Here is a 57671-nt window from a genome sequence, read left to right as displayed (position 1 = left end):
TGCTGTTCACCCTGCTGCTGCAGGGGCCGACGCTCCCGCTGGTCGTCCGGCTCACCGGAGTGCACGCCGACACCGAGCGCGAACGGGAGCTGGAACGGCAGTTGTGGAACCGCGTCCTGGGCGCCGAGCTGGCCCGCGCCAAGGAGATCGCCGAGGAGCAGAACCTCCCCGAGGAGATGTACGAGCGGCTGCGCGACGGCTTCCAGCGGCGGCTGGCCCGCGCCGACCCGGACGCCGCCGACGAGGCGGCCCGTGCGCACGCCCGGCGGGCCGGCCAGCTGCGCGACATCATGACCGACGTGCTCGCCGCGGGCCGCCAGGAGGCGCTGGCCGCACGCCGCGAGCCGGGCATGCCACCCGACCTCGTCGACCGCGTCATGCGCCGCCTGGACTTCCGCGCGGGCGGCCCCGGGGGGTGACGCGCGGCCGAGCCGGGTGATCAGGCGAACGGCGTGGGCACGCTCTCGCCCGCCGCCTCGATCCGGCCGGTCGTCTCGCGGGGCAGCGGCGAATGGACGAACCCCTGGTCCGAAGGCTCGAACGCCGTGAAGGTCCGGAGGGTGCGGGCCTCGTGGTCGACCGCGGCGGCGTGGCCGATCCTGCGGACGCCGTCGCGGCCGCGTTCGAGATGGACCACCGCGTCCACCGCCTCCCACACCGCCTCCGCCGGCACGCCGCCCGGCGACTCCCACCGCCGCAGCGCCTCGCCCGGCCCGCGGGCGTGGGCGGCCATCAGCACGCCGTCCATGCCGTCGGCGACGGTCTCCAGCACGTGCCGGGCGTGCCGGGGCCGGACCTCGCCGATCACCAGCCGATCCGGGCGCATCCCGAGCGCGACCCCGGCCAGCGCCCCCACGTCCTCGCCCTCCAGGGCGACGACGTGGTCGTGCGCGAGCCGCAGCTCCGCCGTCTCCTCCACGGTGACGACGCGCTCGCCCGGCGGGATCAGCCCGCCGGCCGCGTTGAGGAACGTGGACGTGCCGCTGCGCGGGCCGCCGGTGACCAGCAGGGTGAGCCGCGCCCTGACCAGCGAGCCGAGGAGCATGACCGTGGCGGCGTCGGCGGCGCCGGCCAGGACGAGCTCGTCGAGCGTGAAGCTCCGGCGGAAACGGCGGATCGTCAGTGTCGGCCCGGCCGAGACGGGCGGCATGGTGATCGTCACCCGCTCGCCGACCGCCAGCCGGGTGCCGAGCGTCGGGCGGTGGCGGCCGACGTCCTGCCCGGTGATGCGCTCGATCGTCTCCAGCAGGGTGTCGTCGTCGGAGAACGCCGCGGACACCCGGTGGAGCAGGCCGCCGCGTTCCACGAACAGCTCCCGCGCCCCGTTCACCATGATCGCGGTGACCGTGCGGTCGGCCAGCAGCGGCTCGAGCGGTCCGAGCCCGAACTCCTCGTCGATGACCTGCCGGATCAGTGCCGCCCGTTCGGGCGCCGTCAGCACCGGCCCCTCCAGGTTGACGATCTCGCCGAGCACCCGCTCCAGGCGCGGGCGCCGCCGCGGCTCGGGGAGCCGCTCCACCTCGTCGAGGTCGATCTCCTCGCGCAGCCGCCAACGCAGCCGCCGTACCCCGCTCGCGTATTCGACCGCCTCGAAGCCGCCCGGCAGGACGACCTCCCCCCGATGCGGCACGTCCTCCACCTCGTCCAGAGCCGCCCCCATGTGCTCCGTTCCCCAGCGTCCCCGCGGGCCATACCTTCGCACCTTCGCCGGGTCCCCGCGCGGTTTTCCGGCAACAGTGGCCCTTCCGGTGGGAGGCACGTCCGCCGGCGCCCGCCGGCCGCCTACCCGGCGGTGAACCGGCCGGACTCGACCGCGTCGACCAGGGCCCGGTGGTCGCGCTCGTTCTGGTCGGCGTAGGTCTCGGCGAACTCGGTCAGGGCCAGGTCGAAGGCGTCGCCGCCGCCGAGATAGGCGGCGATGGCGATCGGGTCACCGGAACGGGCGTGGGCGCGGGCGAGCGAGGCGCCGCACAGGCGGCCGAAGGCGTCCATCAGCGCCGGGGACATGCGCTCCGGCTGGGCGATGCCCTTCCAGTCGCGAAGCTGCCGGACGTAGAAGTCACGTGCCCTGCCGTCGATCCCGGTGACGGTCCGCCAGCCCAGGAAGATGTCGCTGGCCGCCTGCATCAGGCGCTGCCCGGCGACCACGCGCTGCCCGTGCTGCTTGTACTCGCTGCTCTCGAGGAACGGGGCGAGGACGGACTCGCCGGCCTCCTTGGCCTGGAGCAGCAGCGGGTCGCCGTCGTCGCGGCCCAGCATCAGGATGATCCAGCAACGGGTGCCGACGCTGCCGACCCCGACCACCTTGCGCGCCATGTCCACCACGCGGTAGCGGCGCAGCAGGCGGCGGCGTTCGGAGGACAGCGTCTCGGCGTAGCCGCTGACCAGCTCGCGCAGCGCCTCGGCCAGTTCCGCCTCCTGCTGCTCGGGGAGCAGGTCGCGGAGCGGGGTGATCAGCGGCGGGTCGGGCGTGATGCGCCGGACGCCGTCGCTGATCTCGGTCAGCTTGGCGAAGGCCTGCACGCCGGTCCGGGTGCGGGCGCGGGCGGTCGCCTCGGCGGCGCGACGGCGGAACGCGCGGTCGGACTGGAGGGCGCTCAGCCGGTCCGCGTCGTCCTGCGCGTACCAGACGTCCAGCGTGTTCATCGAGGCCAGCTCGGCCATCCGCTCCCGGTAGCCGCGCGCGCAGCCGAGCACGATCGCGCGGCGTTCCCTGCGGGGGAACGTGTTGGCACGGGCCGCGATCACCAGGCTCGTGGCCAGACGTTTGACATCCCATTCCCACGGACCGGGAAGGGTCTCGTCGAAGTCGTTGATGTCGAACATCAGGTGCCGCTCGGGGGAGGCGAGCAGCCGGAAGTTCAGCATGTGCGCGTCGCCGCAGAGTTGCGCGGTGAGCCCGGTGTGGGGGAGCGTCCCCAGGTCGGACGCCATGATCGCGGCCGCGCCGCGGTAGAAGCGGAACGGTGACTCCATCATGCGCCCGTACCGGATCGGCACCAGCTCGGGAACCCGCTCGGCCGACTGTCCCTCGAGGATGCCGAGGGGATCGGGCCGGTCGGGCGGGGGCTCGAACGGGCCGTGGCTCGAACGAGGAACCCGCGCGCGCTCTCGTTTCCCGCCGGCGGCCCTTTCGGACGGGGTCAGCGCGGCGGTGTTCGGCATCGACATGGCGGACCTCCTCATCGGCAAGGCTGGGCGCGCGCCCCGCGGCGGGCATCACCCTTCCGAGGTGATGTGAGGAGGTGGGACGGGGTGTCGGATGAGCGCGTGCCAGCCTGGAAGAACAAGACGGCCGCCGCGCGCGCGTCATTGGCGCTCGCCGCGGCGGCGATCGTGAACATGCTGCTCGCCGCCGGGCTCAGGAGCATCACGCTGCTGGGCCTGGGGCTGCTCGCGCTGGGCGTCACCGTGGCCTCGCTGTGGTGGGTGCTGAGCCGCCGCGGCGTCCTTCGCGTGCTCGCCGCCGTGCTCGCGGTGGCCGCGCCGGTCGCCGTCCTCGTCCATTACGCCGCGCTCGGCCTGCTCTGGGCCGTCCTGCTGTCGCTCGCGCTGTGGATCCCCGCGGGGTTCGCGGGCCGGTCCGCGCTGCGCCTGGACAGCCCGGCCGCGCCGCGGGCCGAGGTGTCCACCGCGCCGCCCCGGAGGCCGTTCCTGATCATGAATCCGCGGTCCGGCGGCGGCAAGGTGGAGCGGTTCGACCTGCTCAAGAAGGCCGAGGCGCTCGGGGCCGAGGTGGTGCTGCTCGACCCGGCGCATCCGCAGGACGTCGCCGAGCTGGCGCGGCGGGCCGTGGCCGGCGGCGCCGACCTGATCGGCGTCGCGGGCGGCGACGGCACGCAGGCCCTGGTCGCGGGGGTCGCCGCGCGGCACGACGTGCCGTTCATGGTCATCTCGGCCGGCACCCGGAACCACTTCGCGATGGACCTCGGGCTCGACCGGGACGACCCGTCCACCTGCCTGGACGCCCTCACCGACGGCGTCGAGATCCGCGTCGACCTCGGCCTGGTCGGCGACCGGGTCTTCGTCAACAACGCCTCGTTCGGCGCGTACGCCGCCGTCGTGCAGAGCCCCGAGTACCGCGACGACAAGGTCGGGACCACCCTGCGGGTGCTGCCCGACCTGCTCACCCGCCACACCGGCCCGCGGCTGACCGTGCGCGCCGGTGACGCCGTCCTCGACGGGCCGCAGGCCGTCCTGGTGAGCAACAACCCCTACCAGGGCGGCGACCCCGCCGGTCTGGGCCGCCGCGAACGGCTCGACACCGGGACGCTCGGCATCCTGGGCGTCAAGGTCGACAACGCCGCGCAGGCGGCCGGGATGCTCCGCGGCTCGCACGGGGCCGGCCTCACCGCGCGGGCCGCCGCCGAGGCCGTCATCGACGCCGACGCCGCCGAGATCCCGGTCGGCGTCGACGGCGAGTCGCTCCTGCTGAAAGTCCCCGTCGTCTGCCGGATCCAGCCGGCCGCCCTGCGCGTCCGGGTGCCCCGGCATCGCCGGGCGGCCCCGCCGTCCAAGCCGCCGCTCGACTGGCGCCGGCTCCGCAAGCTCGCCCTGGGGGGCGGTCGATGACGTCATCCGGGGGCGGCTGGTCGTCGTCGTTGCGCGGCCTGCCGGGGGTGCGCCTCGTCACGACCTACCGGCGGGAGTGGCTGGTCAAGGACCTGGTCGCGGGTGCCGTGCTGACGGCGCTGCTGGTGCCGCAGGGCATGGCGTACGCGGAGCTGGCCGGCCTGCCGCCCATCACCGGTCTCTACACGTCGATCCTCTGCCTGCTCGGCTACGCGGTGTGCGGGCCGTCGCGCGTCCTGGTCCTCGGACCGGACTCCTCGCTCGGGCCGATGATCGCCGCGACGATCCTGCCGCTGATGGCGGCGGGCGGCGATCCCGACCGGGCCGTCGCGCTGGCGTCCATGCTCGCGCTCATGGTCGGCGCCATCATGGTCCTCGCCTCGGTGGCCAGGCTCGGGTTCATCGCCGAGCTCATCTCCAAGCCCACGATGATCGGCTACATGAACGGGCTGGCGCTGACCATCATGATCGGGCAGCTGCCCAAGCTGCTCGGCTTCAAGGTCGAGGCCGACGGGCTGATCCGCGAGTTCACCGGCTTCGTCACCGGGGTGGCGGGCGGTGACGCGGTCCCCGCCGCGGCCGCCGTCGGGATCTCCGGGATCGTGCTGATCCTGGTGTTGCAGCGCTGGCTGCCCAAGATCCCCGCGGTGCTGGTCATGGTGGCGCTGATGATCGCGGCCGCCGCGGTCTTCGAACTGGAGGAGCACGGGGTCGACCTGGTGGGCGTGCTGCCGGAGGGGTTCCCGCCGCCCACCGTCCCGGACATCCGGCTGAGCGACCTCGGGCTGCTGTTCGCGGGCGCCCTCGGCATCGCCGTGGTGTCCCTGGCCGACACGATCTCCACCGCGTCGGCGTTCGCGGCCCGCACCGGGCAGGAGGTCCGGGGCAACCAGGAGATGGTCGGCATCGGCGCGGCCAACCTCGCCGCCGGTCTCTTCCAGGGCTTCGCGGTCAGCACCAGCGGGTCGCGGACCGCGGTGGCGGAACGGGCGGGCGCCAAGACGCAGCTCACCGGCGTCGTCGGGGCGGGCCTGATCATCCTGATGATCGTGTTCGTGCCGGGGCTGTTCCGCGACCTGCCGCAGCCCGCGCTGGCGGCCGTGGTCATCACCGCGTCGTTGTCGCTGGCCGACCTGCCCGGGACGGTGCGGTTGTGGAAGCAGCGCCGGACGGAGTTCCTGCTGTCGGTCGCGGCGTTCCTGGGCGTCGCCCTGCTCGGCGTGCTGCCCGGGATCGCGATCGCGGTGGGCCTGTCCATCCTCAACGTCTTCCGGCGCGCCTGGTGGCCGTACGAGACCGTGCTGGGCCGGGTGGACGGGCTGGAGGGCTACCACTCGGTCAAGTCCTACCCGGACGCCGGCCTGCTGCCCGGCCTGGCGCTCTACCGGTTCGACGCCCCGCTGTTCTTCGCCAACGCCAAGGTCTTCCGGGACGCGGTGACGCGGCTCGCGCTGGCCGACCCGGCGCCGCGCTGGATCGTGATCGCGGCCGAGCCGATCACCGACATCGACACCACCGCGTCGGACGTGCTGGAGGACCTGGACGAGTGGCTGGAGGCCCGTTCGGTCCTGCTGGTGTTCGCCGAGCTCAAGGACCCGGTCCGGCGCAAGATCGAGACGTACGGGCTGACCCGGACCATCGACCCGAGCGTCTTCTACCCGACCATCGAGGCGGCCGTCGCGGCCTACCGGACGGTCGCCGGCTCCGATGCGCACTGGGCCCCGGCGTCCGCGCGGCCGGCCGTCATCACCACGGAGCAGGACGACGACGCCCGCTGAAGCGGAAGCGGGCGGGCCCGGCGCCCGCCGAAGGCGGATGCGGGCGGTCCGGCACGCGAGAGAGCGGACGCGGGGCGGCCCGGCACGAGGACGTTCTCGTGCCGGGCCGCCCGGTCCGCTCCGGTGGGCGCGCGTGTCAGGAACGGCGCCGCGCCACCCTGCGTGCGGTCCTGCGGTCCCTCAGCCGTGCGATCCTGCGGGACGCGAACATGGCTACCTCCTGCTCTCCGCCGGTCAGCGCCGGGGCGCGGTCTCCAGGTCGTGCAGCTGCCGAGCCTCCTCGGCGGTGTGCAGGCCGACGTCGACCAGGTCGAGCGGGCTGATGAACGAGTCGGCGATGCGGAACCCGCCGGCGCGCATCACCGCGTCCCGCAGCGGGACGGCCCAGTGGTGCTCCAGCAGGATGAGCGCCGCGGCGCACTCGACGGGGATGTCGGCCAGGACGTCCCAGGCCTCGGCCCCCTCGGGGAAGGCCCGCGCGCCCTCCGCGGCCCGCTCGGCGCCGAGCACGGCACCGATCTGGGCACCCTCCTCACCCTCGATCCCGAGGCCGATGAGGGCGCCGACCGTGCTGCCGAACTCGATCGCCTCCTCGGTCGTGAGGTTGCTGAGGTGCTCCACCTCGAGCCTGCCCTCCTTGTCCTTGTAGACGACGATGGCGTCGATCACCCGCACGGTGCCGCTCTGCCGCAGCCGTTCCAGCTCGTTGATGATCTCACCGTGGAAATCAGGATGGGAGAATCCCAGCACGATCAGCTGAACAGGTCCGATGGCCATCCGTTCCGTCACCTCCGCTCACGACCCGCGGGGCCGGGCACCGGGTCCGGCCTCCTCACAGAACGTGCCCGGATCGCGGGCCGCGAGCATCATCCGTCACGGGTGATGCCGGGCAGACCCCCGCCGGACTTCCATGATTGCGACACGACTCGCTTCAAAACGATCAAGTGATCGGGAAGGCAGGCCGGTGATGGCGGATCTGATCGCGATCGGCTACCCCGACGAGACGACCGCGGCCGATGCGGAACGGGAGGTTCAGCGTCTGAGCGCAGACCTCATCATCCAGCCCGACGCCGTCGCGGTGATCTCTCGCGACAAGGAGGGCAAGTTCCATGTGACCACCAACCACCACGCCGTCGCCGGCGGTGCGATGTGGGGCATGTTCTGGGGCATGTTGTTCGGCTTGTTGTTCTTCGTGCCCTTCTTCGGCATGGCACTGGGCGCCGGCATGGGCGCCCTGATGGGCAAGATCGAGAAGTCCGGCATCGACAAGACCTTCCAGCGCCAGGTCCGCGAGATGGTGCAGCCCGGCACGTCGGCGCTCTTCCTCGTGGTCGAGAAGGTCACCCCGGACAAGGCCGTGGCCGCGATGAGCAAGTACGGCGGCACCGTGCTGAAGTCGTCGCTGTCCAAGGACACCGAGCGCCAGTTGCAGGAAGCCCTGCACGGAGACGAGGAGGCCGGCGGGACGTCCGGCTGACGGTCGGCGGGCCGCCGCGGTCAGCGCGGCGGCCGTCGCAGCGCCCTGTGGGTGAACTCCCACAGGGCGCTGCTCCACGTCAGGTGGGTCTCGCGGACGCGGCGCGACGGCCCGTCCGGGACGACGAGCACATGGTCGGCGAGGTCGCCGCGCCGGAGGTTCTGCCCGGCAGGGCCGGTGAAGGCGAGGGTCAGCTGGCTCTTCCACCGGGCCGCCGCGAGGATCGACACCATCTCGGCCGTGTCGTCGCCGGTGAAGAGCGCGAGCGTCACGTCACCCGGCTCCGAGGCGCCGCCGTGGGGCGAGAGCACCGGCAGCGGCGCCGCGCCGGAGTGCGAGGGAGCGGCGAAGGCGCGCGCCACCGTCTCCGCGTACCGGTCGTCGCCGTCGTCCACGACGAACAGGCGGGAGCCGCGCGTGAGGGCACGGGCGAGCACGGTCGCGCAGGCCGAGAGCCGCCTCTCGTACGGCCGGAGGAGCCCGGCCCGGGACGCGGCCAGCTCGGCCGCCCGGACCCGCGCGGCCTCCACCAGGCGCGCGTCCGGGACCGCGGCCGGACCGAGGCCGACCGGCGGCCGGTGGACGAGGGCGAGATGCACCAGGTGCTCCAGCACGTCGTGGGTGAACGTGTGGAACTCCGCGGTGAGCAGCGGGCTCGCGGACGACGAGGCGATGACGTGGTCGGTGACGTCCCCGACGTACCCGGCGCCGGACGCGGTGAGGGCGATGATCGGCAGCCCGAGCACGGCCGCCGCGTTGAGCGGTGCCGCGGTCCCGTTCGTCGGCGTCGAGGGCACGACCGCGATCATCACGTCGCACGGGTTGGCCAGCCTCCGCACCTGCCGGGCGATGTCGCCGTACGCCGGATCGAGCGCCAGCGCGGGCAGCGCCCGCCGCCCCGGCGCCCCAGGGCGCGCGAAGCCGGCGGCGATGCCGCGCGCGGTCGGCACCCCGGCGTCGATCCCGTAGGTGAGGGCCATGCCGCCGCGGCCGAACCGTCCCGCGAGGACGGAGGCGGCCCGGGCCAGCGGGCCGGACTGCGCCGCCAGCCGCTCGCCGGGCGGCACGGCGCCCTCGAACGGGGGGAGGACGTCGGGGGAATCCTGCGCGGCCGCGGCGTTCATGCCCGAACGATCCCCGCGGGCACGGATGCCGGGCTCATCCGCGGCGGGTGATTACCGCCGGTCGCGCCCGGCGGGAGGCTGGCCCCGACCCCACCTGATGGGAGGTGCCATGGACAGAGCAAGCAAGGACAACTGGGCCCTGGGACTCGCCGTTTTCACCGGCATCATGATGATCCTCATCGGCCTCTTCCAGGCGATCGCCGGGCTCGCCGCGATCCTGGACGACGAGTTCTACGCGATCAGGGGCGAGTACGCCTTCGCGTGGGACGCCACCGCCTGGGGGTGGGTGCACCTGATCATGGGCATGGTGGTGTTCTTCGCCGGATGGGGCGTGTTCGCGGGCATGGTGTGGGCGCGTGCGGTGGGCATCGCGGTGGTGTCCCTCAGCGCCGTCCTCAACTTCCTCAACTTCCCGAACATGCCGCTGTGGTCGATGGTGATCATCGGGCTGGATGTCCTCACCATCTGGGCGCTGGCCGTCTACATGCGGCCCTATCGGGAGACGTGACCGCCGGACCGCAGGGCGATGGCGCCGATCTGGCGGAGCAGCGACGTGATGGCCAGCCCGATGAACAGGTTGATCAGGCTGGTCGCCACCCGCGTCGACGCGGGAGCGTCGGCCGTGAGCGGCATCACCGCGAAGATCACGGTGAGCATGCCGAGGATCCACGAGAAGAACGCCAGCGGCCGGGGCGTGAGCGCGACGAGGATCTGCAGGATCAGCGCCGCGACGAGCGCTCCGCTCCCCGCCAGCACCAGGTAGGCGCCGGTGGTCGAGTCGCCGATCGAGCCCGCGCGTTCGGGCGCGAGCAGCTCGACGCCGAACACCCCTCGCGCGATGAGCACGCCGGCGAACGCCACCAGCGTCGCGACCGCCGCCGTGGCGAGGCCGCCTCCCCACAACACGCCCGAGTCCACGTGCGACGTCGGCGCGGGCCGCTGCGGCCGGGGTTCGTAGGGCTGCGGGTTGCGATCGAAGGACGGGCCGGTCATCGCGGGCTCCCTCTCGAGCGTTCGGGTCACCGGCAGGCTAGGAACTCCCGTGCGCCGGGCGCGTCACCCGGGACAGGTGACTCCCGGTGCGTCCCCGCCCCGGGACTCACCCGCCGCGGATGACCCGCGCGCACTCCGGCGCACGCATCCTGACCGTGTCGTCGGTCTTGGAGGTGCTCAATGTCCGAGCAGATGTCCGCAGCCCGGCAGGGAACCGACCCGCCGGTCGAACCCGAGCCGGTGAGTGGCTGGGTCGTCGGGATGGTCGTGTTCGCGGCCATCATGATGGTGATGATCGGCGCGTTCCAGGCGATCCAGGGCCTGGCCGCCGTGCTGAAGGACCAGTTCTACGTCGTCGCCCCGAACTACGTGTTCGACATCGACGTGACCGCCTGGGGCTGGACCCACATGGTGCTGGGCGTCCTGCTCGCGGTGACCGGGTTCTTCGTTCTCTCCGGTCGTGCCTGGGCGCGCGCGGTCGGCATCGTGTTCGCGGTGCTGAACGCCGTCTCGCAGTTCCTGTTCCTGCCGTACTACCCGGTGTGGAGCATCCTCATGATCGTGCTCGACGTGGCGGTGATCTGGGCGCTGTGCGTGTACGGACGACAGGAAGCCGAAGAAGCCGGGTACTGACCGCCGAGGCCGGTGGCGACGCGGGACCGGTGAACTACGCCGGGGCCGTCTACGGGTCGCTGCTGGCCGCCTCGGTGGTCATCGGGACCAGCCCGCGCAACGACCCCGCCCCGGCGCCCAGGCTGATCATCCTGCTGGTCGCGACAGGGTTCGTGTTCTGGCTGGTGCATGTGCACGCGTCCCTGGCCGGGGACGGCAGGCATGCCGCCTCGGCGACGTGGCCGTGGCTGGCCGCGGTCGCCCGGCACGAGTGGCCACTGGCGCAGGCGTCCTTCCCGCCCGCGATCGCCGCCACGGCCTGCCTGGTGCTGGGCGTGGGCGACGCCGGGGTGGCATGGATGGCGCTGCTGGTCGCCCTGGCCGGGCAGGTCGGCTGGGGCATCGTCGCCGACACCAGGTCCGGGGCCTCGACCCGGTTCGTCCTGGTGTCGGCGGCCTTCAATCTCTTCCTCGGCATGATCGTCGTTCTGCTCAAGGTGACGGTCACGCACTGATCGGCCGGTCGCGCACCGATCAGTCGGTGCCCGCCTCCATGGCGGCGTGGTCGAGGAGCTCCTCGTCGCCGGGCGCCTCGCCTCGGGAGGCGATCTCCTCCGCGCCGCCTTCGGGCATGGCGCCGATCAGCGCGGTCGGCGGCGCCTGCGCGGGGATGATCGACGAGTGCGCGGTGCCCACCATGCCGAGCCCGGCGTACTGCTCCAGCCTGGTGCGGGAGTCGGCGATGTCGAGGTTGCGCATGGTCAGCTGGCCGATGCGGTCGACCGGGCCGAACGCGGAGTCCTCGGTGCGCTCCATGGACAGCTTGTCGGGGTGGTAGCTCAGAGCGGGCCCGGAGGTGTCGAGGAGGGAGTAGTCCTCGCCGCGCCGCAGCCGCAGGGTCACCTCGCCGGTGACGGCCGTGCCGACCCAGCGCTGGAGCGCCTCGCGCAACATCAGCGCCTGCGGGTCGAGCCAGCGGCCCTCGTACAGGAGCCGGCCGAGCCGCCGCCCGTCGTTGTGGTAGGCCGCGAGGGTGTCCTCGTTGTGGATCGCGTTGACGAGCCGCTCGTACGCCGCGTGCAGCAGCGCCATGCCGGGCGACTCGTAGATCCCCCGGCTCTTGGCCTCGATGACCCGGTTCTCGATCTGGTCGGACATGCCCAGCCCGTGCCGGCCGCCGATGGCGTTGGCCTCCAGTACCAGGTCGACGGCGGAGGGGAACTCCTTGCCGTTGATCGTCACCGGCCGGCCCTCCTCGAAGCCGATCGTGACGTCCTCTGCCGGGATCTCGATCGAGGTGTCCCAGAACCGCACGCCCATGATCGGCTCGACCGTCTCGATGCCGGCGTCCAGATGCTCCAGCGCCTTGGCCTCGTGCGTGGCGCCCCAGATGTTGGCGTCGGTCGAGTAGGCCTTCTCCGTGCTGTCCCGGTAGGGCAGGTCGCGGGCCAGCAGCCACTCCGACATCTCCCTGCGGCCGCCGAGCTCGCTGACGAAGTCGGCGTCCAGCCACGGCTTGTAGATCCGCAGCGAGGGGTTGGCGAGCAGTCCGTACCGGTAGAACCGCTCGATGTCGTTGCCCTTGAACGTCGAGCCGTCGCCCCAGATCTGCACGTCGTCCTCGAGCATCGCGCGCACCAGCATCGTGCCGGTGACCGCCCGCCCCAGCGGCGTGGTGTTGAAGTACGCCCGCCCGCCCGACCTGATGTGGAACGCCCCGCAGGCCAGCGCCGCGAGCCCTTCCTCCACCAGGGCCTCCCGGCAGTCGACCAGCCGCGCGACCTCCGCGCCGTACGCGGTCGCGCGGCCCGGCACCGAGCCGATGTCGGGCTCGTCGTACTGCCCGATGTCGGCGGTGTAGGTGCAGGGCACGGCGCCCTTCTCGCGCATCCACGCGACCGCTACGGAGGTGTCGAGCCCACCGGAGAAGGCGATCCCGACGCGTTCGCCGGCTGGCAGGGAGGAGAGCACTTTCGACATAGGCAGAAGTATGCACGCCAATGCATGACCATGCAACGCCTTCGGGTCATGTCGCCGGACGTGATCGGACGATCACCGAACGTCGAAGGGGCCGAAGGTCCCGTGGATCATGGACCGACGTCCTTGATCCCGGGTCCCGCCCCGCGAAATCCTGGAGGGTGACGGGCGGACGTGCCTCCCGGTCCAGGCCATGAAGGGGAAGTGATCGACCATGCCGATCGACGGCGAGTCCGGGCCGCGGATCACCGAGGTCCCCGTCGAGGGGATCGACCCGGAGACCTGGCGACGGCGGATCGTCGTGGGCGTGGACGGGTCCCACGGCTCGCGGCGGGCCCTGCTGTGGGCCGCCCACGAGGCGAAGGAGCGTGCCCTGTGCCTCGACGTGGTGTCGGTCTGGGAGGATCCGTCCGCCGAACCCGCCGCCGCGCTCCGCGACGACCCGCTGCGGGTGGCCGGCGAACGGCTGAAGCAGGCGCTCGACGCGCTGATCCGCGCCGGCGACGTCCCGGACCACGTCATCACCGCGCCGGTGCACGGCCCGCCCGGCTCCCGGCTGGTCGAACGTGCCCGCGACGCCCGCCTGCTCGTCCTCGGGACCACGAGCATCAGCGCGCCCGAGCACCCCGGCGGCATCGGCGCGTACTGCCTCCGGCACAGCACCACCCCGATCGTCTTCGTCCCCACCGCCTGATCTCGGCCTCCCGTCCCGTACCGCCCACGCCTCCGAAAGTTTCGCAATAGGCTGCGGCGTTCAGGCCGGGCCGTGGAGGTGCTGATGGTCAGGAAGCGAGCCAAGATCGCAGACATCGCCGCGGAGGCGGGGGTCTCGGTGGCGACGGTGTCGAAGGTCCTGAACGGCAGGACGGACGTGTCGGACGGGACCCGCGCCCGGGTGGAGGCGGCCCTGCTCAGCAACCGCTACGAGCGCCGCCGCTCGCACCGGCACGGCGGCGTCGGGCTGATCGGCCTGGTCGTCGACGAGCTGGACAGCTCCTGGTCCATCGAGATCATCCGGGGTGTCGAAGAGGTCTGCTACGAGGCCGGCCTGGGCATGGCCCTGTCGGCGGTCCACGGGCGTTCCCCGGCGGCCCGGGACTGGCTGGAGAACCTCGCCGCGCGGCGTTCGGACGGCGTGGTCCTGGTGGTCACCGGACTGACCGCGTCGGACCGGGCGCGGTTGGACGCCCTGGGCCTGCGGTTCGTGGTGGTCGACCCGGTCGGCGAGGCGGACTCCGAGGTTCCGGCGGTCGGCGCCACCAACTGGGCGGGCGGGATCAGCGCCACCGAGCACCTGATCTCGCTCGGGCACACCCGGGTCGCGCACATCGGCGGCCCGCCCGGCCTGCTGAGCAGCCGGGCCAGGGCGGACGGCTTCCGCGCCGCGATGGAGCGCGCCCGCGTCCCGGTGCGGGACGGCTACGTCCGGCACGCCGAGCTCACCGACCGGGGCGGGTACGCCGAGGCCGCCGCCCTGCTCGACCTGCCGGAGCCGCCCACCGCCGTCTTCGCGGCCGGAGACCAGCAGGCGCTCGGCGTCTACGAGGCGATGCGGGAGCGCTCGCTGCGCGTGCCGCACGACGTGAGCGTCGTCGGGTTCGACGACGTCCCGATCGCCAAGTGGGTCAACCCGGCGCTCACCACGGTCCGCCAGCCGATCGCAGGGATGGCCGCCACCGCCACCCGGGTGCTGCTGCGCCTCATCGCCGGCGAGCCCGTCGACGCGCCCCGCGTCGAGCTGGCCACCCGGCTGGTCGTCCGCGACAGCACGGCGAAAGTTTCCCGAGACATCGACGGCGAGCGCGCCGCCGCAGGTGCCCGATAGTGCTCGACGGCCGGATCGTGCCGCTTCGAACACACTGATCTTTACCAGCGTCCACTGGCTGTAGGCTCCCGGGCCATGAACCCGACCCCCCTGGATATGGCCTACGCACTCCTCCGCGAAGGACGCGCGGTGGAGGCCCAGGAGTTCATCGTGCGGGAACTGCACGCCGCCGAGGCGAGCAAGGGGAGGGGCAGCCCCGAGTGGGCGTCCCTGCAATGCGACCTGGGGAACGTCCTGCTCAACTGCGGGCAGCCCGACCGCGCGGTCGAGTGTTACCGCCATGCCTGCGCGGAGGTGCCCGCCGACCCGGCCGCCTACAAGGACTACCTGACCTACCGGCTCAACCTGGGGCTCGCGCTGCAGGAGACGGGCCGGCTCGAGGAGTCCGAGATCGAGCTGCGCCGCGGGGTCGACGAGCGCCTGTCGTTCTACGGCCGCGAGCACGCCGGCTACGCGTTCGGGCTGGAGCCGCTGGCCGACGTGCTGCTCAACCGCGGCGACCTGCCGCGGGCCCGGCAGGTGATCGAGGAGGCCGTGGCCAACTTCTGGAACAACGGCCACGAACGGGTGGCCGGCGCGCTGGCGCTGCGCGCGGACGTCATGAGCGCCGAGGGCATCACCGGCCAGCTCTTCGCCGGGCTCGAACCGCTCCCGGACGAGCTGGTCGACCAGATGGCGCACGCCGTGCTGAACCGCGCCGGCCGCGCGAACCCCAAGGCGGCGCAGCCGGTCGTGGCGGAGCTGGTCACCGCGCTGGAGGCGCGGCTGGGACCGGACCACCAGTCCACCCTGAACGCGCTGTCGGTGCTGGCCAACCTCGGGCGGGAGACCGGCGACGCGGCGGGCCGTGTGACGGCGATCCAGCGGGTGCTCGCCTCGTACGACCGGCAGGGCCGGGTCGAGGACTCGGTCATGGCGGCGCAGGGCCTGGCGATGGCCTACGGCGAGGCCGGTGAGCAGGGCGCGTCGCTGCGCACCTACGCCGACGCGCTGGCCAGGGCCGAGCGGGTCGGCCACCCCGAGCTGGCCTCGCAGACGTTGCGCAACTTCGGCCTGGCGCTGGCGGACGCGGGGCATCCGGGCGACGCCGAACGGCGGATGGCCGAGGCGGTGGCGCTGGCCCGGCGCGGCGCCGATCCCGAGATGCTGGGCCGGGCGCTGATCGCGCTGGGCCTGTTCCTCCAGCACCAGGAACGTATCCCGGACGCGCGGTCGACCACCGAGGAGGGCCTGACCTTCCTCGATCCGGCCCACCCGGACGCCGTCACGGGGCGCAGCCATCTCGGCGCGATGGCGCAGGGACGCGGCTGCGGCTGCGGGGACATGGCGGGCGCGGTCGCCGAGTCGTTCCGCCGGTTCGTCATCGGGCAGCTCCCGCACGACCTGCTGCGCGACTTCGACGTGCGGATCGTGGACGGCGACTTCAAGATCAACGTCGAGCTGCAACGGGAGCCGTCCGAGGCCGAGCTGCAGCAGCTCGACCGCATCATCCAGACCGCGCACGCCGAGTTCCGCCGGCGCCTCACCGCTCAGAACTGAGACTTCCGGTCTCCGGGCGCACGGCGACGTCCGGGAGCCGGTCGCGCCGGCGACGGCCCGCGGCGAGCAGGGCCGCGGCGGCCAGCGCGCAGGCCGCGCCGGTGCAGGCCATGACCGGCGTGTAACCTCCGGTCGCGGCCAGCAGGAACGCGGCGGCCAGTGGCGCCACGGCCTTCGCCACGGTGAGCGGGAACGTGAGGAACCCCGAGATGGTGCCGAAGGCGGCGGTGCCGTAGCGGTCGGCCAGCAGGGCGGGCCGCGCGATGGTCGCGACGCCGAAGCCGAGACCGAAGACGAGCACGCAGGCCACGGCGCCGGCCCGGGTGTCCCCGGTCGCGGGGAGAACGAACGCCGCGACTCCCTGCAGGGCGAAGACCACGGCGACGACCGTGGTGACGGCGAAGCGCCGTTGCGCCGCGCTGGTCGCCAGGCGGCCGGTGACCGACAGGACGCCGAGCAGGCCGGCGACGGCGGCCGCGAACGCGGCGGGATGGCCGAGGTCGACCAGGTAGGCGACCAGGTGAACGCCGATGACCGCGACCGCGCCCGTGTGCGCGACGAACGCGACGACCAGCGCCCAGAAGACCGGGTCGCGCAGCGCCACCCGGCTGACCTCCGCCCGGTCCGCCCGCACCTCCGCGCGCCCCTCCCGGCCGGCCGGCTCATGGTCGGGCCGCTCCGGGCCGGGGCGCTTCCGCTCGGGCCGCTCCCGGACGGGGCGCGCAGAGCCGGGGGGCTCGGGATCGGGCGGGGGGTCGCCGTCGGGGCGGAGGCCCAGGTCGGAGGGGTGGGCGCGCACGAGGGCGTGGAGGGGGATCGTGACGGCCCCGAGGATCGCGGCCAGGACGAGGAGCGCGGTGCGCCAGCCGTAGGCGTCGGTGAGCCAGCCGGTGAGCGGCATGAAGATGGTGCTCGCGAATCCGGCGACGACGGTGATGGCGAGCAGCGCGCTCGCGCGGCGCCGCCGGAACCAGACGACGATGACGGCGAACGCGGGTTCGTACAGCACCATGGCCGACACCAGGCCGATCCCGGCGAAGACCAGGTAGAGCTCGGCGAGCGAGCCGACTCCGGCCCAGGCCGCGACGAGGGCGGTGGCGGCGGCCGACCCCAGGGTCATCAGCCCCCGGCCGCCGTGCCGGTCGAGCCGGCGGCCGACCGGGACCGCCGCCACGGCTGTGACGAGCAGGGCGAGGGTCAGGGCGCCGGTGGCCTGCGTCGTGCTGATGCCCAGGTCATGGCGCATCGGGGTGAGGACGACGGCGAACGAGTAGTAGAGGACGCCGAACCCGACGGTCTGGCTGACGGCCAGCCCGGCCACGATCCGCCAGCCGTAGAAGACCCCGCCGCCGTCAGCCATGGCGTTCCCCGGTATCGGGCACCTGGAGTCTCACCTCCCGGGCGGGCCCCCACGTGCCGGCGAGGGCGGCGACGGCGGAACGGGCCTGCTCGTCGCCGGTCGCGAGCGGCGGCGTGGGGGTGGGCCGTAGCTCTTGACGCCTCCAGCGTAGTGACCGGGCTCGCGGGTGGGCCGGCTCGTCCGCCGCGCCGGGGTCAGCGGGGGCGGCAGGGGCGCTTCTTCTGGAGGTCGGGAGGCGGCGTGGTGCGGCAGAAACGGCGGGGGGACTTGGAGGAGCCGGGCGAGACGCCGCCCGAGGAACGGGTCCGGGGCGGCGCGGTGCCGGACGGCGCCCGGTCGGAGAGACCGGTGGCCGAGGGAGTGGCGAACGGGGCGGTGGTCGCCTGGGGAACGGCCGGGCCGCGTGCGGGGGAGTCCAGGGCGAGCCCGGCGTAGCGGGCCGCCGACACGAGGGTGCCGGTGGTGACCGCGGCGACGGCCACGGCGGCGAGCTGGCGGCGCGTCGGCCGTCCCGTCCGGTGCTTGGCGGCGGCGAGCCTGAGCCCCACGACCGTGGCGCGCGCGAGGACACCGGTGATGGCGGCCAGCAGGAGCGCCGCCGGCCGGGCGGGGAGCGGGACGAGGACGGTGAGGGCGATGCCGGCGGCCGGAACGGCGCAGGTGATCGCCAGCCACCGGGCCACGCGCCGGCGCGCGGCGTCGGCCCCCTCGGCAGGGGCGGCTGTCGGCGCGCCGAGGGAGGGCGCGGTGCCGGGCGCCTTCGTGGACGGCCGGTGCCGGCCGGGCGAGTGACGTCCGGTCCGGCGTTCGCCGCGACGCCCGGACCGGTGTCCGGCGCGGCGTCCGCTGAGGAGTCCGGAGCTCCGTCCGGTGCGGCGTTCCGCCTCGGCCGGGCCGCCGGGGCGGGTGACGAAGGTGGTGACCAGGAAGCCCGCCACGGCGGCGAGGACGATCGCCCACGGGGGCAGGCCCGTCGCCAGTGCGCCGTACCAGGCGCCGGGGAGCAGGTCGGTGACCGCGATGATCAGAATGATCGCCGCGGCGGTGGCGAGCCAGGTGACCAGGCGCCGGGTGTCGCGCCGGGCCGGCCACGCGCCCGCGGCCGCGGCGGCGGCGATCACCGCCATCGCGGCCCACGCGCCCAGGCTCGGGACGTGGCCGGGCGGGGACGCCCCGGCGATGGATCGGGCGTGCTCAAGGGACAGGCCGGAGGGAAGTCCGGTGGGCATCGTCGGGGAACCTCGAATCGCGGCGGGTGCGGGCTGGTCAGCGGGGCGGCGGGGGCAGCCGCGTCGTCACCCGGACCTCCTCCAGCGCCTCGAACTCCTCCAGCAGGGGCCGCAACTGCCCGGTCGGGCGCTCCTGGTCGCCGGCCAGATGGTCGCGGTACCGCGTGATCAGCTCGCCGAGCTCACCGAGCCGCTGCTCCTCCGCCGCGCGCACGCTGTCGAGCTGATCGAGCCCGGCCCGGTAGTGGTCGCGCGCCTCGCGGGCACGACTGGCCTGCTCGCGCGCCTCCGCCTCGAGCGTCTCGGCCGTGGTGCGGGCTTCGGCGATGATCTGCTGCGCCTCGCGGCTGGCGTCGATGAGCACCCGGTCGGCCGTCTCCTTGGCGAGCCCGATGACCTGCACCGCGCCCTCGGCCGGGGGCTGCGGAGGGTCGTCGCCGGACCGTTCGGCGAGCCGGGCCGACAGGTGGGCGTTCTCCTGGAGGAGATGGGCGAGGACGATCTCGACGCGTCCCGTGAACGCGTCCACCTGCGCCAGGTCGTAGCCCTCCCGCAGCCGCACGGTGGCGAACACCGTGGCGCGGACCTCCTCAGGCGTCATCAGGCCGTTGCCCAGGGCGCGGATGCCGGGGCTGAGCTCCGAGCGGGCAACGCCTCGTCCGTCCTGCTCTTCGTACATGGCGCCTCACGTCGTCGGGGGTGTCGTGACTCTGCGTCCCCGATCTACGACTCTGAGAAACCGGCGCTAGTCGCGTGAGGCGAAATGTGGCGCGGCGGTGAGCTCGGCATGGCCGCGCATCCGCCGGTGGGCGAGCAGCATGACCAGCAGCGTCGCGATCCCGGCGAAGCCCAGGGCCAGCGCGCCGCCGACCCGCTGGTCGTGCAGGGGGGCCGTGCCCCAGGTGCGGGTCAGCCGGGTGAACCAGTCGGCGGCGAGAACGTCGCCGGACGCCATGAGGCCGATGCCGAAGAGCGCGTGGAACGGCACCACGGCCAGGAGCAGGAGGAAGGGCCTGGCGGGCGGCGGGCGGTCGTTCCGGATCCCGATGACCGACCGGAAGTAGAGCAGGCCGATGGCCACGAAGGCGGCCATCGTCAGCGAATGGATCGCGTGGTTGCGCAGCGAGGCCTCGAACAGCGGCGAATGGTAGAAGACGTACAGGCTCACGATGAACAGCGCGGTCGCCACCAGCGGGCGGGAGAGCAGGCGCGCGGCCCTGCCGGACACCGCCGCCTCGATCAGCTCACGCGGTGACCGGCCCGAGGCGGCGGGCTCGGCCGGAAGCGCGCGCAGGGCGAGGGTGACCGGTGAGCCGAGCAGCAGGAGGACCGGGGCGACCAGGCAGAGCACCATGTGCTGCACCATGTGCGCGCTGAACAGCACCATGCTGTAGCGCGCCAGCCCGCTGCCCGTGGCCGCGAGGACGATCGCCAGCCCGGCGGACCACGCCACAGTGCGGGAGACCGGCCAGCCGTTCCCGCCACGGCGCGCCCGGACCACCCCGAGCGCGTACAGGACCGCGCCGGTGACGACGAGCGTGACGAACAGCGGATCGAGCCGCCAGTCCAGGACGTACCGCGGAACGCCGGGCGGGCCGGGCATGGGGAATCCGAGCCGCAACGTCATCGGGTCGAGCGTGCCCTGCGGGACCTCGGGCGTCGGCGTCCGCGACAGGCCGGTGGCCAGCGCCATGGTCGCGCCCATGACGAGGATCTCGACGGCGGCGATCCGCAGGAACGTGCCGGCGCGGCGCCCGGTGCGCAGGGCCGGGATGCCGGAGCGGCGATGCCACCAGCCGAACGCGCAGAGGCCGGCGAGCGCCACCGTCTTGGCCGCGACGAGCACGCCGTACCGGGAACCCAGATGCGGGCCGCCCAGCCGGATCCACGCGTTGATGAGGCCGCTGGCCCCCACCACCGCGAACGACACCAGGGCCAGGGCGCTGTAGCGCGACACGATCTCCGGGAGCCGGTCGCGCAGCGGGGCCGCGATCGCGACGAGCACGATGAGGCCGCCGACCCAGACGCTCGCGCCGACGATGTGCGCGGCCAGGCTGAAGACGGCCAGCGCGTGGTCGGAGGTGGACGCGGCGTGGCCGGTGAAGACCGGCGGCAGCAGCCCGGCGAGGGCGAGCAGGAGCAGGTGGCCGGTGCCTCCCGGCGTGCGGGTGAGACGCGCGGCGACGGCCACCGCGACCGCCGCGGCCGTGACGGCCAGCAGGGCCCGGCCCTGGGGGAGCTCGACGAGGAACGTGCGCATCATGTCGATGTCGAGGGCTCCGGTGACGGTCACCCCGAACAGGTCGGAGACCGAGAACAGCACGAGCGCGCACGCCGACACCGCCCACACCACGGCGCACAGCGACGCCGCCCGGAGGCCGCGCCGGCCCTGTGCGGAGAGATCCCCGCCCGATCCCGGCAGGAACACTCCCGTCATCAGGAGCCAGCCCACGGTGACCGCCCCGGCAAGGTTCACCGCGAGCTTGGCGATCGAGAGCCCGCCCTTGGTGAAGGCCCCGGCCTGGGTGAGCTCGGGTACCGCGGCCTCGCCGAACGCGTCGCCGAAGCGGATGACCACCGCGAGCACCACCAGCGCGACGGCCAGGAGCCCGAACCAGAGCGGCCGCAGGTCGTCCGGTCCGGAAGACGCGCGACGGCGCTCGGTTTCGGACACCATGGGGAGCCCGCCGTACGGCAGGTTCCGTTGCGTCGGCACGCGTCCTCCTGTCGGCGGGTCGGTTCCGGGACGGTGGCGGGCGGCGACCACGACGCACCCGCCGGGTCGTAGTACGGCGCGCCAGGGATAAGCGGTTCATGAGAAGTTTGGCGCCGAGGTTGAGAAACGTCCTCCGGGTCGTAAAGATGCTGGATGCCCCGTAAGTGAAGAGAGAGGCGTCGGCGATGGAGGCGTTCTTCGGCCTGCTGACGGTCGGCGCGGCGCGTGCTCGCCGCACGGGACTGGCGGTCACGGCGACGACCGGCGCGCTCCTGCTCGTCCTGGGGACGGCGGCGTCCGACGGCCGGGCCGCGCCCTTGACGCCCACCGCCGCCGCGGCCGACCCCGGCAACGCGGCGAAGGTCGTGAAGCTCACCCGGGAGATCAAGGCTCTGGAGAAGGAGTACGGCGGCAACCTGGAGCAGCTGCGCGACACCCGGCAGGACGCCGCCCGTTCGCTGGCACAGGTCCGGACCCTCGGCGCCGACCTGGGCGAGGCCCAGGGGGAGGTGGCCCGGATGGCCGCCTCGCAGTACATGAACAACGGCGTCGACCCGTCCATCCAGATCCTCAACGCCGCCGACCCGCGCAAGGCCCTCGACGGCGCCACGCTCGCGGCGCAGATCGGCGAGGCGCGGGCCGCCCGCGTCCGGCAGATCCAGAACCTGCGCGACCGCCAGGAACGGGCCCGCCGCGAATCCGAAGCCAAGATCAAGAAGCTCGAGGCCGATATCAAGGAGATCTCCCGCCAGCGCGAACGGGTGAAGAAACTCCTGCGCCGGTACAAGCCCGAGTCACCGATGATCGGCACCGGCGGCATGACCGCGCGCATGGTCAAGGTCCGCAATGAGATCGAGGCCGAGTTCGGGCCGTTCCCCGTGATCGGGTGCACCCGGCCGGGCGACCCGCTGGACCACGGCACCGGCCGCGCCTGCGACTTCATGGAGAGCACCGGCGGCAGCATGCCGTCGGCCGCGCGCACCGCCCACGGCGACCAGGTCGCGGCGTACGCGATCAAGCACGCCGGCCGGCTCGGGATCAAGTACATCATCTGGCGGCAGCGCATCTACGACATGCGGAGCCCCGGCTGGCGGATGATGTCCGACCGCGGCAGCGTCACCCAGAACCACTACGACCACAACCACATCTCGGTGTTCTGATCCTTTCTGGAGAACCTTTTTCGTACTTCTATCCGGGGCCGGTTCGAACGAATATCCCCGGCCGCCCGCCGGGCCCGAGTTTGGTGCTGGAATTCTTCAACGACCCCCTTGGGACAGAGTCTTCAAAAGCAGTTCTGAGTGATCTATGGTGCGGATACCGGGTGTCGCGGCCGGGCGGCAGAGGTGTCGATCCGTCCACTCAGGAAAGCCGGATCCACTTCATGGCGAAGAAGCAGGGCGAGGGCCGCGAGGGCAGGCCGGCTCCGCGTCACAGCAGCGGGCGTCCCCGGTTCGTCTCCCGGCTGGCGAGCGTGCGCCCGGCCCGCCGGCCGCGGCGGCGCCGCGTATTCGCCGGGCCGCTTGCGGTGGCGACCGCGATCACCGCTCTGCTGGCCTTCGGCGTGTACCGCATCGGCGGCGCGCTCGGCCTCGACTGCGCGGGCGGTCCCGGCCCGCTGACGTTGAACGTCGCGGCCGAGCCCGGCATCGCGCCGATGGTGTCGCGGGCGGCGGCGCGGACCACGTCCGAGCGCACCCGGGTGGCCGGGCGCTGCCTGGAGATCGAGGTGCGGGCCGCCGAGCCCGCCGACGTCACCGACCTGCTGGCGGGACGCAGGGTGACCGACCCCGGAACGGTCCGTCCCGAGGTGTGGATCCCCGACACCGCGTTCTGGACCGGGCTGCTCCCGGCCGACCGCCGCGGTCTGCTGATCCCCACCGGCACCCGGGTGGCGAGCAGCCCGCTCGTCGCGGCGCTGCCCCGGCGGCTCGCGGGGCGCACCGCGGGCCAGAAGTTCCTGGCGGTGCCGTCGTGGGCGGCGATGATGGAGGCCGCCGCGGCCCCCAACGCGTCCCTGGAGATGCAGATCCCCGATCCGACCCGCACCGGCGCGGGGATCGCCGCGCTGGCGATCGCGGCGACGCTGACCGGCGACGACCCGGCCAAGCGCGCCCAGTTCAGCGGGGTCGCGCGGGCGTGGCGGGAGCGGCAGGCGCCCTCGGTGCGCCGCGCGCTGGTCGGCGACCGGCGCAACCCGACGTTCACCCTGGTGCCCGAGCAGGCGGTGTACACCCACAACAGGGCCGTGCCGGGCGACGCGGCGGTGGCCCTGCAGCCGGTCGAGGGCACGTTCGCCATGGACCACCCGGTGTTGCGGGTCGCGCCCGCGCACGCCTCCGCCACCGACGATCACGACGCGGTCCTGGCCGCGACACGGCTGCTGAACCTGTCGCTGACCTCGGCCGACACGCGCCGCGAGACGCTCGCCGGCGGGTTCCGCACGCCCGACGGGCACCCGCCCGCCACGTTCGACTCCATCATCGGCATCAGCCCGCAACTGCCGCAGCTGCTCGCCGCGCCGCGGCCCGACGAGATCGCCCGGTTCATGCAGTCGTGGGCGCGGCTGTCACTGGGCATCCGGCTGCTCAGCATCGTGGACGTGTCGGGCGCGGACGGGTCGGGCGCGGACGTGTCGGCGCTGGGACGCATCGCCGGGGTCGTCCAGGGGCAGACGTTCCAGGCCGAACGGCCCGAGCAGATGCAGGAGCTGTTCGCCCAGGCCGTCTCCCGCCGCATCTGCGCCCCCAAGTGCGGCTGACGCCGCCCGGTGCCCCGGCGGCGGTCTTTCCCGGGGTCAGGCGGGGTGCGTGCGCAGCGCGTGGGCCAGCTGCGGGGTCAGCGCGCGCACCGAGCCGTGCCCGTGCCACCTGGTGAGGGTGCGGGCGAGCCGCGCGAGGTCGAGGCGGATGGTCGCCGAGTCGACGGCGCCGGTCTCGTCCACGACGCGCCCCGCCACCTCGCAGGCGCGGTCGACCTCGCCCGCGTTGGCGTACGCGAGCGCCAGCCGGGCCTCGTAGCGGGCCCGGGAACGGCGGGCGCCCCGCGGGATGCGGGCGGTCTCGCGTTCGAGGATCTCCGCCGCCTCGGCGGACCGTCCGAGGTCGTGGTAGCACCAGCCGGTCGCGATCGCCACCGGGTCGCTGATGTTCTTGGACCCGAGCGGGGCGGCGTGGCGCGGCTCCGAGCCGGCGGCCGGGCCGCCGGGGGAGGCCGCGCCGTCGAGCAGCGTGGTGGCGCGGTCGAGCGCCCGCCTGCACTCGTCGTAGTCTCCCGCCAGCGCGTGCCCCTGCGCTTCGCGCTGGGCGGCCAGGCCGCGGATGCGCGGCGAGATGTGCCGCCCGGCCTGGGCCTGGCCGGCGAGCGCGACCGTCTGGACGAAGTCCTCCCGGTAGAACGCGACGAGCGCGCGCCGCACGAGCGCGTAGACCTCCAGCTCCGGATCGCCGCCGGCCGACGCCATGTCGACGGCCTGCGCCGTCCACCAGAGCGCGGCCCTGTCGTCCCCGGACTCCTGGGCCATCCACCCGGTGTACTCCGCGTAGCGGGAGGCGAGCAGCAACATCTCCGAGCGGACGCCGGGCGCGGCCGAGGCGGCCATGCCGCGCAGGGCGTGGGTCTGCGCGATCAGCCCGGGCAGCACCGCGCTCGGGCTCGCCGTCTGGCCCAGCTGCCGGAACTGGTCGAACATCGACCGGAAGACCTGCAACGCGGCCTCCTGCTGCGCGGTGGCCGACCGGGCCGCCGCCGGAGCCGGCGCGGGGGCCGGGAGGCTGAGACCGATCAACGAGGCCGTGCCGGTCACCAGGACGTGCCGCCGGCTCACGGGGGAGAACCGGACGCCGCCGTCGGGGCTCAGCGTCACCGTCCACACCTGGTCGCCCGCGGCGTCGTGGTCGCCGCCGGGCTGGGCGGTCGTGGCCGGCGCGGCGGACACGGCGGACCTGGCGGACGTGGCGGACCGCCGTGGCACCAGCGCCGCCAGGCCCCCGCCCGCGTCGAGCGCCGCGTCGCACTGCAGGGCGAGATCGCTGCTCGGCGGCTTGCGGCCGGTCTCGATTTTGCTCAAATAGCCTTTGCTGTAGTACGTGCGCCTGGACAGCTCGGCGAGGGACAGGCCTTTGGTCATTCGGGCCCGCCGGAGTTCCGGTCCAAAGCTGTTGGGGTCACCGGACACCGGTTCCTCCGCACTCTCGGATCGGCTGAGGGGGATCACGGTAAGCATCGGCCTGCCCGGTGTCCAGTTTCGCTGTGGATACAACCCAATTCCCCTCCAGGATCCGGGCCGGCGCACGGCGCGTCCAGATGTTTCCCGTTTCCCAAGCGTGCGCTTGGGCTGGTCGTGGGCCCGATGATCGGAAGTTCGGACCGCGTCGTGAAAAGGATCCGGTTCGAACGGGAAACAGGAAACGTCTGGACCTCGCCGCCCTCGCCGCCGACGATTAAAGGGCATTGTTGGAGCGAAGACGGGAAATGGATGAAGACGGTATTCGGAACGGGATCACGCGTTCTCCGGACGGTCGAATGCGCGGCCCTCTTCGTGGACGTGCGGCGTTCATCGCAGATCGTGCGGTTCGTGGAAGGGCATCACGGCCCGCAGGCGGTCGCGGAACTGTTCAACGGATTTCTCGTCGGATGCATGCGGCGGCTGAAGCGGCCCTCGATCGGGGAGTGCCGTCCCAGCGGTGACGCCGTGCTCGCGACGTTCGGCGGCCGGCGCCGGGTCGGCGACTCGGTGCGGGCGGCCTTCGACGCGATCCGGTTCGTCGACGACGAGGTCAACGTCGTCTACCGCGACCTTCTGACCTGCCGGGGAGAGTGCGGCGACCCGGCCTGCCCGGGCACGATGCGGCTCGACGTGGGGGCGGGCATCGACGACGGCGTCGTCACGGTGTCGAGCCTGCCCGGACAGGGATGGCCGCACGAGGAGCTGGCGGGCCGGTGCGTGAGCTACGCCGCCAAGCTGAGCGACGCGGCGCGCGCCCCGTTCTACATCGCGATGTCGGCGCAGGTCTACCAGCGGGAGCGGCCGCCGTGCGCGGGCTCCTACGCGTGGCGGCGGCACGTCGCGACCGTCGGCTCCGAGGAACGGGCCGTCGTGGTGGCCGAGCGTACGGCCGCCGCCGAAGGAACGGATCTGTGCGTGGGACTGACCTGCGGATAGGCGAGAGGTGATCCCCGCGCCCGAGATGTCGAAGAAGCCGAACGCCGAAATTCCGAGATGTGAGGTGTCCGTGGCAGACCAATGGATCGACCCGAGCCAGTGGATCGACGCGGCCCCGTGGACGGGGGCGCATTCCGAGGAGCCCGCGCCCGGGCGGCGCGGGCGGGCGCCCTCGCCGCCGGCGGCCGGGGTGAGCCGGCGCCGGGCGCTGGTCACCGGGACGGCCTCCCTGATCGGCCTCGGCCTCCGGGGCAGGTCGCTGCCGCCGGCCGTCCGGCAGGCCGGCCCCGCCCAGGGCTTCAAGCTGATGTTCGAGCAGTTCCGCAGGCTGGGGCAGATCTCCAGCCCCAGGCTGGTGCTGCCCGGTCTCATCGCGCAGACGCGCACGCTGCGCGACCTGGGCACGTCCGCGCGGCCGGAGGCCCGCCCGGAGCTGCTGCTCATCGCCTCGCGCTACGCCGAGTACACCGGCTGGCTGGCCCAGGAGTCCGGGGACGACGAGGCCGCGGTGTGGTGGACGGCGCAGGCCGCCGACATGGCGACCGCGGGCGGCGACCCCGAGATGGCCGTGTACGCGCTCGTCCGCCAGGCGCTGGTCGCCTTCGACCGGGGCGACGCCGCCCGGACCATCGACCTGGCGCGCCGTGCACAGGCCGACCGCCGCGCCGCGCCGCGCGTCCGCGGCCTGGCCGCCCAGCGCGAGGCCCAGGGGCACGCCCTGGCGGGCGACTACGGCCGGTGCCGGCGGGCGCTCGACCGCGCCGCGGCGCTCCTGGACGGTGCGGAGCAGCGCGCCGGGTCGTCGCCGGACGTGCTGCCGCCGCTCGGGTCGCGGAACGTCGCCGACCCGGTCGCGATCGCCGCCGGGTGGTGCTACCACGACCTCGGGCGGCCGCGGGCGGCGGCCGAGATCCTCGAACGGGAGACCGCACGGATCCTGCCCGGCGCGCTCCGCGCCCGCACCCGGTACGGCACCCGCCTGGCGCTGGCGTACGCCGAGTCCGGCGAGGTCGACCGCGCGTGCGCGCTGGCGGGCCGCGTCCTGGACGAGGCGGCCGTCGTCGACTCGGCGACGATCCGCCGCGACGTCGCACGGCTCGCCCGTTCGCTCGCCCGGTGGAGCACGCACCGTCCGGTCCGGGCGCTCTCCCCGGGCTTCGCCCAGGCCCTGCGGGTGTGACCTGGGGGTTTCCCGTTTCACCGTGGTCCGGGCGGTGGTCAACGCCTACTGCGCGGCGCGGCGGCCGGGAAGGCTGAGGGTCACCTGAAGGTCATCTGAAGGGAGGCACCGATGACGGTCATCACCGATCTCGACGACATGTTCTTCACCGCGATCTCGTCGCGCGCGGACGACCTTTCGCGCGCCGACATCGACCTGCTCGCGGCCGGCGCCGTGACCGCCGTCCACGCCAGGGACTTCCTCGACGCGGGGATCCGCCGCGCGCTGATGGCGCGGATCGACGCCGGCGAGCTGGCCATGGAGAACTACGACGACCGGAGGGTGCACCCTCCCATCGCCCGGTTCGGACCGGTCGTCAACGACTACCGGGCGGCGGGCGGGATCGCGCCGGCCTACTGGGACGCCGCGGCGGACGCGCGCCGCGGCTGGGCCGCGGCGACGACCGCCGGGACCGACCCGATGCGCGCCGCCGTCGCCCGGCTCAGGCTCGCCTGGCCGGGCGTCGTGCGGCCCGCGACCGTCGGGGGACGGACGTTGTTCGCCGGTGCCGTCCGCGAGATCAACGACGGCGCCCTCGTGCACTTCGACGACGTCTCCCGCGAGCTCGGGCCGGACTTCTTCGACGACGGCCCGCCGATCGTCCAGCTGGCGTTCAACGCCTGGTTCGAGGCCCCGCCCGAAGGCGGGGAGACGACGATCTGGCGCCGGCGCTGGCGGCCCGGCGACGACGCCTGGCGGCAGCGGTACGGGTACGCGCCCGCGCTGGTCGAGGGCTGCCCGGCGCTCCGCATCGAGATCGAGGCCGGCGACGCCCTGATCTTCGACCCGCGCAACCTGCACGCGGTCGCCCCAGCGGTCGGCGGGCGCCGCGTCGCCATCGCCTTCTTCATGGCGCTCACCGGCCGCGGGGAGCTCCTCCTGTGGTCGTGACGAGGTCCCCGCCGCGCGGCGCCGGGACGTCAGCACCGCTAAACGACGTCCCGCCACTCGGCGTGGAGCTCGTCGCAGATCTCGGTGAACCGTTCGATGAACGTGCGGATCGAGTCCTCCCGCGAGGTGGCGCGGTGCAGGCAGAAGATGCTCCGCACCTCGATCGGCTCGAGGGTCATCACCTCCACCGTGTGCGGCGGGTCGCGGACCGTCGACCGCGGCATCACGGTCGCGCCCGCCTCCGCCGCCGCCAGCGCCAGGCTCACCGCGTAGCTGCGCGTCTCGAACTCCACGCGGGGTGTCAGGTCGTAGCGGAAGAACGCGCGGTCGAGCGCGGTGCGGTTGGCGTCGCCGGGCCCGCCGCAGACGAGCGGCATCTCGGCCAGCTCGGTGATCGACAGGCGGTCGCCGCGGGAGGCCCAGCCGGCGGGCACGACCGCGACCAGCGGGTCGCGCAGGAGATCGATCCGGACGAGCCCGTCCAGCTCCGGTGTCCGCGTTCCCGGGTAGGTGTGGCTGATCAGGAGGTCGAGCCGGCCGTCGCGCAGCGCGTCCAGCCCGCCCGGCGGCTCGACGTCGACGAGCGACATGCGCAACCCCGGGTGTCTCTCCCGCACCTGCCCGATCGCCGGGGCGACCAGGGCCAGCGCGCCCGAGCTGAAGCTCCCGAGCCTGATCTGCCCCGCCCCCTGCCGCGCGATGTCACGGACCTTCCGCTCCACGGCGGCGAACTGGGCCAGCACCGGTTTCACCTGCTCCACCAGGACGTTGCCCTCCTCGGTGAGCCGTACGCCCGTCCTGGTGCGGATCGCCAGCGTGACGTCCAGCTCGCGTTCCAGCTTGCTCAGCTGCTGGGACACCGCGGACGGGGTGAACCCGAGCACGTCGGCGGTGCGCGCGATGGTCCCTTCCACCGACAGGTGCACGAGGATCTGAAGCCGGCCTACATCCAACATAAGCAGATCTTAACTCCAAGTCGTAAAAATCCATTGTGAGCTGATGGATGCCCCGCAAGACTGGACGCGAGGTGGCAACCGGCGGATGTCTTCCAGAGGAGAACCGGCGATGAGCTCCACGGGAGAAGGCCGGGAGCAGGTCTGCGCGATGAACTCCAGGACCCCTCAGCCGCGCCCCGACACGGTGCGCGGCGTGCCGATGCACGGCGTCCCGGCCCAGCGCGGCCCGAGCCGTTCCGGCGGCGCGCCCCTCCTCGACGAGATCGCCGGCATGCTCGCCCTGCGCGGCTGCCGTTCCGTGCTCGACGTGGGCTGCGGCGAGGGTGACGCCCTGGCGCGCTTCGCCGGTCGCGGCCTCAGCTGCGTGGGCCTCGACCCGTCGCCCACCGCGTTGCGGCGCGCCTCCCAGCGTCTCGGCGGCCGGGCCTTCCTGCTCCGGGGCGGCCTGTCCGACCTCCGCATGTTCGGCGAGTCCACGCTCGAGGCCGTCACCTGCTTCGGCGGCGCCGGCCTGGTCGACGACGTGGAGCGCATGCTGGCCGAGTTCCAGCGCGTCCTGCGCCCCGAGGGCGTCCTCGTCCTCACGGCGCCGACGACCGCCGACCGCGACTACGGCCGCGGCATGGAGGTCGCCCGGCACACCTTCTGCTACCAGGGGACCTTCTGGCGTTTCTACGAACGGGACGAGCTCCGCCGGCTCATGGCCGACTGGCGGGTCGAGTCGGTGCGGCGCCGGTCGTGGTCCGAACCGGTCCGCGACCCCCGTCACCAGCCGCGGCGCGCCCGTGACAGCTGGGTCGTCCTCGCCTCCAACCCCTTCGACGACTGAGGAGGTGCGCTCGACGACTCGCCGCAGGCGGGAGTGCCGCGGACGCACAGGGGCCGTCCGCGAATTCCACGACCTGTCCGCTTCTGTTTTCCGGCATGCGGAAAGTGGCGTTCCCGCTCGGTGTGACCTGGGACACCATCGGTGCGAACCCAGCGCGAGTGAGGAGCGGGCCGATGTCGAGCATCCCCAGAGACCACTGGTACGTCGCCGCGTACGGGCGCGAGATCGGACAGGACCTGTTCGGCCGCACCATCTGCGGTGAGCCGATCCTGTTCTGGCGTACCGCGGCCGGCGACGTCACCGCCGTCTCCGACCGGTGCGTGCACCGGCGGTTCCCGCTGTCGGAGGCGCCGAGCAGGCTCGTCGACGACCAGGTGGTGTGCGGTTACCACGGCTTCACGTACGGGGCCGACGGAGTGTGCGTCGCGGTGCCCGGCCAGACCCGGGTGCCGCGTACCGCCCGCCTGACCAGGTACCCGGTGGTGGAGCAGGACTCCTTCGTATGGGTGTGGATCGGCGACCCGGCCAAGGCCGAGGCGAGCCGCGTCCCGCGGGCGCCCTGGCTGGACTCGCCGGGCTACACCACCGTGTCGGGCATGGAGCCGCTGAAGGCCCGCTTCGGGCTGCTGGTGGACAACCTCCTCGACCTGAGCCACGAGACGTACCTGCACGGCGGTTACATCGGGACGCCGGAGGTGGCCGCCACCCCGATCACCACCGAGGTGGACGAGGACGCCGGCATCGTCTACGTCTCGCGTCGTATGGACGACGCCGAATGCCCGCCGTTCTACGCCAAGTCCACCGGACTGAACGGCCGCATCATGCGGTGGCAGGACATCGAGTACACCCCGCCCTGCCTGTATCTGCTGCATTCGCGCATCGCGCCCGCCGGCGTCCTGCCCCGCGAGGACGGCAGCGACCCGGACGCGTTCCACGTCGAGGTCGTCTACGCCATCACGCCCGAGACCGAGCACAGCACGCACGACTTCTGGGCCGTGGCACGCGACTTCGCCCTCGACGACCAGAGCGTCTCCGACTTCCTGGCCGACAACAACCGCACCGTGGTCCTCCAGGACGTCGCCGCGCTGGACGTCCTGGAGCAGGTGATTGCGTCCGAGCCGCCCGGCTACCAGGAACTCTCGATCAACATCGACACCGGCGGGCTCGCGGCGCGGCGGATCCTGGCCAGGATGGTGGAGCGCGACGGTGCCGCGGCGGCGTCCCGGCCATGACTGCCGTGGAACGCCCGGGGCTGCTGCGCGTGGTGTGGCTGCCGGGCAGTGATCTGCTCGAGGGCACCTGCCACTGCGGCGCGGTCCACGTCGCCGAGGGGCCCATCGAGGTGTGGGAGTGGCTGCTCGGCCATCCGGTGGGCCACCACGCCGCGGGCGCGGGTGCGGATGCGGGTGCGGCCGTCTCCGCGCCCGCCCACACGCCCGTCCACGCGCTCGCGGACGGCGCCCGATGACCATGACGGAGACGTCCGGTGAACGGCGGCTCGTCGTCCACGGCCGGGAGCAGGTGGCCGACCAGGTCGTCTCCCTCGTCCTGCGGGACGCCGCCGGCGCCGACCTGCCCGCGTGGACGCCCGGCGCGCACATCGGGCTGGTCCTCGGCGACGGCCTGGTGCGGCAGTACTCGCTGTGCGGCGACCCCGCCGACCGGACGGCGTGGCGGATCGCGGTCCTGCGCGAGCCGGACGGGCGGGGCGGGTCGTCGTTCGTCCACCGGGCGCTGCACCCCGGGGCCACCGTCCTGGCGGACGGCCCCCGCAACCGGTTCCCGCTGCTGCCCGCGCCCCGCTACCTGTTCGTGGCGGGCGGCATCGGGATCACGCCGATCCTGCCCATGATCGCCGCCGCGGAGGCCGCCGGGGCGCGGTGGCGGCTGGCCTACGGCGGGCGCACCACCGCCTCGATGGCCTTCACCCGCCCGCTCCAGGCGTACGGCGACCGCGTCTCCCTCTGGCCGCAGGACCAGCGGGGCCTGCTCGACCTCGACGGCCTGCTGTCGCGGGAGCCGCCGGACACCCTGGTCTACTGCTGCGGCCCCGCGCCGCTGCTGGACGCCGTCGGGGCGCGCTGCGCCGATCGGCCCGGCGGGACCCTGCACACCGAACGGTTCACCCCCGAGGAGCCGGAGGACGCCGCCGAGGCGCGGTCGTTCGACGTCGAGCTCGCCGTCAGCGGCCGGACCCTGACCGTCCCCGCCGGCCGGACCATCGTCGAGGTCGTGGAGGAGGCCGGCGTGCAGATCCTGACCTCCTGCCGGGAGGGCACCTGCGGGACCTGCGAGACGGCCGTGCTCGCCGGTACCGTCGACCACCGCGACTCGCTGCTGACTCCCGAGGAGCGGGCCGCGAACGACACGATGTTCGTCTGCGTCTCGCGCGCGGCCTGCCCCAAGCTCGTCCTCGACCTGTGATCCCGGAGCCCGCCGATGACCCCACCCCGTGCCCTGGAGCGCACCGGCCCGGTCGTGGCACGCGCCCTCCGCCTCCTGGAGGTGTTCACCCCCGACCGGCGGTCGCTCACGCTGAGCGAGATGGCCCGGCACGCCGGCCTGCCGGTCTCGACCGTGCACCGGCTCACGGCCGACCTGGTGGCCTGGGGAGCCCTGGAACGCGACGCGCACGGCGCGTACCACATCGGCCTGCGGCTCTGGGAGATCGGCTCGCTGGCGCCGCGCGGGCTGGGCCTGCGCGAGTGCGCGCTGCCGTTCCTCGAGGACCTCTCCCAGGTGACCAGGGAGAACGTCCAGCTCGCCGTGCGCGAGGGCACCGAGCTGGTGTTCGTGGAACGTATCGCGGGCACCAGCGCGGTGCCGGTCCTGACCCGCGTCGGCGGCCGGTTCGCGCTGACCGCCACGGGCGTCGGGCTGGTGCTGCTGGCGTACGCCCCGCCCGAGGTCCAGGAGGAGGTCCTGGCCCGCCCGATCAAGCGGTACACCGACCGCACCATGATCACCTCGCGCGAGGTTCGCGCCGCGCTCGCCGACACCCGGACCCGCGGCTACGCCGTCAGCGACCGGCAGGTCACGATGGACGCGCTGTCGGTCGCCGCGCCCGTGCACGACGCCGCGGGCGAGGTCGTGGCCGCGGTCTCCCTCGTCGTCCATCACGGCGTCACGCCGGCGCACGCCATCGCGCCGCTCGTCCTCACCAGCGCGCGGGCGATCTCCCGCGCGCTGCCGCCCACTCCGCCGTCCGTAGCGCCTCCCGAGTAGTCTCCCGCATCATTTGGCGACGGAGAGTGACGTATTGGGCGCGCTGAGCGCGTTCGAGCGTTCGTGTACGGCGCCTTTGTAGGGTCCCCACAACGCAATGGCTCAACAATGCGTGGTGCGGGACATTGGTGTACCGGGTGGTAACCGAGGAGGGTGTAGATCAAGGTGCAGGCGGCGTTCCGGGGGCTGGACGTCGCCTTTGCGCATGGTCAGTTGGGAGGCTCAGCCGGTGTTCAGTCGTGTCGCCATCGTCAACCGCGGAGAGGCCGCCATGCGGCTCATCCACGCCGTCCGGGATCTGTCGGCGGAGACCGGGACGCGGATCGAGACGGTCGCGCTCTACACCGACGCCGACCGCAACGCGACCTTCGTCCGCGAGGCGGACGTCGCCTACTCGCTGGGCCCCGCCTCGGCGCGCCCGTACCTCGACCACGCCGTCCTGGAGAAGGCGCTGGTGGACACGGGGGCGGACGCCGCGTGGGTCGGCTGGGGCTTCGTCGCCGAGGACCCGGCGTTCGCCGAGCTGTGCGAGAAGATCGGCGTGACCTTCGTCGGGCCGAGCGCGGAGGCGATGCGCAGGCTCGGCGACAAGATCGGCGCCAAGCTGATCGCCGAGGAGGTCGGCGTCCCGGTCGCGCCGTGGAGCCGCGGCGAGGTCGCCACGCTCGAGGACGCGCTGCGCGCCGGCGACGAGATCGGCTACCCGCTGATGCTCAAGGCCACCGCGGGCGGCGGCGGGCGCGGCATCCGCATGGTCGCCTCGCGGGAGGACCTGACCGACGCCTACGAGCGCACCAGCCAGGAGGCGCTGCGCGCGTTCGGCTCCGGCGTGGTCTTCCTGGAGCGCCTGGTCACCGGCGCCCGGCACGTCGAGGTCCAGGTCATCGCCGACGGCGGGGGCACCGCGTGGGCGCTGGGCGTCCGCGACTGCTCGGTGCAGCGGCGCAACCAGAAGATCATCGAGGAGTCGGCCTCCCCGGTCCTGGCGCCCGAGCAGACCGCCGAGCTGAAGGCGTCGGCCGAACGGCTGGCCGTGGCCGTCGGCTACCGCGGCGCCTGCACCGTCGAGTTCCTCTACCACCCCGGCGAACGGCTGTTCGCGTTCCTCGAGGTCAACACCCGGCTCCAGGTCGAGCACCCGATCACCGAGATCACCACCGGGACCGACCTGGTCCGGCTCCAGCTGCACGTGGCGAACGGCGGGACGCTCGACGGGCCCCAGCCGGAGGAGGCCGGGCACGCCATCGAGGCCCGGCTCAACGCCGAGGACCCCGACCGCGACTTCGCGCCCGCCCCGGGCCGCATCGCGCGCCTGGTGCTGCCCGCGGGCCCCGGCGTCCGCGTCGACACGGGGGTCAGCGAGGGCGACACCATCCCCGCCGACTTCGACTCGATGATCGCGAAGATCATCGCCTACGGCCGCGACCGCGACCAGGCGCTGGGCCGGCTGCGCCGCGCGATGGCCGAGACCACGGTGATCATCGAGGGTGGCGCGACCAACAAGAGCTTCGTTCTCGACCTGCTCGACCAGCCCGAGGTGATCGACGCGACCGCCGACACCGGCTGGATCGACCGCGTGCGCGCCGAGGGCCGCCTGGTCGGCCACCGGCACTCCGCGATCGCCCTGGCCGCCGCCGCGATCGAGGCGTACCAGGACGAGGAGGAGATCAGCAGGCAGCGGCTGCTGGCCACCGCGCACGGCGGGCGCCCGCAGGCGCAGCACGACCCCGGCCGGCCGCTGGACCTCAAGCTCCGCGGCGTCGGCTACCGGGTCGGCGTGGCCCGGGTGGGCCCGAGCCACTTCCGCGTCGGCGTCTCCGGCGGCGGCGACGTCCACCCGGCGGACGTCGAGGTCGAACGTTTCGACGCGCACAGCGGCCAGATCGTGGTCAACGGCCACCGGTTCCGGCTGGTGTCGGCCACGCACGGACCGATCCACCTGGTCGAGGTGGACGGGGTCACGCACCGGATCAGCCGCGACGAGGGCGGCGTCGTGCGTTCTCCCGCGCCCGCGCTGGTGGTCGCCACGCCGGTGGCGGCCGGCGACGAGGTCGAGTCGGGCGCGCCGATCCTGGTGCTGGAGAGCATGAAGATGGAGACGGTGCTGCGCGCGCCGTTCCGCGCCCGCGTCCGCGAGTGCCCGGTGTCGGTGGGCGGCCAGGTCGAGACCGGCGCGCCGCTGATGCGGCTGGAGCCGCTGGCCGACGAGGGCGCGGAGGAGGAGGCGGCCGCCGAGACCGCCCCGGTCGAGCTGCCCGCCAAGGCGGCGGGGGAGTCGGCGGCCGAACGCGCCGAACGCGGCCTGCGCGACCTGCGCGGCCTGCTGCTCGGCTTCGACCCCGACCCGCACGACGACAAGCGCGTGTTGTCGGACTACCTGGCCGCCCGCGCCGAGCTGGGCGGACGCCCTCTCGAAGGCGAGCTGGACCTGCTCACCGTCTTCGCCGACCTGTCCGAGCTGAGCCGCAACGAGCCGGGCGGCCGGCTCGGCGTCGAGCCGGGCAGCCCGGTGCACAGCCCGCGCGAGTACTTCCACAGCTACCTGCAGAGCCTCGACGTCGAGCGGGCCGGTGTCACCGAGGCCTTCCAGACCGAGCTCACCGAGGTCCTCGCCCACTACGGCGTCGACGGCCTCGACCGCACGCCGGAGCTGGAGGCCGCGGTCTTCCGCATCTTCCTGGCCCAGCAGCGGATGGGCGACGGCGTCGCGATCGTGTCCGAGCTGCTGCGCCAGTGGTTGTCGGGCGAGCCGCCGCTCGAGTCGATCGGCGAACGTGCCGGCCTGCCCCTCGAGCATCTGGTCGAGGCGACGCAGGTGCGGTTCCCCACGGTGTCCGACCTGGCCCGCGGCGTGGTGTTCCGCTGGTTCACCCAGCCGCAGATGCGCCGCAACCGCGCCCGGGTCTACGCCGCGGTGCGCGACGAGCTGCGCCATCTCGACCAGAACCCGGACGCCCCGGACCGCGCCGAGCGGATCCAGGCCATGGTGGGCAGCTCCGAGCCGCTCGTCCGGCTGATCGGCCAGCGCATCGGCCGGACCGGACGCGACCACGCGCCGCTCCTGGAAGTGCTGACCCGCCGCTACTACGGCAGCCGCTGGCTGTCCGACGTCACCGCGCGCGACACCGCGGGCTGCCGGTTCGTCACCGCCGAGCACACCGGCCCCGGCGGCATGTCGCGCGTGGTCACGACCGCCGTCGACATCGCCGCCCTCCCCGAGGCCATCGGCGCCGTCAGCACGTTCGCCGCCGGCGTCCCCGACCGCGGGCTGGTCGCCGACCTGTACGTCAACTGGGAGGACCAGCCGGACGTCGACACGATGGTGACGCGGCTCGGCCGGCTCATCGCCGAGCGCCCGCAGCCCGCGGGCGTCCGCCGGATCACCACCACCGTCACCGGCGGCGCGATGCACCACCACTTCACCTTCCGGCCCGACGGCGAGGGCTTCGCCGAGGACCGGCTGATCCGCGGCCTGCACCCGCAGATCGCCCAGCGCCTCCAGCTGCAGCGGCTGCGCGAGTTCGACCTGACCCGGCTGCCGTCCGCGGACGAGGAGATCTACCTGTTCAAGGCCGTCGCCGCGAGCAACCCGGCCGACGAGCGGCTCATCGCGCTCGGCCAGGTCCGCGACCTGACGCCGCTGCGCGACGCCGACGGCAGGCTGCTCGCGCTGCCGGTCGCCGAGGACGTGTTCACCGCGTGCCTGGACGCGATCCGCAACATCCAGGCGCAGCGCCCGCAGAACAAGCGGTTCGACACCAACCGCATCATGCTCTACATCTGGCCGCCGACCGAGCTGACCGTCGACGAGCTCAAGGCGCTGGTCCAGCGCCTGCTGCCGACGATCACCGGCGCCGGGCTGGAGGAGGTCCAGTTCGTCGCGCGCCGGCGCACGCCCGCCGGCAAGCTGGCCGAGATCGCCGTGCGGATCACCCAGGACCCGGGCCACGGCGCGCGCCTGCACGTCGCCGGGCCCTCGACCGAGCCGGTGCGCCCGCTGGACGACTACCGCCAGAAGGTGCTGCGCGCGGCCCGGCGCGGCAACGTCTACCCCTACGAGCTCACCGGCATGCTCGCCGGTCCCGACGGCGGCTTCGCCGAGTACGACCTCGACGACCAGGGCGTCCTGGTGCCGGTCGACCGCCCGAAGGGCAGGAACACCGCCGCGATCGTGGCGGGCGTCGTCACCACGCCGACCGAACGCCACCCCGAGGGCGTCACCCGCGTGGTCCTGCTCGGCGACCCGACCAAGGCGCTCGGGGCGCTCTCCGAGCCGGAGTGCGCGCGGGTGATCGCCGCGCTCGACCTGGCCGAGCGCATGCGGGTGCCGCTCGAATGGTTCGCCCTCTCCGCCGGCGCCCGGATCTCGATGAGCTCCGGCACCGAGAACATGGACTGGGTCGCCGCCGCGCTCAAACGCATCGTCACGTTCACCCAGGCCGGCGGCGAGATCAACATCGTGGTCGCCGGGATCAACGTCGGCGCCCAGCCGTACTGGAACGCCGAGGCGACGATGCTCATGCACACCAAGGGCATCCTGGTGATGACGCCCGACTCGGCCATGGTGCTCACCGGCAAGCAGTCGCTCGACTTCTCCGGCGGCGTGTCGGCCGAGGACAACTACGGCATCGGCGGCTACGACCGCGTCATGGGCCCGAACGGCCAGGCGCAGTACTGGGCGCCCAACCTGCCCGCCGCGCGCGACGTCCTCATGTCGCACTACGACCACACCTACGTCGTGCCGGGAGAGACCGCGCCCCGCAAGGCCGTCACCAACGACCCGGTCGACCGCGACGTGTCCGATTTCCCGCACGCGATCGTCGGCAGCGACTTCACCACCGTCGGCGAGATCTTCTCCGCGGAGCACAACCCCGACCGCAAGAAGCCGTTCGACATCCGCACCGTGATGCGCGCCCTCTCCGACCAGGACCACCCCGTCCTCGAACGCTGGGCGGGCATGGCCGACGCGGAGACCTCCGCCGTCCAGGACGTGCACATCGGCGGCCGGCCGGTCTGCCTGATCGGCATCGAGTCGCGCGCCGTCCCGCGGCGCGGCTTCCCGCCCACCGACGGCCCCGACACCTACACCGCCGGGACCCTCTTCCCGCGCTCGTCCAAGAAGACCGCGCGCGCGATCAACGCCGCCTCCGGCAACCGCCCGCTCGTCGTCCTGGCGAACCTCTCCGGCTTCGACGGCTCACCCGAGTCGATGCGCAAGCTCCAGCTGGAGTACGGCGCGGAGATCGGCCGCGCGATCGTCAACTTCGAGGGCCCGATCGTCTTCTGCGTCATCTCCCGTTACCACGGCGGCGCCTTCGTCGTCTTCTCCAAGGCCCTCAACCCCAACATGACCGTCCTGGCCCTGGAGGGCTCGTTCGCCTCGGTCCTCGGCGGCGCCCCGGCGGCGGCCGTCGTCTTCTCCGGCGAGGTCAACAACCGCACCTCCACCGACCCGCGGGTGACCGAGCTGCAGTCCCTGCTCTCGGCGGCCAGCGGCGCCGAGCGCGCCGCCCTCAACGCGCGCCTCGCCGAGGTCCAGACCTCGGTCCGCGCCGAGAAGCTCGGCGAGGTCGCCACCGAGTTCGACCGCGTCCACAGCATCCAGCGAGCCGTCGAGGTCGGCTCCGTCGACGCCATCATCAGCGCCGCCGAGCTCCGCCCCCAGATCATCAAGGCCCTCGACCAGGGCGCACCCCGCTGACCACGACCCGAGACGCCGCCGCCCGCGCCCACCCGCGCGGACGGCGGCGTTCCGGGGGTCAGGCGGGTTGGAGGCCGGGGTTGGCGTTCTCGGTGACGTAGGAGGTGCGGGTGGTGATGGGGGCGCCGGGGCGGGTGACGTAGGGGAGGACGCGGAAGTCGGTGCGGAAGGTGTCGGCGTCCAGGGTGCAGCGCAGGTAGCCGCGCTGGTAGCTGGTGAACTTGATGTGCTCGTTGGCGTCCAGCAGGTTGCGGCCGCCCTGGTCCAGGTCCTCGCCGTCCATCTTGGTGGAGATGGAGGTCGCGACGAACTCGACGCCGATGGTGCGGGACGCCGGGTCGTCGAAGTCGAGCTTGAGGTCGGCGGCCATGTGGCGGTGCATGTCGCCGGTGAGGACGACCGGGTTGCGCACGCCGCGGTCGGCGATCTCGGTGAAGAGGCGGTCGCGGGCGGGCTTGTAGCCGTCCCAGAAGTCCATGACGAACGCGCGGCCGTCGCCGGGGACGGTGTCGACCTGGGTCACCGGGATCTGCTGGGGGATGACGTTCCAGGTGGCGCGGGAGCCGCCGAGGCCGTCGTACAGCCACTTCTCCTGTTCGGGGCCCAGCACGGTGCGGCCGGGCAGGAGGCGGTCGGCGCAGTCGCTCGTGCGGTCGCCGCACGCCTGGTCGGCGCGGTACTGCCGGGTGTCCAGGACGTGGAAGTCGGCGAGACGGCCGTAGGTGAGCCGGCGGTACAGGCGGGTCTGCGGGCCCTGGGGCTTGGCGGGCAGGCGCAGCGGCAGGTTCTCGTAGTAGGCCTGGGCGGCGGCGGCCTTGCGGAGGCGGAAGACCGCGGGGTCGGTGTCGGGCTCGCCGTCGGCCTTGGAGATGTCGCCCACCCAGTTGTCGTCGATCTCGTGGTCGTCCCAGACCATGACGAACGGGTGCGCCTGGTGCGCGGCGATGATGTCGGGGTCGTAGCGGTGCAGGGCGTGCCGCAGGCGGTACTGGGTGAGGTCGAACGGCTTGGCCTGGATCTCGGGCGGGACGGCGACGCCGCGGACGCCGCCGGTGGGGCTGATCTGGTTCTCGTAGATGTAGTCGCCCAGGTGGAGCACGACCGCGAGGTCCTCGTCGGCCATGTGGCGGTACGCGGTGTAGAAGCCCTCGAACCAGGCCTGGCAGGAGGCGACCGCGAAGTTCAGCCGCCGTGTCCTCGCCCAGGGCGCCGGGGCGGTGCGGGTACGGCCGACCGGGCTCAGCGTGCCCCGGACCCGGAAGCGGTAGAAGTACTCGCGGTCCGGCTGGAGGCCGTGCACCTCGACGTGCACGGAGTGGGCGAGCTCGGGGACGGCGAAGGCGTGGCCCCGGCGGACGACCTTGCGGAACCGTTCGTCGGCGGCCACCTCCCAGCCGACCTCGACCTTGCGGGCGGGCATGCCGCCGGAACCGTCCAGGGCCAGCGGTTCGGGCGCGAGCCTGGTCCACAGGACGACGCCGTCGGGCCAGGGGTCGCCCGAGGCCACCCCGAGCGCGAAGGGGTGGTCCTGGAACGAGGGAGCGGACCAGGCCGGGGCGGCGGACAGCCCCGCGGCGGCGGCGCCGATGCCGAGGGCGCCTCCGGTCACGAGCAGCTGGCGTCGTCCGATCAGGGGTTGGGGCATGTGCTCTCCAGGGGGAACGTGAGGGCCGGTGAGGTCAGGCGGACGTTCGGAGGACCACCGGGCCGAGCAGCCCGGACGTCCGCTGCCCGGGGAAGACGAAGTGGGTGGGGCTCGTCTCGTCGAGGTAGGGGGCGAGGGTGCCGTAGACGACGATCTCGATCTCGTTGCGGCCGGCGCGCAGCGCCGGGCCGAGGTCGAAGGTGTACGGGGCGCAGATCCGGACGCCCGAGGGGCGCCCGTTGACCGTCACCTCGGCGGTGCCGCGGACGCGGCCGAGGTCGAGCTCGGCCCGCCCGGGGACGGTCTCCAGGGGCAGGACCTGCCGGTAGCGGACGCCGCCGCTGTATCCGGCGAGCCCGGCGTCCTCCCAGTCGCCGAGCTCGATCGTCCCGGGCCCGACGGTGAACGTGACCGGACCGGCCAGCGCCGCGCCCTCCCGGTGCTCCGGCGGCGACAGCAGGCGCACCTCCGCGGTCCTGGCGGGCCGGTGGTCGCCGGGGAGCGTGACGTCGACGACGCCGTCGCGGTCGGGGGCCGTGAGCCGGACGCCGTCGAGGAGGAGGCCGGTGACCTCGCCGCGTGCGGTGAACCGCATCCGGGACGCGCCGGGCGGCACCTCGAACCGCAGCCGCTCGCCGCCGGGCCCCGCGTCCGGGACGGCGAACGACGCGGGCAGCACGGTGCCGTCGGCTGCGTCTTCGATCCAGGCGTCGTCCTCGATCCAGTGCGCGCCGGGCAGCGGGTGCGGGCGCCGTCGCAGGTGGAGGGCGGCGGGGTCGCCGTGCTGGGCGCGCCTGGGCACGACCGGCACCGGCGCGTCGTCGCGGGTGGCGTGCCAGCCGCCGTCCGAGACCAGCGGCCCGTCCACCAGGACGGCCGCCGGGCTCTCGTTCTCGGTGAGGACGAGGGTCAGCCGGGTGCCGGGCGCGCCGGCCAGGTCGTAGCGGCCGACGCGCGGCGCCTCCTGCTCGGCGTACGGGTCGAAGCCGCCCTGGCGTCCGATCTCCACGCCGTCGACCAGGATCCGGCACGGCGACGCCGACGCCACCTGGAGCAGGGAGGGCCCGCCGCGCGGCAGGTCGGCGCTGAACGACACCCGCGCGCCGGGACGCGCCGGGCCCGAGACGGTGATCCACTCGGGCCGGGCGCAGCGGGCCGGGTCGGTCACGACGGACAGGTGGCCGCGCAGCCGTACGTTCTCGTCCGGCACCAGGCGCAGTTCGAGGTCGTGGTCGCCCGGCGGCAGCGGCGCCCTCGTCGCGGCCAGGTGACCCCGGTCGTCGAGGGGCGCCTCGGTCCCGTCGACCAGCAGCGTCTTGGCGGCGGCGGCGCCGACCACGGCGAAGCCGCCCCCGGCGGGAACGGTCACGCGGGTGCGCAGCACCACCCGGCTCCCGGCGGCGACGTCGCCGAAGTCGAGGAACTCCTCGGGGACGTGCCCCTTGGGGCCCAGCGCCGCCCGGTGGATCGGGTCCTTGCGGATGCCCCGGGTGTCGGAGTAGACCACGGGGCGCCACCGATCGTCGCCCGCGCCGGACCAGAGCCCGTGCGGCCCGAAGGTCGCGTGGACGGGCGTCCAGTCCCCGGCGAGGTCGTCGTCCTCGGCCTGGTGCCAGAGCCGCCAGCGTTCCAGGGACGGCATGTCCCCGGCCGGGCGGGCGAAGTCGCCCCAGCCGTTGTCGAGGGTCGGCACCAGCTCCATGTCCCAGGTCGAGCCCAGGTCGACCTCGTTCACCAGGGGCGCCGGCGAGGCCGCCTCCGCGTCCTGCCCGGCGGCCGCGGCGCCGGGGAACACCAGGAGCGCCGCGGGGCCGTCGTCGAACGGCACCACCACCTCGGCCGACGCCCGTTCGCCGTCTCCCGAGGCGACGACCGGCAACGTCCGGGGCCGCCCGCCGAACGGGCTGACCAGGTACGCCGGGCCGGCGCCGACGCCGTGCACCCGGACCCGCATGTCGCGGTGGTACCGGCCGGGGTCGAAGTCGTAGGTCACGTCCAGCCAGCCGAGGTCGGCGCCGCGCTCGTCCGGGCGGCCCACCGACACGCGGCTGGCCATCGACTCGCTCGCGGTCAGGAACACCACCGTCGCGCCCTCGACCTCGCGGACCAGCGCGGGCACCGGCGCCTCGACCCGCCGCGAGCCCGCCAGCAGGGGGCCGAGCGAGGAGGCGTCCGGCACGGTCTCCACCAGGGCCGCCAGCCGCGCGACCACCGCGTCCGCCTCGCCGGCGTCCTCCGCGCCGACGCCGTGCCGGGGCGGCGGGCCGACGGCGATCACGCGCCCGCCCCGCTCGGCCAGCGCGACCAGCCGCCGGGCGGTCTCCGCCTCCAGGACGGTGCAGGCGGGCAGCAGGACCGTCCCGTACGACTCGCCCGCGACGTCCAGCCGGCCCTCGGCCACGGTGGCCCGCTGGACCGAGTCGTCGTCGATGACGTCGGCGTCGACGCCGAGCCGGTCGAGCGCGCCGGGCTTCATCTCGAACCAGGCCATGTCGCCCACCAGCGCCCGGTAGGTGTCCTGGGCCAGCGCGGCCGGCGGGGCGGCGCCGTCGAGCCGGGTGCCGGCCTGCGCGGTCGCGGTCGGGAACAGCACGGCCACGTCGCAGACGTGCCGGCCCAGCGACAGCGCGGCGCACAGCCGGGTGACCGCGTCGGCGAAGACCCGGTGGTGCGGCCAGTAGGGCTGCCGCCAGTCGGTGGACGGCGGCGCCCACTCCCACCAGCCGGCCTTGGTCGTGTAGTAGGCGGCGTGCGGGTTGTAGAGGGTCGCCCCGGCGCGCAGCCATGGCAGCAGCCAGTCGAACGTCTCCTCCAGCGTGCCGCCCCACCCGCTGGAGTGGAACGCCTCGATCCACACGCGGTCCCTGCCGTAGAGGTGGGCCAGGGAGGAGTGCACGCGCGCGTCGCCGTGGTGGTCCGAGCCGGGCGCGCCGAACCAGCGGTGCGTGCGGGCGTAGTCGGCGTAGAGCCGCACTCCGTCCACGGGACGCCCGGCGCGGGCCGGGTCCTGCTGGTCGCAGCCGTGCAGCAGCCCGTGCCGGGCGTGCCAGTCCGCCAGCGGCCGGAAGAACGCCTCCTCGGCCAGCTCGGCGCGGGTCAGATGGTAGTCGCGCCGGATCCGGTACGCCTCGTCGCCGTCCTTCCACAGGTACGGGAGGGCGGGCGTCAGGTCGTAGCCGCGCCGGGCGGCGAACTCCCCGGCGAACCCCTCCGTCCAGGTCGGCAGCGCGGGCAGCTCGTCCTGGAACGAACCGACGATCACGTTGCCGAGGCGGTGCCCCAGCCGCCGCTCGAACTCCCCGTGCACGCGGTCGATCAGCTCCGCGCAGGCCTCCGCCGACAGGTAGTCGAACCCGCGCGCCGTGGTCCGGCCGTCGCGCTCCAGCCACTGCCCGGCGAACGCGGGGACGTCGCGCACCAGCCGTGCCTGGAGGTCGGCTCCCGAGAAGCCGAGCTGGTCGTAGAACCAGAGCGACACCCCGAGCCGGTCGGCGTCCTCGCACACCCCGTCGAGCAGCTCCCACCACGCGTCGGTGAAGAAGGCGGGCTCGTCGGCGTCGGAGCCGAACATCGGCCCGGACGGCGCCAGGTTGAGGATCACCAGGTTGTGGACGCCGCCCGCGGTGAACCGTTCGAGCTGGTCGCGCAGGCGCCGCCGGTCCAGCCGTTCGCCGCTCCACCACCAGATGGGCGCGGGGGAGTAGGCGCGCGGCGGCGTGTCCAGGACCTCGCGCAGCAGGCCGGGGATCATCCCTTCAGTCCGCTCGCGAAGCCCTTGATCACGTACCGCTGCAACACCAGGAACACGGCGAGGATCGGCAGCGCGGCCAGCACCAGCCCGGCGAACACCAGCCCGTTGTCGGAGACGTACTGGCCGACGAACGCGAAGATCCGCACCGGGACCGTCTCGCGGGTGGAACCGCCCAGGTAGAGCAGGGGCGTGAAGAAGTCGTTCCAGATGAACACCGCGTTGAGGATCAGCACGGTGCCGGTGATGGGCCGCAGCAGCGGGAAGACGACCCGGGTGAACGCCTGGAAGTGCCCCGCGCCGTCGATCAGCGCGGCGTTGGCGTAGTCGGCGGGCAGCGCCCGGATGAACCCGGTGTAGAGGAAGATCGTGAAGGGCAGCTGGATCCCCGTGTAGAAGATGATCATGCCCTGCATGGTGCCGAGCAGCCCCGCGTCGTCGACCAGCTTGAAGAGCGGGATCATCCCGAGCTGGAACGGCAGCACGATGCCCAGCAGGAACAGCACGTACAGCCCGTAGCCCAGCCGCGAGGCGCGGCGGGACAGGAAGTAGGCGGCGAACGAGCCGATCGCGATCAGCGCCAGCAGGCTGCCGATCGTGATCACCGTGCTGTTGAACAGCGCCGGGCCGAGCTCGGCGCGCGTCCAGGCGTTGCCGAAGTTGTCGAACGTCGGGCTCGTCGGCGGCGCCAGCGGCGACTCGGCGACCGAGCGCTGGTCCTTGAGCGACAGCGTGACCAGCGCGTACACGGGGAACAGAAAGGCGAGCGCGACGGCGATCATCACCAGTTCCAGCGCGAACGTGCGCAGTCCGTACCTGATGTTCACGCGACCTCCCGTCCACGCAGGTAATGGATCTGCACCATCGACACCGCGGCCACGAACAGCGCCAGGACGAGGGCGATCGCGGTGCTGTAGCCGTAGTTGCCGAAGACGAACGCCTGCTTGTAGAGCACGGTCGACAACGTCTCGCTGGCGTGCCCGGGGCCGCCGTTGGTGGCGGCGTAGACCTGGTCGAACAGCTTGAGGCCGCCGATGGTCGACAACATCAGGTTGATGGTGACCGCGGGCGCGAGCAGCGGCCACGTCACGTGCCGGAACCGCTGGAAGCGGCTCGCGCCGTCGATCATCGCGGCCTCGTGCAGGTCGGCGGGCACGCCCTCCAGCCCGGCCAGGAAGATCACCATGGAGTAGCCGGCGAACTGCCAGATCACCATGCCGGCGATCGACCAGATCGCCAGCTCCGGGTTCCCCAGCCAGTCCTGGCGCAGCCCGCCCAGGCCCACCGCGCCGAGGATGCCGTTGAGCCCGGCGTCCGGCGCGGGGTTGTAGATGTACTTCCAGAGGAACGCCACCATCACCGGGCTGACCACGGCCGGGGCGAAGAAGACGACCCGCAGCACCGTCCGCGACTTGATCTTGGCGTGCACGCCCAGGGCGAGCAGCAGCCCGACCGCGTTCTGCACGATCACGATCGCCACGGTCAGCAGCAGCGTGTTGACCAGGGAGCCGCGCGCCGCCTCGTCGCCGAACAGCTTGCCGAAGTTGGCGAACCCGTTGAAGTTCCGTTCGCCCAGGCCGTTCCAGTCGGTGAAGGCGTACACGATGCCGCTGAGGCTCGGGTACAGCACCACCAGGGCGTAGACGGCCAGGGCGGGGGCGGCGAACCACCACGGCGGAGACAGGAAGCGGGCTCCCCGCCGCCGCCGGGGGGTGCCCCGGCCCCGGCGGGCGGGGGCACCCGGCGGGGCGGCCCCCTTCGCCGGGGCGGGACGGGTGGTGGAGGTCACGGTCACTTCTTCCGGTAGGTCTCGTCCAGCTTGGCCAGCCCCTTGGGGATGGTCGTCCGGCCGCCCAGCAGTTCCTGCACCACGGCGAAGTGGGCCGGCTGGACCTCGGCGTTCGGCCAGCCCTGGTCCATGAACGGCACGGCCTTGTTGCCGTCGATGAACGGCAGGAACGAGTTCAGCACCGGGTCGATCTTGGAGCTGGAGTCACGGCTGATCGGCACGCAGGCGACGGCCTCGGCCCAGGCGTTCATGTTCTTCTGCTCGCCGAGGAACTCGATGAACGCCTTGGCCTGGTCGGCGTTCTTGCCGCGCGCGCTCACGCCGAGGCCGACGACCACGCCCGCCGGGATCCAGACCTGGGCCGCGTCGTCGGCGCCGGGCACCGGGAACATGTCCAGGTCGGCGGCGTCGGGGGCGGCCTTGCGGAAGTCGGGCAGCACCGCCGACACCTGGATCGCCATCGCGGCCTTGCCGGTGGCGACCATCGAGGTCTGCTGCTCGAAGGTGGTGCCGTTGGGGTTGTCGTTGAAGTACCCGCGCTTCTGCAGCTCCAGGTACATCTCCAGCGCCTCGGTCCAGCCCGAGTTCGCGAAGGTGGCGGTGCCCGCCCTCATCTGCTCGTCGAACTTGGGGTTCTTGGCGTACACGGTGGACGGGACGAGCGCGTAGGTGATCAGCTGGGTGACCCACTGGGTCTGGGCGCCCAGCGCGATCGGCACCTTGCCCTTCTTCTTGATCTTCTCGCAGACGTCCAGGAACTCGCTCCAGGTCTTGGGCGGCTCGACGCCCGCCTCCTGGAAGACCTTCTTGTTGTAGATGGCGCCGATGACGCTGGACCCGGCCGAGTAGAGGAACGTCTTGCCGTCCGGCCCGAACGCGGGCTTCAGTCCCGCCGGGACGCGCTTGGCCCAGGCCTGGTCGCTCAGGTCGGCCAGCAGCCCGGCCTTCTGGATCTGGCCCATGCTCATCGCCGAGCCGTCGCCGGGGAACACCACGTGGACGTCGGGGGCGTTGCCCGCGCCGAGCTGGGTGCGCACCGAGGTCTGCACCTGGTCGGTGGGGGCGAACGAGGCGTTGAACGTGCTCTTGGTGTACTGCTTGAGCAGCAGCTCCAGCGGCTTCTGCTGGTCGGCGACGGCGACCAGGCGCAGCGTGCCGCCCCCGCCGCCCCCGCCGCTCGCGCCGCCTCCGCCGGACGTCCCGCCACAGGCCGCCAGCGCGCCCATGGCGGCGACGCCTCCGGTCAGCCCGAGGAATCCGCGGCGGCTGAGCGCCGGCGTCCCGAACGACGATGTCATGAGTCCTCCTCGAAACCGCGGCACTGCGCCGCGATGGTGTTCGCGGCCCTCCGGGAGGGCCGCCACGAGCACCGCGGCCTGGGGCCGCGGATGCCGTCCTAGGGAACGGCGGGGGGCGGGCCGCCGGCGGCGGCGAGCCGCGGGTCGCCGGCGGTGATGTCGTCCGCGGTGAAGTGGTAGTCGCCCGAGGTCACCCGGCACAGGAGCGTTCCAGGCCCGGTGCCGGCGACCTGGACCCCGGCGGCGTCGGCCACCGGGACGCCGCTCTCGCGCACACCACCGGGATCGCCGGTGGGCACGTGCACGACCGCGGCCGATCCCGGCGGCACGCTCAGCTCCAGCGCGAGCACGCCGTCCGCCCGGGTCCACGCCGCCCGGACGGTGCCGCGCACCGACTCGTACGAGGCGCGCGCCCAGGTCAGGTCGCCGGGCCTCGGCCGGATGAGCAGCTCGCGGTAGCCGGTGGAACCGGGCGTCTGGGCGAGGCCGGCGACGCCCTCGTAGAGCCATTCGCCGATCGAGCCCAGCGCGTAGTGGTTGAACGAGTTCATCGCCGCGGCCTGGAAGCCGCGCTCGGCGGTGTAGCCGTCCCAGCGTTCCCAGATCGTGGTCGCGCCGTGCCGCAACGGGAACAGCCAGGACGGCGGATCGGTCCGGCGCAGCAGGGCGTGCGCCAGATCGGGCCGTCCGTGGGCGGACAGGACCGGGGCGACCAGGCTGACGCCGAGGAACCCGGTGGTGACGCCGGGGCCCGCCGCCTCGACCAGCTCGGCCAGGCGTTCGGCCGCGCGCGGCGCCAGGTCGTCGGGCAGCAGGTCGAACGCCAGGGCCAGCAGGTACGCGGTCTGCGTGTCGCCGGCGACGACGCCGTCGGGCGTGACGAAGCGGTCCGCGAAGGTCTTGCGGATGTGCCCGGCGAGGGTGCCGTACCGCCGCGCCGTCTCCGTCCTGCCCAGCACCTCGGCGGCGCGCGCGGTGAGGTCGGTGCTGCGCGCGAAGTACGCGGTGGCCACGACCTCGCGCGGCGTGGGCGCGGGGGCCAGCCAGTCGGCGAAGTGGGGGCCGACGCGGTGCCGCCACACCAGGTCGGGGTTGTGCCGGTGGACGTGGTCGACCCAGGCGCACATGGCGTCGAGGTTGCGCTCCAGGAACCGCTCGTCCCCGTACACCCGGTAGAGATGCCAGGGCACCAGGACGCCGGCGTCGCCCCAGCCGGGCGCGCCCTCGTCGGCGACGCCCGCCAGCCGTGGCGCGACGTTGGTGAAGCAGCCGTCGGGGGACTGGGCCCCGCGCACCTCGCGCAGCCAGCCCTCGAAGAACGCGGCGACGTCGGCGTTCAGGCAGGCGGTCGGCAGGAACACCTGCGCGTCGGCCAGCCAGCCCAGCCGCTCGTCGCGCTGGGGGCAGTCGGTGGGGACGCTGACGAAGTTGGAGCGCTGCCCCCAGCCGATGGCCTGGTGGAGGCGCTCGACGTCGGGGTCGGAACAGGCGAAGCCGCCCGCCCAGGGGGTGTCGTTGTGCAGGACGACGCCGGTGATGTCGGCGAGCGACAGCGCGGGCAGGCCGGTGACCTCGGCGTAGCGGAAGCCGTGGTAGGTGAAGCGCGGCTCGAAGACGGTCTCGGCCCCGGCGCCCGCGATGAGCACGTCCGTCGCGTCGGCGGTGCGCAGGTTGTCGGTGTAGAGCGCGCCGTCGTCGTCCAGGGCCTCGCCGTGCCGGATCGTCACGCGGTGGCCCGGTGTGAGGCCGCGAGCGGCGAGGCGGACCCGGCCGGCGAAGTTCTGCCCGAAGTCGACCAGGTGGCGGTCGGCGCCGAGGCGGGTGACGGTACGGGCGGCCAGCTCCTGGACGGCGCGCACCGGCGGCGCCACGGAGGCGGTGAGCAGGTCGTGGTCGGTGCCGGTGACCTGGGCGGGACGCCATCCGTCCGTTTCGGGGAACCCCGGGGCGTCCCAGCCGTGCGTCTCGAGCCGCAGGTCGTGGCATTCGCCCATCAGCAGGTCGGCGTAGCGGACGGGGGAGCGGCGGGTGCGCCACGTCCCGTCCGTGGCGACGACCTCGCGGTCGCCGTTCGCGTGCTCGACGTGCAGCTCGGCCAGCAACTCCGGGAACGCTCCATAGTGCGCGCCGGCACGGCGCGGGTCGAAGCCGACGAAGCCGCTCCACCAGCCGTCGGCCAGGGTCGCGGCCAGCACGTTCTCGCCGGAGCCGACGAGCGCGGTCACGTCGTAGGCCTGGTAGTCGATCCGGTCGCGGTAGTCGGTCCAGCCCGGGGCGAGCTCCGCGTCGCCGACGCGGTGCCCGTTCAGCCGCATCTCGTAGAGGCCGCGGGCGGTGACGTAGAGGCGGGCGCGCACGGGGGCGCCGGGGGTCTCGAACGTGCGCCGCAGCCGGACGGCGTGCTGGAGGCCGTGGTCGGTGAGGGCGAGCTCGCCCTCCTCCGGCGCGTCCACCACGTCGAGGTCGTTGACGTCGTGCGCGATCCATGACGCCCGCCAGGCGGCGGGGGAGAGCTGCCCGGTCTCGAACCACGAGGCGGCCTCACCGGTCGCGCCGTCCCCGGCGGTGACGGCGACCTCCCAGTGGTAACGCGTGCGGGCGGCCAGCACCGGGCCGGCGTAGCGGGCGGACACCGCGGCCGGGTCGTTCACCTCGCCGCTGTCCCAGACCTGCTCGCCTGCCTCGGTGCGCACCCGTACCCGGTAACGGGCGGGCGCGTCGCCCCGGCGCCCGGACGCGAGCCGCCACGACAACAGCGGAGCCGTCTCGTCCACGCCCAGCGGCTCGGCCAGGTGCTCACAGCGCAGCCCGTAGGGCGTCAGCGCCGTGGTGGGGTGGCCGGTCATGAGCCGCTCCGATCGCTGCATCAATTAACTGTGAATTAACACTCTGAAGTGTGAGTTGGAGCGTAGAGATACCGGTGTTGGGTGTCAAGATGTCAGATACATCACGTTACGAACGTGCGGAGAACGTGGACCATTCGGCCGTGGGGACGTGTGCGGCGAGATCCGATCCGGTCACGTTCTGGCACGTCATTAACGTTCACGGAGCCTGGCGAGGGCTGGTCGCGGCGTGGCGCCGACGGCCGGACGCGCGGCGCTGACGGACCCGGTCGGCGATAGTTAACAGTGCGATAAGAACAAGATCGAGCGTTATGAACGCGGACGAGACGGTCGAGGTGACCGCGGTGACCGAGGCGGTGCCTCAGGTGACGGCGACCTCGTAGGCGACCTTGTGCTCGTCCAGCTCGCGCAGCGCCTCGGCGCCGGCGCCGTCGTCGACGATGACGCGGTCGAACACCGACAGCGGCGCGACCCTGTGCAGCGCGACCCGGCCGAGCTTGGAGTGGTCGACCAGCAGCACGTTGCGCGCGGCGGCCTCGAGCATGGCCCGCTTGACCGACACGATGTGCTGCTCCTGGTGGTAGGCGAACCCGCCGGAGACGGCGGACGTCGACACGAAGCACAAATCGACCTGGAGCGCGGCGATGGCGTCCACGCACGAGACCCCCAGGAAGGAGTCGTGCAGCGAGTCGTACTCCCCGCCCAGCGACATCAGCCGGATGCCGGGCTCGCGGGCCAGGAGGTTGGTGGTCTCCAGGAAGTTGGTGATGACCGTCAGCGGGGTGACCTCGCCGAGCCTGCGGGCCAGCGCCAGGGTGGTGGTGGAGTCGTCGAGCATGACCGCCATGCCGGGCTCCACCAGGCGGGCCGCCTTCTCGGCGATGGCGTCCTTGGCCGGCTGCATGGACTTCTTGCGGTACGCGACGTTGCTCTCGAACACCCCGGACGGCTGCGCGGTGACCCCGCCCCGGTACTTGCGGACGATGCCCTGCCGTTCGAGCTCGTCCAGGTCGCGGTGGATCGTCATGAGGCTCACGCCGAACCGCTCGGCCAGCTCGCCCGCGGTGACCGACCCCACCGAGAGGACGTGGTCGGTGATGGCCTGCCGGCGCACGTCGGGCCCGCGCCGGCCGCCGATGTCCTTGGTCATGCTGCGATCCTCTCGTGGCGGGGCCGTTGTAAGTTAACACAGCCGGTTGATAGCGCCGGTCATCGCGGTCCGGGCGGATCTGCGGGGTCGTGCGCGCCGATCGAGCGCCCGAACGCTCCGCCGTCGAAAGGGATCTTGACGGCGTTCCGAGCCAGCCTTACGCTCAACTTCACATTTTAGAAGTTATGTTCACACATTCCCCCGTGTCTTCGTGACCCGCCCGGCGCCCCCTCGGGCGCCCCGGCCAGCTTCGTCACTCAGGAAAGGCCGTCCAGGCCCACCCCCCGCCTGAAGGGAAGTCAGATGTCCTCGAACGACCACGCGGTGTCCAGACGCAGGTTCATCGGTGCCGGCGGCGCCGGCGCGGCCGCGGTCATGCTGGGCACCGGGGCCCTGGGGGCATCGGCCGCCCACGCCTACACGCTGCGCAAGGCGGGCCTGTTCACGCTCGGCATCGCCTCCGGCGACCCCTCGCCCGGCGGCTTCGTGCTGTGGACGCGGCTGGCGCCCGAGCCGTTCGCGGCCGACGGCAAGGGCGGGATGCCCGACCGCCGCGTCCGGGTCGAGTACGAGGTCGCGCGCGACGAACGGTTCCGCCACGTCGTCCAGCGCGGAGCGGCGGTGGCGACGCCCGAGCTCGGCCACTCGGTCCACCCCGAGATCTCCGGGCTCCAGCCGGACCGCGAGTACCACTACCGGTTCCGCGCCGCCGGAGAGATCTCCCCGGCGGGCCGCACCCGCACGATGCCCGCCGCGTCCTCGCAGCCGCGCCGGCTGAACTTCGCGGTCGCGTCCTGCCAGGCCTGGCAGGACGGCTTCTTCACCGCCTACGACCACATCGCCGCCGAGGACCTCGACCTGGTCGTCCACCTCGGCGACTACATCTACGAGTACGAGATCCCGGTCAACAACCGTCGCGGCGTGCCCGTCCCGGGCCCGCAGTTCACCACCGAGACGTTCGACCTGGCCCGCTACCGGCTGCAGTACTCCCTCTACAAGGCCGAGGCGCCCCTGCAGAAGGCGCACGCCGCGTTCCCGTTCATCCACACCCTCGACGACCACGAGGTGGTGAACGACTGGGCCGACGACACCGTCATCATGGGCCGCCACCCGAACCCGGACCCGGCCGAGTTCGCGCGGCGCAAGGCGGCGGCGTTCCAGGCGTTCTACGAGAACCTGCCGCTGCGCCGGTCCCAGCTGCCCTCCGGTCCCGACATCCGGCTGCACCGCAGGATCTCCTACGGGCGCCTCGCCGACTTCACGATGCTGGACACCCGCGGCCACCGTGACATCCAGGCCTGCTCGTACGGCAACGGCACCGGCCGCACCAAGGACTGCGACGAACGGTTCGACGCCTCCCGCACCGTTCTGGGCGACCAGCAGCGGGAATGGCTGCTGGAGGGCTTCCGGACCTCGCGCGCCCGCTGGCACGTCCTGGGCAACCAGATGCCGATGGCCGAGACCGACTGGGACCCGGGGCCGGGCAAGGACGTCTGGGTCGACCCGTGGGACGGGTACGCCGCCGAGCGCAACGGCGTCCTGGCCGCCGCCCACGACGCCGGCGTGCGCAACCTGGTGGTGGTCAGCGGCGACCGGCACCAGAACTACGCCGTCGACCTCAAGCGCGACTACGACGACGCCGACTCGCCCACCGTGGGCAGCGAGTTCGTCGGCACGTCGGTCACCAGCGGCGGCGACGGGACCGACGTCGACGACCTCGGCCGCACGTTCCTGTCGGCCAACGCGCACATGAAGTTCTTCAACGCCCAGCGCGGCTACCTGCGGGTCAACGTCGACCGGGAACGGTGGCGCACCGACTTCCGGGTGCTGCCGTACGTGCAGAAGCCCGGATCCCCGGTCACCACCCGCGCCAGCTTCGTGGTCGAGGACCGCAAGCCCGGCGTCCAGCAGGCCTAGGGCGCCACCGCCCCGCCGCCCGCATCCCGCACCCCGCCGTCCCACCTGCCGTCCCACCTGCCGTCCCACCCTGCCGTCCCACCCTGCCGTCCCACCCGCATCCGAGGAGGACACCGTGACCGTCCCTGCCGAACTCCCGCTCGACCGCGTCGCAGCGCCGCGCGTCAAGGTCGGCCTCGTCGCCGGCGGCCTGGGCGCGTACTGGCCGCAGTTCCCCGACCTGCTGCCCCAGCTCCGCCGGTCCGCCGAGCGGGTGTCGGAACGGATGCGGGAGCTGGGCGCCGACGTGGTCGACGTCGGCTTCATCTCCGACGCCCAGGAGGGCGCGGTGGCGGCGGAGAGACTGCGGGCGGCGGGCTGCGACCTCATCGTCGGGTTCCTCACCACCTACATGACCGCGACGATGCTGGTCCCGGTCGCGCAGCGCAGCGGCGCACCGGTGTTGCTGATCAACCTCCAGCCGACGGAGTCGATGGACCACGCGTCCTTCGACACCGGGCAGTGGCTCGCCTACTGCGGCGCCTGCCCGCTGCCGGAGATGGCGAACGCGTTCGAGCGGTGCGGCGTCCCGTTCCGCTCGGTCAGCGGCTACCTGGAGGACGAGCGGGCCTGGACGAGGATCGGCCGCTGGGTCCGCGCCGCCGGGGTGCGGGCCGCGCTGCGCCACGGCAGGCATGGCCTGATGGGGCACCTCTACCCGGGGATGCTGGACGTCTCCACCGACCTGACGCTGGTCAGCGCCAACTTCGGCGGCCATGTCGAGGTCCTGGAGTTCGACGACCTGCGGGTCCGGGTGGAGAAGGTCACCGACGCCGAGGTCCGGGCCAGGAAGGACCACGCGGCGGAGATCTTCGAGCTGGCCGACTCGGTGAAGGACGACGACCTCACCTGGGCGGCCCGGGTCTCGGCCGGGCTGGACCGCCTGGTCGAGGACTTCGAGCTGGACAGCCTCGCGTACTACCACCGCGGGCTGGACGGCGAGACGCACGAGCGGCTGGGCGCCGGGATGATCCTCGGCGCCTCGCTGCTCACCGCGCGGGGCATCCCGGCGGCGGGGGAGTACGAGCTGCGCACCTCGCTGGCGATGCTCATCGCCGACCGGCTCGGCGCGGGCGGCTCGTTCACCGAGCTCCAGGCACTGGACTTCCACCGCGGCCACGTCGAGATGGGGCACGACGGGCCGGCGCACCTCGCCATCTCGGCCCGCCGCCCCCTCCTGCGCGGCCTGGGCGTCTACCACGGCAAACGCGGCTACGGCGTCTCGGTGGAGTTCGACGTCAAGCACGGTCCCGTCACCGCGTTCGGCATCATCCAGCGCCGCGACGGTCGCTACGCGCTCGTCGCCTCCGAAGGCGAGGTCGTCGACGGCCCGCTGCTCCAGATCGGCAACACCACGTCCCGGGTCGACTTCGGCTGCGACCCGGGCGAATGGACCGACGCCTGGAGCGCCACCGGGATCTCCCACCACTGGGCCCTCGGCACCGGCCACCGGATCGCCGACCTGCGCGCCCTGGCAGACCTGATGGGGATCGACCTCGTCGAGGTCCGCCCCTGAGCGGTTGTTGTTGACCAGCACGTCGAGGCGGCCGATGCCCTTGTTCGCGCCGGTGATCAGTGCCACGTGCTGGTGATCGGTGTGTGTGTTCATGCCCGCGAGACGCCGCCGGCCCGGGCCCTGTGGCGGCACGGCCGCGTGACGTGCGCCGCCGCCGGTCCCCGGCGCCGGGCGAGACGCGGGGGACCGGCGGACGCGGTCAGCGCAGGAAGGCGGCGGCCACTCCCGCGTCGACCGGGACGTGCAGCCCGGTCGTGTGGGTCAGGTCCCCGCCGGTGAGCGCGAAGACGGCGGCGGCGACGTGCTCGGGCAGGACCTCGCGCTTCAGCAGGGTGCGCTGGGCGTAGAACTCGCCGAGCTTCTCCTCCTCGACGCCGTAGACGGCGGCGCGGTCGGCGCCCCAGCCGGAGGCGAAGATGCCCGAGCCGCGCACGACGCCGTCGGGGTTGATGCCGTTGACGCGGATGCCGTGCCCGCCCAGCTCGGCGGCCAGGAGCCGCACCTGGTGGGCCTGGTCGGCCTTGGCGGCGCCGTAGGCGACGTTGTTGGGCCCGGCGAAGACCGCGTTCTTGGACGAGATGTAGACGATGTCGCCGCCCATGCCCTGCCCGGTCATGACGCGGGCGGCCTCGCGGGAGACCAGGAACGAGCCGCGCGCCATCACGTCGTGCTGAAGGTCCCAGTCGGCGACGCTGGTGTCCAGGAGCGGCTTGGAGAGCGACAGGCCGGCGTTGTTGACGACCAGGTCGACGCCGCCGAACGCGAGGACGGCCGCGGCCAGCCCCGCGCGCACGTCGTCCTCGCTGGTCACGTCGGCGGCCACGGCGACCGCCACGTCGGCGGGCCGCAGCGCGCTCGCGCCGAGCTCGGCGGCGACCTTCTCCGCCGCGGTGTGGTCCCGGTCGGCGACGACGACGCAGGCGCCCTCGGCCGCCAGCCGCCGGGCGGTGGCCGCGCCGATGCCGGAGCCGCCGCCGGTCACGAACGCCACCCGGGTCGCCAGCGGCTTGGGCTTCGGCATGCGCTGGAGCTTGGCCTCCTCCAGCGACCAGTACTCGATGCGGAACTTCTCGGCCTCCTCGATCGGCTCGTAGCGGGAGACCGACTCGGCGCCGCGCATCACGTTGATGGCGTTGACGTAGAACTCTCCGGCGACCCGCGCCGTCTGCTTGTTCGCGCCGAACGAGAACATGCCGACGCCGGGCACGAGCACGATCGCCGGATCGGCGCCGCGCATCGCCGGGGAGTCCGGCGTGGCGTGCCGCCGGTAGTAGGCGGCGTAGTCCTCGCGGTAGGCGGCGTGCAGCTCGCGCAGCCGCGCCTTGACGTCGTCCAGCGGCGCGTCCGCGGGCAGGTCCAGCACCAGCGGCGCGACCTTGGTGCGCAGGAAGTGGTCGGGGCAGGACGTGCCGAGCGCCGCGAGGCGGGGGTGCTCCGCGCGCGACACGAAGTCCAGCACGGTGTCGCTGTCGGTGTAGTGGCCCACCTGCGGGCGGTCGGTGGAGGCGAGCCCGCGGATCAGCGGGAAGAGCTCCGCGGCGCGGGCGCGCCGTTCCGCCTCGGGCGGCGTCGTGTGCACGACCGGCCCGAACGGGTCGGGCCGCCCGTGCTCGGCCAGATAGGTCTCGGCCGTACGGATGATCTCCAGCGAGTTGGCCTGGCATTCGGCGCCGGTCCCGCCCCACGCGGTGATGCCGTGCCCGCCCAGGATCACGCCGATCGCGGCGGGGTTCGCCGCCTTGATCTCCGCGATGTCCAGCCCGAGCTGGAAGCCCGGCCGCCGCCACGGCACCCAGGCCACCCGGTCGCCGAAGATCTCCCGGGTCAGCTTCTCCCCGTCGGCGGCGGTGGCGATCGCGATGCCGCTGTCGGGATGGAGGTGGTCGACGTGGGCGGCGTCGACGAGCCCGTGCATCGCGGTGTCGATCGAGGGCGCGGCGCCGCCCTTGCCGTGGGCGCAGTAGTCGAACGCGGCGACCATCTCGTCCTCGCGGTCGACCCCCGGGTAGACGTTCACCAGGGCCCGCAGCCGGTCCAGGCGCAACACGGCGAGGCCGGAGGCGGTGAGGGTGCCCAGGTCACCGCCCGAGCCCTTCACCCACATCAGGTCGACCGGCTCGCCGGTCACCGGGTCGGTCTCGGCCCCCTTGGCCGAGGTGTTGCCGCCGGCGTAGTTGGTGTTGCGCGGATCCGAGCCCAGGTCGCGGGATCGGTTCAGCAGGTCGTCGACAGTGCTCATGGTCGTTCAGGCTCCCCATCCGGCCTGGTCGCCGCCGACACGTTCGGCGGCGATCTTTTCGAAGTAGCCCGATGCCAGGTAGGCGGTGATCGGGTCGGCGGCCAGCCCGCGGTCTTGCCGCCAGCCGGCCAGGAGCGGGCGGACGTCGGTGTTGTAGGCGTCCATCAGCACAGCGTTGGCGGCCAGCACATCACCGCTCTGCTGTGCTTGCTTCAGAGCGGCGGTGTCGATCATGAGGGCCTTGGCGGTGGCCTCCTGCACGTTCATCACCGACCGGATCTGCCCGTGGATCTTCGGCTCGAT

43 protein-coding genes and 1 pseudogene (1 of these 44 running past the window's edge) are annotated in these 57671 nt (G+C 73.3%); 23 read left to right on the top strand and 21 right to left on the bottom strand.

Annotation, left to right across the window (positions count from 1 at the left end; genetic code table 11):
- On the top strand, positions 1-419 hold the 3' portion of the coding sequence (locus ABZ810_RS13900; RefSeq protein ID WP_358402954.1) for a Na+/H+ antiporter. It extends 1150 nt beyond the left edge of the window; only the last 419 of its 1569 coding nucleotides appear in the window; the start codon falls outside the window, past its left edge; it ends in the stop codon at positions 417-419.
- Positions 420-439: 20 nt separating this feature from the next.
- Here ABZ810_RS13900 and ABZ810_RS13895 read toward each other — a convergent pair whose 3' ends face one another.
- Positions 440-1660, bottom strand: a complete 1221-nt coding sequence (locus tag ABZ810_RS13895; protein ID WP_358402952.1) for an ATPase, T2SS/T4P/T4SS family — start codon at positions 1658-1660, stop codon at positions 440-442.
- Positions 1661-1782: 122 nt separating this feature from the next.
- On the bottom strand, positions 1783-3171 hold the full coding sequence (locus tag ABZ810_RS13890; RefSeq protein WP_358402950.1) for a DUF2252 domain-containing protein: 1389 nt from the start codon (positions 3169-3171) through the stop codon (positions 1783-1785).
- A gap of 99 nt (positions 3172-3270) precedes the next feature.
- Between ABZ810_RS13890 and ABZ810_RS13885 the strand changes: the two genes are divergently transcribed.
- Both ABZ810_RS13885 and sulP read left to right on the top strand, forming a co-directional pair.
- Entirely contained in the window at positions 3271-4572 is a 1302-nt protein-coding gene (locus ABZ810_RS13885) for a diacylglycerol kinase family protein (protein ID WP_358402949.1), read from the top strand.
- Positions 4569-6350 carry a sulfate permease gene (sulP, locus tag ABZ810_RS13880; protein WP_358402947.1) on the top strand — a complete coding sequence of 594 codons (1782 nt, stop codon included), beginning with the start codon at positions 4569-4571 and terminating at the stop codon, positions 6348-6350. The genes ABZ810_RS13885 and sulP overlap by 4 nt, the downstream gene beginning before the upstream one ends.
- 234 nt (positions 6351-6584) lie before the next feature.
- On the opposite strand, the gene ABZ810_RS13875 is transcribed toward sulP, so the two are convergent.
- Positions 6585-7127 carry a hypothetical protein gene (locus tag ABZ810_RS13875; RefSeq protein WP_358402945.1) on the bottom strand — a complete coding sequence of 181 codons (543 nt, stop codon included), beginning with the start codon at positions 7125-7127 and terminating at the stop codon, positions 6585-6587.
- A 190-nt stretch (positions 7128-7317) separates the two neighbouring features.
- Here ABZ810_RS13875 and ABZ810_RS13870 point away from each other — a divergent pair, with 190 nt between their 5' ends.
- Complete coding sequence (locus ABZ810_RS13870; protein WP_358402944.1) at positions 7318-7827, top strand: DUF1269 domain-containing protein; 510 nt, start codon at positions 7318-7320, stop codon at positions 7825-7827.
- Between the two features lie 20 nt (positions 7828-7847).
- On the opposite strand, the gene ABZ810_RS13865 is transcribed toward ABZ810_RS13870, so the two are convergent.
- Positions 7848-8951: a hypothetical protein gene (locus tag ABZ810_RS13865; RefSeq protein WP_358402942.1), complete on the bottom strand. Its 1104-nt coding sequence runs from the start codon at positions 8949-8951 to the stop codon at positions 7848-7850.
- Between the two features lie 109 nt (positions 8952-9060).
- On the opposite strand from ABZ810_RS13865, the gene ABZ810_RS13860 reads away from it, so the two are divergent.
- Positions 9061-9459 carry a hypothetical protein gene (locus tag ABZ810_RS13860; protein WP_358402940.1) on the top strand — a complete coding sequence of 133 codons (399 nt, stop codon included), beginning with the start codon at positions 9061-9063 and terminating at the stop codon, positions 9457-9459.
- Here ABZ810_RS13860 and ABZ810_RS13855 read toward each other — a convergent pair.
- Positions 9444-9944, bottom strand: coding sequence for a DUF6069 family protein (locus ABZ810_RS13855; RefSeq protein WP_358402939.1), 501 nt, complete (start codon positions 9942-9944; stop codon positions 9444-9446). The two genes, ABZ810_RS13860 and ABZ810_RS13855, sit on opposite strands and share 16 nt — an antisense overlap.
- 180 nt (positions 9945-10124) lie before the next feature.
- On the opposite strand from ABZ810_RS13855, the gene ABZ810_RS13850 reads away from it, so the two are divergent.
- Together ABZ810_RS13850 and ABZ810_RS13845 are read left to right on the top strand one after the other, a co-directional pair.
- Entirely contained in the window at positions 10125-10577 is a 453-nt protein-coding gene (locus tag ABZ810_RS13850; RefSeq protein WP_358402937.1) for a hypothetical protein, read from the top strand.
- Positions 10578-10606: 29 nt separating this feature from the next.
- Positions 10607-11071 carry a hypothetical protein gene (locus ABZ810_RS13845; RefSeq protein ID WP_358402936.1) on the top strand — a complete coding sequence of 155 codons (465 nt, stop codon included), beginning with the start codon at positions 10607-10609 and terminating at the stop codon, positions 11069-11071.
- 19 nt (positions 11072-11090) lie between these two features.
- Here ABZ810_RS13845 and argG read toward each other — a convergent pair whose 3' ends face one another.
- Positions 11091-12536, bottom strand: coding sequence for an argininosuccinate synthase (argG, locus tag ABZ810_RS13840; RefSeq protein WP_358402934.1), 1446 nt, complete (start codon positions 12534-12536; stop codon positions 11091-11093).
- 211 nt (positions 12537-12747) lie between these two features.
- Between argG and ABZ810_RS13835 the strand changes: the two genes are divergently transcribed.
- The 3 genes from ABZ810_RS13835 to ABZ810_RS13825 all read left to right on the top strand — a co-directional run bounded on the left by ABZ810_RS13835 (position 12748) and on the right by ABZ810_RS13825 (position 15897).
- Positions 12748-13227, top strand: a complete 480-nt coding sequence (locus tag ABZ810_RS13835) for a universal stress protein (RefSeq protein ID WP_358402932.1) — start codon at positions 12748-12750, stop codon at positions 13225-13227.
- Positions 13228-13311: 84 nt separating this feature from the next.
- Entirely contained in the window at positions 13312-14358 is a 1047-nt protein-coding gene (locus ABZ810_RS13830) for a LacI family DNA-binding transcriptional regulator (protein WP_358402930.1), read from the top strand.
- Between the two features lie 75 nt (positions 14359-14433).
- Complete coding sequence (locus ABZ810_RS13825; RefSeq protein WP_358402928.1) at positions 14434-15897, top strand: hypothetical protein; 1464 nt, start codon at positions 14434-14436, stop codon at positions 15895-15897.
- Here the strand turns inward: ABZ810_RS13825 and ABZ810_RS13820 are convergent.
- From ABZ810_RS13820 to ABZ810_RS13805, 4 genes are all read right to left on the bottom strand, one after another.
- The gene (locus ABZ810_RS13820) at positions 15881-17257 is read right to left on the bottom strand and encodes an MFS transporter (RefSeq protein WP_358402926.1); all 1377 of its coding nucleotides are present in this window, start codon (positions 17255-17257) and stop codon (positions 15881-15883) included. The two genes, ABZ810_RS13825 and ABZ810_RS13820, sit on opposite strands and share 17 nt — an antisense overlap.
- 194 nt (positions 17258-17451) lie before the next feature.
- Positions 17452-18486 carry a hypothetical protein gene (locus ABZ810_RS13815; RefSeq protein ID WP_358402925.1) on the bottom strand — a complete coding sequence of 345 codons (1035 nt, stop codon included), beginning with the start codon at positions 18484-18486 and terminating at the stop codon, positions 17452-17454.
- A gap of 37 nt (positions 18487-18523) precedes the next feature.
- On the bottom strand, positions 18524-19165 hold the full coding sequence (locus tag ABZ810_RS13810; RefSeq protein ID WP_358402923.1) for a DivIVA domain-containing protein: 642 nt from the start codon (positions 19163-19165) through the stop codon (positions 18524-18526).
- 66 nt (positions 19166-19231) lie between these two features.
- Positions 19232-21202, bottom strand: coding sequence for a bifunctional copper resistance protein CopD/cytochrome c oxidase assembly protein (locus ABZ810_RS13805; protein ID WP_358402922.1), 1971 nt, complete (start codon positions 21200-21202; stop codon positions 19232-19234).
- A gap of 164 nt (positions 21203-21366) precedes the next feature.
- Between ABZ810_RS13805 and ABZ810_RS13800 the strand changes: the two genes are divergently transcribed.
- Both ABZ810_RS13800 and ABZ810_RS13795 read left to right on the top strand, forming a co-directional pair.
- The gene (locus ABZ810_RS13800) at positions 21367-22362 is read left to right on the top strand and encodes a DUF4200 domain-containing protein (protein WP_358402921.1); all 996 of its coding nucleotides are present in this window, start codon (positions 21367-21369) and stop codon (positions 22360-22362) included.
- 221 nt (positions 22363-22583) lie between these two features.
- Complete coding sequence (locus tag ABZ810_RS13795; protein WP_358402919.1) at positions 22584-23960, top strand: hypothetical protein; 1377 nt, start codon at positions 22584-22586, stop codon at positions 23958-23960.
- 36 nt (positions 23961-23996) lie between these two features.
- Here the strand turns inward: ABZ810_RS13795 and ABZ810_RS13790 are convergent, their stop codons facing one another.
- Positions 23997-25424: a helix-turn-helix domain-containing protein gene (locus ABZ810_RS13790; RefSeq protein ID WP_358402918.1), complete on the bottom strand. Its 1428-nt coding sequence runs from the start codon at positions 25422-25424 to the stop codon at positions 23997-23999.
- 252 nt (positions 25425-25676) lie between these two features.
- Here ABZ810_RS13790 and ABZ810_RS13785 point away from each other — a divergent pair, with 252 nt between their 5' ends.
- From ABZ810_RS13785 to ABZ810_RS13775, 3 genes are all read left to right on the top strand, one after another.
- Positions 25677-26363, top strand: coding sequence for a hypothetical protein (locus ABZ810_RS13785; RefSeq protein WP_358402916.1), 687 nt, complete (start codon positions 25677-25679; stop codon positions 26361-26363).
- Between the two features lie 70 nt (positions 26364-26433).
- Positions 26434-27543: a transcriptional regulator gene (locus tag ABZ810_RS13780; RefSeq protein WP_358402915.1), complete on the top strand. Its 1110-nt coding sequence runs from the start codon at positions 26434-26436 to the stop codon at positions 27541-27543.
- Positions 27544-27654: 111 nt separating this feature from the next.
- Entirely contained in the window at positions 27655-28473 is an 819-nt protein-coding gene (locus tag ABZ810_RS13775) for a proline hydroxylase (RefSeq protein WP_358402913.1), read from the top strand.
- Positions 28474-28511: 38 nt separating this feature from the next.
- Here the strand turns inward: ABZ810_RS13775 and ABZ810_RS13770 are convergent, their stop codons facing one another.
- Positions 28512-29429, bottom strand: coding sequence for a LysR substrate-binding domain-containing protein (locus tag ABZ810_RS13770; RefSeq protein ID WP_358402912.1), 918 nt, complete (start codon positions 29427-29429; stop codon positions 28512-28514).
- Between the two features lie 109 nt (positions 29430-29538).
- Here ABZ810_RS13770 and ABZ810_RS13765 point away from each other — a divergent pair, with 109 nt between their 5' ends.
- The 6 genes from ABZ810_RS13765 to ABZ810_RS13740 all read left to right on the top strand — a co-directional run bounded on the left by ABZ810_RS13765 (position 29539) and on the right by ABZ810_RS13740 (position 39184).
- Complete coding sequence (locus ABZ810_RS13765) at positions 29539-30258, top strand: class I SAM-dependent methyltransferase (protein ID WP_358402910.1); 720 nt, start codon at positions 29539-29541, stop codon at positions 30256-30258.
- Between the two features lie 173 nt (positions 30259-30431).
- Complete coding sequence (locus ABZ810_RS13760) at positions 30432-31490, top strand: aromatic ring-hydroxylating dioxygenase subunit alpha (protein WP_358402909.1); 1059 nt, start codon at positions 30432-30434, stop codon at positions 31488-31490.
- Entirely contained in the window at positions 31487-31726 is a 240-nt protein-coding gene (locus tag ABZ810_RS13755) for a hypothetical protein (protein WP_358402908.1), read from the top strand. Before ABZ810_RS13760 ends, ABZ810_RS13755 begins: the two co-directional genes overlap by 4 nt.
- Positions 31723-32682: a PDR/VanB family oxidoreductase gene (locus ABZ810_RS13750; RefSeq protein WP_358402906.1), complete on the top strand. Its 960-nt coding sequence runs from the start codon at positions 31723-31725 to the stop codon at positions 32680-32682. The genes ABZ810_RS13755 and ABZ810_RS13750 overlap by 4 nt, the downstream gene beginning before the upstream one ends.
- A gap of 15 nt (positions 32683-32697) precedes the next feature.
- Positions 32698-33483: an IclR family transcriptional regulator gene (locus tag ABZ810_RS13745; RefSeq protein WP_358402905.1), complete on the top strand. Its 786-nt coding sequence runs from the start codon at positions 32698-32700 to the stop codon at positions 33481-33483.
- Between the two features lie 229 nt (positions 33484-33712).
- Complete coding sequence (locus tag ABZ810_RS13740) at positions 33713-39184, top strand: biotin carboxylase N-terminal domain-containing protein (protein ID WP_358402904.1); 5472 nt, start codon at positions 33713-33715, stop codon at positions 39182-39184.
- 58 nt (positions 39185-39242) lie between these two features.
- Here ABZ810_RS13740 and ABZ810_RS13735 read toward each other — a convergent pair whose 3' ends face one another.
- From ABZ810_RS13735 to ABZ810_RS13705, 7 genes are all read right to left on the bottom strand, one after another.
- Positions 39243-40829 (bottom strand): alkaline phosphatase D family protein, encoded by a 1587-nt coding sequence (locus ABZ810_RS13735; RefSeq protein ID WP_358402902.1) that lies wholly within the window; start codon positions 40827-40829, stop codon positions 39243-39245.
- A 34-nt stretch (positions 40830-40863) separates the two neighbouring features.
- Positions 40864-44580, bottom strand: coding sequence for a glycosyl hydrolase (locus ABZ810_RS13730; protein WP_358402901.1), 3717 nt, complete (start codon positions 44578-44580; stop codon positions 40864-40866).
- Entirely contained in the window at positions 44577-45404 is an 828-nt protein-coding gene (locus ABZ810_RS13725; RefSeq protein ID WP_358402899.1) for a carbohydrate ABC transporter permease, read from the bottom strand. The genes ABZ810_RS13730 and ABZ810_RS13725 overlap by 4 nt, the downstream gene beginning before the upstream one ends.
- Positions 45401-46366: a sugar ABC transporter permease gene (locus tag ABZ810_RS13720; RefSeq protein WP_358402897.1), complete on the bottom strand. Its 966-nt coding sequence runs from the start codon at positions 46364-46366 to the stop codon at positions 45401-45403. Before ABZ810_RS13720 ends, ABZ810_RS13725 begins: the two co-directional genes overlap by 4 nt.
- Before the next feature lie 2 nt (positions 46367-46368).
- Positions 46369-47664, bottom strand: a complete 1296-nt coding sequence (locus ABZ810_RS13715; protein WP_358402896.1) for an extracellular solute-binding protein — start codon at positions 47662-47664, stop codon at positions 46369-46371.
- A 98-nt stretch (positions 47665-47762) separates the two neighbouring features.
- On the bottom strand, positions 47763-50531 hold the full coding sequence (locus ABZ810_RS13710; protein WP_358402895.1) for a family 78 glycoside hydrolase catalytic domain: 2769 nt from the start codon (positions 50529-50531) through the stop codon (positions 47763-47765).
- Positions 50532-50868: 337 nt separating this feature from the next.
- Positions 50869-51657 (bottom strand): DeoR/GlpR family DNA-binding transcription regulator, encoded by a 789-nt coding sequence (locus tag ABZ810_RS13705; protein ID WP_358402894.1) that lies wholly within the window; start codon positions 51655-51657, stop codon positions 50869-50871.
- A gap of 303 nt (positions 51658-51960) precedes the next feature.
- Here ABZ810_RS13705 and ABZ810_RS13700 point away from each other — a divergent pair, with 303 nt between their 5' ends.
- Entirely contained in the window at positions 51961-53574 is a 1614-nt protein-coding gene (locus ABZ810_RS13700) for an alkaline phosphatase D family protein (RefSeq protein ID WP_358402892.1), read from the top strand.
- Between the two features lie 115 nt (positions 53575-53689).
- The gene (locus ABZ810_RS13695) at positions 53690-55129 is read left to right on the top strand and encodes an L-fucose/L-arabinose isomerase family protein (RefSeq protein ID WP_358402890.1); all 1440 of its coding nucleotides are present in this window, start codon (positions 53690-53692) and stop codon (positions 55127-55129) included.
- Between the two features lie 199 nt (positions 55130-55328).
- On the opposite strand, the gene ABZ810_RS13690 is transcribed toward ABZ810_RS13695, so the two are convergent.
- Entirely contained in the window at positions 55329-57368 is a 2040-nt protein-coding gene (locus ABZ810_RS13690; RefSeq protein WP_358402889.1) for a bifunctional aldolase/short-chain dehydrogenase, read from the bottom strand.
- A 6-nt stretch (positions 57369-57374) separates the two neighbouring features.
- Positions 57375-57671 (bottom strand): annotated as a pseudogene (locus tag ABZ810_RS13685) (rhamnose isomerase); the annotation flags it as partial.

Origin of the sequence: Spirillospora sp. NPDC047279, from assembly GCF_040643285.1 — a bacterium.
GTDB lineage: Bacteria > Actinomycetota > Actinomycetes > Streptosporangiales > Streptosporangiaceae > Spirillospora.
This window is presented reverse-complemented; position numbering and strand designations above follow the sequence as displayed.

Excerpts from the sequence above, each read along its gene's own strand:
- ABZ810_RS13755 (WP_358402908.1), top strand. The coding sequence starts at position 31,487 with ATGACTGCCGTGGAACGCCCGGGGCTGCTGCGCGTGGTGTGGCTGCCG.
- ABZ810_RS13700 (WP_358402892.1), top strand. The coding sequence starts at position 51,961 with ATGTCCTCGAACGACCACGCGGTGTCCAGACGCAGGTTCATCGGTGCC.
- ABZ810_RS13795 (WP_358402919.1), top strand. The coding sequence starts at position 22,584 with ATGGCGAAGAAGCAGGGCGAGGGCCGCGAGGGCAGGCCGGCTCCGCGT.
- ABZ810_RS13735 (WP_358402902.1), bottom strand. The coding sequence starts at position 40,829 with ATGCCCCAACCCCTGATCGGACGACGCCAGCTGCTCGTGACCGGAGGC.
- ABZ810_RS13690 (WP_358402889.1), bottom strand. The coding sequence starts at position 57,368 with ATGAGCACTGTCGACGACCTGCTGAACCGATCCCGCGACCTGGGCTCG.
- ABZ810_RS13865 (WP_358402942.1), bottom strand. The coding sequence starts at position 8,951 with ATGAACGCCGCGGCCGCGCAGGATTCCCCCGACGTCCTCCCCCCGTTC.
- ABZ810_RS13745 (WP_358402905.1), top strand. The coding sequence starts at position 32,698 with ATGACCCCACCCCGTGCCCTGGAGCGCACCGGCCCGGTCGTGGCACGC.
- sulP (WP_358402947.1), top strand. The coding sequence starts at position 4,569 with ATGACGTCATCCGGGGGCGGCTGGTCGTCGTCGTTGCGCGGCCTGCCG.
- ABZ810_RS13730 (WP_358402901.1), bottom strand. The coding sequence starts at position 44,580 with ATGATCCCCGGCCTGCTGCGCGAGGTCCTGGACACGCCGCCGCGCGCC.
- ABZ810_RS13875 (WP_358402945.1), bottom strand. The coding sequence starts at position 7,127 with ATGGCCATCGGACCTGTTCAGCTGATCGTGCTGGGATTCTCCCATCCT.
- ABZ810_RS13860 (WP_358402940.1), top strand. The coding sequence starts at position 9,061 with ATGGACAGAGCAAGCAAGGACAACTGGGCCCTGGGACTCGCCGTTTTC.
- ABZ810_RS13825 (WP_358402928.1), top strand. The coding sequence starts at position 14,434 with ATGAACCCGACCCCCCTGGATATGGCCTACGCACTCCTCCGCGAAGGA.
- ABZ810_RS13775 (WP_358402913.1), top strand. The coding sequence starts at position 27,655 with ATGACGGTCATCACCGATCTCGACGACATGTTCTTCACCGCGATCTCG.
- ABZ810_RS13815 (WP_358402925.1), bottom strand. The coding sequence starts at position 18,486 with ATGCCCACCGGACTTCCCTCCGGCCTGTCCCTTGAGCACGCCCGATCC.
- ABZ810_RS13890 (WP_358402950.1), bottom strand. The coding sequence starts at position 3,171 with ATGTCGATGCCGAACACCGCCGCGCTGACCCCGTCCGAAAGGGCCGCC.
- ABZ810_RS13750 (WP_358402906.1), top strand. The coding sequence starts at position 31,723 with ATGACCATGACGGAGACGTCCGGTGAACGGCGGCTCGTCGTCCACGGC.
- ABZ810_RS13705 (WP_358402894.1), bottom strand. The coding sequence starts at position 51,657 with ATGACCAAGGACATCGGCGGCCGGCGCGGGCCCGACGTGCGCCGGCAG.
- ABZ810_RS13770 (WP_358402912.1), bottom strand. The coding sequence starts at position 29,429 with ATGTTGGATGTAGGCCGGCTTCAGATCCTCGTGCACCTGTCGGTGGAA.
- ABZ810_RS13835 (WP_358402932.1), top strand. The coding sequence starts at position 12,748 with ATGCCGATCGACGGCGAGTCCGGGCCGCGGATCACCGAGGTCCCCGTC.
- ABZ810_RS13765 (WP_358402910.1), top strand. The coding sequence starts at position 29,539 with ATGAGCTCCACGGGAGAAGGCCGGGAGCAGGTCTGCGCGATGAACTCC.
- ABZ810_RS13820 (WP_358402926.1), bottom strand. The coding sequence starts at position 17,257 with ATGGCTGACGGCGGCGGGGTCTTCTACGGCTGGCGGATCGTGGCCGGG.
- ABZ810_RS13855 (WP_358402939.1), bottom strand. The coding sequence starts at position 9,944 with ATGACCGGCCCGTCCTTCGATCGCAACCCGCAGCCCTACGAACCCCGG.
- ABZ810_RS13870 (WP_358402944.1), top strand. The coding sequence starts at position 7,318 with ATGGCGGATCTGATCGCGATCGGCTACCCCGACGAGACGACCGCGGCC.
- ABZ810_RS13790 (WP_358402918.1), bottom strand. The coding sequence starts at position 25,424 with ATGCTTACCGTGATCCCCCTCAGCCGATCCGAGAGTGCGGAGGAACCG.
- ABZ810_RS13760 (WP_358402909.1), top strand. The coding sequence starts at position 30,432 with ATGTCGAGCATCCCCAGAGACCACTGGTACGTCGCCGCGTACGGGCGC.
- ABZ810_RS13810 (WP_358402923.1), bottom strand. The coding sequence starts at position 19,165 with ATGTACGAAGAGCAGGACGGACGAGGCGTTGCCCGCTCGGAGCTCAGC.
- ABZ810_RS13785 (WP_358402916.1), top strand. The coding sequence starts at position 25,677 with ATGAAGACGGTATTCGGAACGGGATCACGCGTTCTCCGGACGGTCGAA.
- argG (WP_358402934.1), bottom strand. The coding sequence starts at position 12,536 with ATGTCGAAAGTGCTCTCCTCCCTGCCAGCCGGCGAACGCGTCGGGATC.
- ABZ810_RS13850 (WP_358402937.1), top strand. The coding sequence starts at position 10,125 with ATGTCCGAGCAGATGTCCGCAGCCCGGCAGGGAACCGACCCGCCGGTC.
- ABZ810_RS13715 (WP_358402896.1), bottom strand. The coding sequence starts at position 47,664 with ATGACATCGTCGTTCGGGACGCCGGCGCTCAGCCGCCGCGGATTCCTC.
- ABZ810_RS13710 (WP_358402895.1), bottom strand. The coding sequence starts at position 50,531 with ATGCAGCGATCGGAGCGGCTCATGACCGGCCACCCCACCACGGCGCTG.
- ABZ810_RS13830 (WP_358402930.1), top strand. The coding sequence starts at position 13,312 with ATGGTCAGGAAGCGAGCCAAGATCGCAGACATCGCCGCGGAGGCGGGG.
- ABZ810_RS13895 (WP_358402952.1), bottom strand. The coding sequence starts at position 1,660 with ATGGGGGCGGCTCTGGACGAGGTGGAGGACGTGCCGCATCGGGGGGAG.